Source organism: Ilumatobacter fluminis (assembly GCF_004364865.1).
In the GTDB taxonomy this organism is placed as follows: Bacteria; Actinomycetota; Acidimicrobiia; order Acidimicrobiales; family Ilumatobacteraceae; genus Ilumatobacter; species Ilumatobacter fluminis.
In genome coordinates this window covers 4722372-4775416 of sequence record NZ_SOAU01000001.1, presented here as the reverse complement: position 1 = coordinate 4775416, position 53045 = coordinate 4722372, and the positions used below count along the sequence as shown (strand labels likewise).

Genomic DNA, 53045 nt, shown 5'->3' with positions numbered 1-53045 from the left:
CCGTCCCGGGTCAGCGAACCTCGGTCGCCGGAGTCGGGTGATCTCCGGAAACGTCGACTCCGTCGCCGTTCCCTCCGACACCCGACCCCAAGCGCTGCGCCCTCGTCGAGGTGGGACTCGACCACTCGGATGGTGCACCGTACGGACCTGTGCCATCAGGGTCCGTGAAATCAGACGTTGCGGCCGCGATCGGGCGTCCTGGCTCGTCTCACGTCACGGTGGCGATGATCCAGAAGTGGTGGGGGTTGATGCCTTCGAAGGTCTTCATCGACGCGCCGTAGGCCTTCAGCTTCGACTTCGGGTGCGTCCACACCTCGATGTCGGTGAGCTGGGGCGCCAGCGGGCCGGTCACCTGATCGGGGTGGAGCCGCGACGCCTGCCACGACAGGCGGGCGAGGAAGCGACGCTGGCTCAACCAGTCGCCGATCTTCGGGATGCGGAACGAGCCGCGCACCGCGGCGCCGAGCGGCACGACGAACCAGTCGCTCGCCGCCGGGGCCCGGTAGTTGAGGGCGATCTTGCCGCCGGGCTTGGTGACCCGAACCGCTTCGGACGACAGTTCGAGCGCGTCGTCCTCGTTGCAGTGCTGCAAGGTGATGTAGCTGAAGCCGAGGTCGGCCACGTTCGGTCGCAGGTCGAGGGTGCGGCCGTCGGCGACCTCGAGGGTGGTGAGTCGTTCGACCTTGCCGAACCGGCCGACCGTTTCGTAGCAGCGCTCGAGGAACCCGGCGTCGAGGTCGGCGGCGATCACGGTGCCGAACTCGCGGGTGAAGGCGCAGGTCATGCGGCCGATACCGGCGCCGATCTCGACCACGGTCTTCTGCTGGTTCTCGGGACCGCGCAGGCCGAACTGTTCGAGGTAGGCGGGCACTTCGTCGTCGCCGGTTGCGACGAACTCGGCGAGGGTCAGTTGTTGGCCGGTCTCGTTGTTGAACACCCAGCCGGTCGTGCGGACGACGTCGTCTCCGGTCGCCATCCGCTCGGAGACGCGCCCCGCGACTTTCCACGGGATCAACTGGCTACGGCGCATGACAAGATTCTGCCAGAGCAACGACCAATTCCGCGAGCGACACCGGGTCAGGTGCCGGAGGTGACGACTCGACCCCCGGGCGAGGCGTTACCGGCGGTCACCTGACCCGGGATCCCGGAGTTGACGGAGCGACTCGTTCCCTCGGGTTCGCGCACCCATCCCGGGTCAGGTGATCGACGGTAACGGCTCGTTCCTCGCCGTCACCTCTGACACCTGACCCGAAGGTCCCGACTACTTTCTCTCGGGGAGGGGGGCTGTGTAGTCGGCGCCGGAGTCGAGGCCGAAGGCGGTGTGGAGGGCGCGGGCGGCGCGCTCCATGTCGCCGGCGGCCATGATGACCGAGATCCGGATGGTCGACGTCGAGATCATCTGGATGTTGACGCCTTCGTCGGACAGCACGCGGAACATCTTCGCGGCGATGCCGGGCGACGACTTCATGCCGGCACCCACCAGCGACACCTTGGCGATGTCGTCGTCGTGGGTGACGGTGTTGGCGCCGATCTCGTCGGCGATCCGCTGCACGATCGACTCGGCCTGGGCCATGTCGGCCATCGGCATCGTGAAGCTGATGTCGGTCGTGCCCTCGGTCGAAGTGTTCTGCACGATCATGTCGACGTTGACGTTCGACTCGGCGAGCGGTTCGAACAAGGCCGCGGAGATGCCGGGGCGGTCGGGCACGCCGAGCACGGTGACCTTCGCTTCGGTCATGTCGGTGACGACGCCGGAGATGATCGGATCTTCCACGGAGGGCTCCTCGTTGGTCACCCACGTGCCCTGTTCCCAGGTGAAGGCGGAACGCACGTGGAGGGGGACATCATGGTTGCGGGCGAACTCGACCGAGCGGAGGGCGAGCACCTTCGAACCGGCGCCGGCCATCTCGAGCATCTCGTCGAAGTGCACCCTGGCGAGCTTGCGGGCCTGGGGGACGATGCGCGGGTCGGCGGTGAAGACGCCGGTCACGTCGGTGTAGATCTCGCAGGCGTCGGCGTCCATCGCCTGGGCGAGTGCCGATGCGGTCAGGTCGGAGGCACCACGACCCATCGTGGTGATCTCCTTGGCGGTGCTGACGCCCTGGAAGCCGGCGATGACGCATACCTTGCCCTCGCTGAGCGACTGGCGGACCCGGTCGCCCTTGACCTCGACGATCTTGGCCTTGCGGTGGGCGGTGTCGGTGATGATGCCGACCTGGCTCCCGGTGTAGCTGATGGCGTCGATGCCCCGGTCGAGCAGGGCCATCGTCATCAGGGCGGCGGTCTGGCGCTCGCCCGTGGTGAGCAGCATGTCCATCTCGCGACCGGACTGGTTCTTGGCGACGGAGTCGGCGAGCGAGATCAGGTTGTCGGTCGCCTTGCCCATCGCCGAGACGACGACGATGACGTCGTTGCCGCGCTTGCGCGTGATCGCGACATTGTCCGCGCAGGCGCGGATGCGATCGGGGTCGGCCACCGAGGTGCCGCCGTACTTCTGGACGATCAGTGCCACGGTTACAGGAGCCTACGACGCCGCCGCCGCGGTCGGACGGAGGGGCGCGAAGTGTTCGGAACGTTCCGCCGTGCCGATGGCGCCGGAAGGGCTGGGTCAGGCCGGGCGACGACGGCGGGTGACCATGAGCAGCGCGCCACCGGCCACGAGCAACAGCGCGGCGATCGGGAGGCCACTGCGGCCGCCTCCGCCCGTCGGCGGGATCGTCGGCGTCGGCGGGAAGGGCGTCACGGAGGTGGTCGTGGTGACATCGGGTGGGTTGACGCCGGTCACGATGACCTCGGCGGTGTCGGCGTCGGTGACGTTGGGTCCGAGCGGCTCGGGGCTGCCGGGATCGACGGGTGTCCCCTCGACGGTCACCGTGTTGACGGTGTCGCGCGTCACGACCGTCTCGCAGGTGAACGTCCACACCTCGGCCGGGCCGGTCTCGAACAAGTCGCCGTCGCCGGTCAACAACCCGTTGCCGTCGTCGTCGCCGGCGACGTAGGTGACCGGGCTACAGGTGTCGTCCGCGATCTGATCGACGACGTTGGCGAGCGGCACGTTTCCGGTGTTCGTGACGTCGTAGGAGTACGTGACCGGCCCGCCCGGCTCGTCGAGCACGGTGGGCGACGCCGACTTGACGATGTCGATGCCGGCTTCGTAGACGGCGACGTAGGCCCCGGCGAAGTCGAACACGAACCCGTCGGCGATGTCGGTGCCGCGCACGCCGGCGACGTTGAGGGTCGGTACCTGGATCGAGTCGGAGCACTCGTACGTCCAGACCTCGCCGACCGACAAGATGTCGTCCCCGTCGCCGTCGTCGGTCAGGGTCGGCGACTCGCACGACGGCTGCGGCGGGTCGGAGGCGTCGGCGAGCAGGATGTCGGTGAGGTCGTCGAGGGTGACGTCGTCACCGGAGTTCGTCACGGTGAAGGTGTAGGTGACGTCGGTCCCGACCGGCACGAAGTCGTCGTCGACGACCTTGGTGAGCGTGATGTCGGGATCGAAGACCTGCACCTCGGCCGTGGCGTCACGGACGTAGATGTTGCCGAGCGGGCCGATCGCAGCTACGACGGCCTCGTTCGTCACCGTGTTCTCGATTGCCGGGGTGTCGGGGTCGTCGGGCAGATCGAGTGTCTCGGTGCAGCTGAACTGCCACGTCTCACCACCGTCGATCAACCCGTTCGACGGAGCGGCGTCGCCGGACACGTACTCGACGGGGGCGCAGCGGTCGTCGATCACGAGGAACGGGAAGAGACCGACCGGGTCGCCCGAGTTCGTCACCTCGTAGGTGTAGGTGACGTCGGTGCCGGGTCGGACGAGCGTCGCCGACGGTGTCTTCGTCAGGGTGAGGTTCGGGGTGACGACCTGTGTCGACGCGGTGTCCTGCGCCTCGACCGTGTCGGGGCTGCGCACGTCGCCGGGCAGGATGCCGTTGGCCGTCACGGTCACCGTGTTCGGCACGTCGAATCCGTTGGTCGTGTCGGCCTTGCTGAGTGCGATGTCGAGGCACTCGTAGCGCCACACCTCGTCCGATTCGAGCAGGCCGTCACCGTCGTCGCCGTCGACGTAGGCCGGATCGCAGAACGGGGAACCGTCGACCTCGTCGACGATGCGAGCGTCGTTCGGGTCGTAGGGCAGGGCGCCGTTCGACAGGTCGAGCGGGACGATGCCCGGGTTCGTCACCTCGAACCGGTAGTCGACGGTTCGCGGCGTGGGGGCGTCGGGACCGATGATCGGTTCGCACGCCAGCGTGCTCGGTGGGCACGTGGTCGGCGGGTCGAGGACGGTGCTGCGCGACACGGTCTTGCTGACGTCGACGACCGGCTCGAGGATGATCACGGTCGCGATCGCCTCGTCGGTGACGACGGGCGCACCCGGGTTGTCGGCCGATCGGCCGAAGACGTCGGCGACGTTGATCACCGAGGTTCCGGGGCCGTTGACGTCGGCGAGTTCGATCGTGGTCGTACACGAGTACACCCACACCTCGCCGACCTCGAGCACGCCGATCGTGCCGCCGTCGCCCCCGGTGTAGGTGGGCGTGGCGCACAGCGGATCGATCACCCAGTTGTCGCGGGATACCGGGTTGCCGGCGGCGTCGGTGGGAGCGAGCGACACGGAGTCGGCACCGAGTCGTACCTCGTAGGTGTAGGTCACGTCGGTGCCGGCGAACACGATCGGCTCGTCGACCGATTTCGTGAGCTCGATCGCCTCGGAGTACACCTCGACGGTGGCGGTGGCGTTCGCCGTGACCGGCGGGTTCGGCCCGGTGTAGCCCGGGATGTCGGGCGTTCCGGTCACCTGGGCGACGTTCACGACGCTCTCGGTGACGTTGGCCGTGGTGCAGCTGAAGTCGACCGAGGCGCCGGGTTGGACATCGTCGTACGAGGCGGGCGTGATCGTGCCGTCGTCGCAGTTCGGGTCGGTGAGGGTGACGCCGTCGAGCGTGGTGTCGCCCGTGTTCGTCGCGGTGAACGTGTACGTCACGTCGGTGCCGGTCGGCACCTCGATGTCGTCGGCCGGGCCTTCACCGGCACCACTCACGACCTTGGTCAGGGCGATGTCGGGCGTGACGACGTCGACGTCGTCGGTGGCGGTGTCGGTCACGTGCTGCTGATCGGGTGCCGTACCGACGACGTCGGCGACGTTGTCGTAGTTGCCGCTGACGGCCGGGGCGATCGACGTGCACGAGAACGTCCACGTCTCGTCGAGATCGAGGATCCGGTTGCCGTTCGTGTCACCGCTGACGTAGGCGATGCCGGAGCAGGATCGCTCCCCCGAGTCGTCGGACACGGTCACCCCGCTCAGCGGGGTGTTGCCGCTCGGCGGGATCGACACGGTGTACGTCGACGTCACGGCTCGGTCGGTCTCGGACAGGTCACCACGGACGATCGTCGGTGCGTTGACCTTCGTCAGTTCGATGTCGGGCTGGTAGTCGAAGCTGTTGTAGATGCTGCAGGTGATGATCTGCTGGCTGTCGACGTCGAGCGCGAAACCGTTGCCGTCGTCGAGCTCGCCGCTCTGTGTCTCCTCCGTACCGTCGATGTTCTTGAGGCGGCACGTCCAGTCGTCGGCGTCGGGGCGCCCGGCGGTGTAGCCGGGCTGCAGCGCCTCGACGACGGTGGCCGACGTGGAGGCGTCGGATGGGTCGGGCTCCCACTGGAAGTTCGCGAGACCTTGCGCGTTCGTCTCGCACATGCGTGGCGCACCGTCGTTCGGGTCGACGGGATTGCCGCAGAACGCCGCTTCGACGGGGTCGGTGTCGGGCAGGATCCACTCGAACGTGCCGCCGTTGACCGTCGGGGTGACGGTGATGTCCCAGCCGGGTGCCGGGTCGTAGCTCGCGCTGCCGGCCGTCTGGGCGAGCTTACGGATCGACAGCGACGGCGAGCAGAGTTCGCTCACGACACCGCGCAGGAACGCGGCGAGGTCGTCGAAATCCTGTACGAGCGCGACGTCGACGTCGTTGATGCTCGTCACCGACCCGAGGTCTGCGTCGCGGACGACCTGCGGGCCGGCGATCGCCTTCAGTCGCTCCTCGCTGTCGTCGTTGTTCAGGGCCTTCCCCACCCCGACGGCCAGCATCCGGGTGTCGGCCGACTTGATCGAGTCGGCGGCGGCGGTGGCCCGCGCCATCGTCACGGCGTCGGCCGACCCACGATTGGTGTTCATGCCGACATCGGGGGGCGGGCCCTGGTCGAACGGGTCGGTCGGCTGGTCGAAGTCGTATGCGGTGGGGTCGCCGTCGGTGATGTACACGACGAGCTCGGACGGCTCGTCACCGGCCTGCCCGAGGCTCTGCTGCCAGTTCGTGTACTGGTTGCTGTTGTTCGAGCTCCGCCAGTTGTTCGACGACGACGGATCACCCGATCCGTCGTAGCTGTAGATGTTGACGCCGTTCGGACGGGGCGGCTTCGGCTGGTAGTAGTCGTCGATCGCACCGCGGAACACGCCGCCGCTCTGCAGCGACGACTCGGTCACTTCGGCGAAGCCGGCCAGTTCCTCCGAGAAGGTGGCGAATTGGAGGACCCTGGCGTTGGAGCCGGTGTCAGCGAGCGCGTCGAGGAACGCCTCGCCAGCGTCTCGGACCTGATCGACGGCTCCCGACGACTCGATCGAACCCGACGCGTCGAGCACGAGCGTGACGTCGGTGCCGCACGAATCCGCGATCGACGGATTGGCGACACCGGTCTCCTGCGCGGCCACCGGCGAGGCCGGTGGCGCCATCGCGACGGCGACCGTTCCGACCGTCGCGATCGACCAGGCCGACAGGACTCGAGCTACCCCACGCTGCCCCATACCGGGCGAACCTAGCCGGGCTGGAACCGGCTGTCGTGATGACGCGTGTACTCACCGGGCCCGACGCCGAGACACGCCGAGGGCCACGACTCCGGCCACCAGACCGAGCATCGCGGTCTGGAGCGATCGACCGACGGAACCACCGGTGGGAGGCAGCGGCGTCACCTGGAAGAAGTTTCTGACCGTCACGGTCACCGTGGTCGCGTCGCCGACGACGACGCCACCGGCCGGTTCGACGGTGGGCGTTGCCAGCCCCGGGTCGTCCTCGGTGACGATGCAGCGGGCTCCGGTCGGCAGACCGTCGACGGTCACGCTCAGCGGGTTGCCACCGCCCAGCACGATGTCGTCGTCGTACACCGTGGTCACGGTGCCGAAGTCGCCGACGAGGGTGCACACCATCGAGATGGTGAACGGGCCTGCAGCACCCGGTGCCGTCGGGTTGCCGGTGACTTCCTTGACCACACGCACCGAGCCGGTCGTGTACGTGTTGGTGACGGTGACCGTCTCGACCGTGCCGTCGCCGACGACGACGCCGTCGGCGGGTTCGATCGACGACGCGTCCGCAGCGCTGGTCTCGGTCTCGACGAACTCGCAGCGTGCGCCCACCGCCAGATCGTCGATCGTCGCGGCGAGCGGGTTCGGGCCGCCGAGGAACACCTCGCCGTCGTACACGACCCGCGTGCCCGACTCGTCGACGAGCGTGCACGTCACGGCGATCACGAACGGCCCGGCGGCACCGGGGGCGTCCGTGTTGCCGTCGACGACCTTCTCGATCTCGACCGAGCCGACCCCGTACGAGTTCGTGACGGTGACGTCGACGTCGCCCTCGGGGAGCTCGACCGTCGTGCTGGTGCCGTCGTCGGTGGTCTCGTCGTCACCGGCGACGACCTCGATCGTGGTGGTCGCTCCCTTGGCGTCGGTCTCCTCGATCGCACACGACGCTCCGACCGGGAGACCGGTCAGCGTGACGCTGTCGCCGTCGTCGAGCACGAACGTCATCGGTGTCGCCGGGCCGTAGCCGTCGGCGTACACGGGCGACTCGAGGAAGGTGCAGTCGACCGTGACGGTGAACGGGCCGTACTCCACGGGCTCGCCGTCGGCGTCGACGGCGTCGGAGTCGACGACCTTCTCGATCGTGAGCGGCGCGTCGTCGTACACGTTGACGAGTTCGACCGTCCTGATCAGCTGGTCGTCGCGACCGACGGTCGCCGTCGTCGAGGTGGCCGACGTCTGGCCCTGGTCGGTCTCCTCGGAGAGGGTGCAGTCGGCACCCCACGGCAGGTTGTTGATCACCTGCGGGTCGCCAGGCACCAGGGTGAGCCGGGCGACGTCGTCGGGCAGGGGGACGTCCTCGCCGGCCGACACGCACGACAGCGTCGCCGGGAACGAGGCGGGTGCCCATTGCGAGGCATCGCCGCTGACGATCTTCAGCACGCGCAGCGGACCGTTCGCCAGCGCCGCACCAACGCGTGGCGGCTCGGACGGCAGGGTGTAGTTCACCGGGGCGCCCTGTGCATCGACGATCCGACCGGTCGTGCCGACCGTGTTGTAGGTGATCTCGTCGGGTTGGGCCGTATCGGCGGTGTAGTCGGCGTCCGGGTCGAACGCCGGCGCGACCATGCGCACGTCGACGGCGACCGTGTCGGCCGGACCGAGTGGTTCGGTCGGCAGGATCTCGACCTGGAGTCCGGTGACGGTCGACGGGTCGACCGGCAGCGGGTCACCCTCCGGCCAGGCGACCCAGTCGAGCGCCGGGCAGAGCAGGTTGGGCGGTGCCGCACCATCGTCGGCGACGGTCGGGGTGACGGCATCGCAGGTGCTGGCACCGGTGGTGTACCAGACGTTCAGCGTGCCGATCCCGGCGTCGACGAGCTCGGGGCGATCACCCGAGAAGACCGGCTGCCACTCACTGCCCCGATCGATCGCCGGCACGGTCGCGAGCGTGTCGCCCGGCGCCGGCAGCGAGTCGATACCGAGGACCCGGTCGATGTCGCGGTTGCCGGAGTTGACGAACCGCAGGCGGAAGTCGACGTCGCCACCCGGTTCGGCGATCGGGATGCACGGCCGGGCCGAGAATCCGTCGGTGTCGGGCACGCAGTCGGCGGGATCGGCCGACGCCACCGCGGGGTCGGTCGTGTAGCCGAGTTCGTCGGAGCCCTCGGCCCGGACGAGCTTCGAGACCGACATCGCACCGGCGAGTTGGACCGAGTTCGTCGCTTCGGCGAGGCATTCGCCGGTGTCGGGGTCGATGTCGTCGCTCGGGTCGCCGTCGCACGAATCCCAGGAACGAGCCGCGACGATGCCGACCTCGTTGGTGAACTCGGTACCGGCGGGGAGACCGGCCCGCAGCGTGGCGTCGAACGTGATGGTGTACGACGCCCCGATCGGCAGGGTGCTCCCGGGTGGGAACTCGAACGTGACGGTCGGGTCGGTCGGGTCGGTCGAGTCGTCGGTCACCGTCACGAGCAGGGGCAACTCGGGGAGTCCGGTGCCACCCTCGATGTCGTAGGTGTAGTTCGGCGGATCGGCCAGCACGATCATCGGCCCGTCGCCGTCGACGGGGAGGTCATCGGTGATCACCGGGTCGACGATGTCGACGTCGCCCGTGTTCGTGACGACCATCGTGTAGGTGAAGGCGGGTCCGGGCGGCACCTGGTTGCCGTCGGGTGTCTTGCGGATCTGCACGCTGTTGTCGGCGTGTTGGTACACGATCGTGTCGGTTGCCTCGGCGATGGGGCTCGTGACGGGCTGATCGTTGCCGTCGAGGTCGGAGCTGATCGCCTGAGCAGTGCTGGTGTTGGTGGCGGTGCCGGCAACCGTCTCACCGGGAGCCGGGTCGTTGAAATCGGGCAGGTCGACGGGCACCGGCGTGGTGTCGAGTTCGCCGTTCGCGTCGATGTTCAGGAACGCACGACGCTGGATCTGGAACGACACGGTCTGCAACGGCGTGGTGATCGGGTCTTCCCAGTTGGCGCCGTCGACGCGGGTGAAGGTGTAGCGCAGACCCTGCACGTCGGCAGGGGTGACGCCGGTGGGCAGGGAGAGCGTCGGGCCGGTCGTCTCGTCGCCGATCTGCCAGGTGGCTCCGGTGAGTTCGGGGGCGCCCCCGACGCCGAGCGTCCACGTGCCACCGGTGAGTGCGTCGACGCGAACCTGATCGATCGGCGCCGTGAACACCACGTCGTCGAGGCCGACGAAGTCGTACTGGTTGAACAGGAGCGGGTCGTCGTCGACGAGCACCATCTCGACGGCGCGCGACGGCGGTGGGAGCGCCGGACTGCCGCCGCCGGTCGGCTGGCCACCGATCGTCACCGTCACCGGGCTGTCGTCTGGTTCCTGCTGCGAGGCGGGCGTGATCGTCTTCGTGGCGTTGACGAGCAGTCCTTGTTCGACGAGGACCATGTCCGCCTCGGAGGTCGAGTCACCGGTCCAGTTGTCGGGGTTCGGGATGTTCTCGGGCGGGATGTCGACGAGGTCGGCCGCCGCGACGGTGACCTCGTTGGCGACCGGGGAAACCCCGGTCGAGGGGCGGGTCGTGCCGTCGCTGCGGGCGAACTCGCGCAAGCGCAGCGCGAACTGCACCGTCGCCGTGCCGGCACCGACCGGGTCGTTGATGTTGATGCGGCCCTCGTACGTGACCTCGATGCCGGTGACGTCGACGAGTTCGGCCTCGGTGAGCGCCAGGGCGTCGGTCAGGGAGTACTCGGACGGCGTCAGGCCGGTGAGGGTGATCGTGACGTCGTCGGCGCCGACGTCGTCGGGCGGCGTGATCTCGGTGAACTGGGTCAGGTTGAACCACTCGAAGGTGTCGCCGCCCGTGTCGTCGGTGATCACCAGCTCGTCCACCTTCGCCGGTGTGGTGTTCGTGCCGGTGAGGGTGACCAGGCTCCGCGGGTACTCCTCCTGTGGCACACCGGGTTCGGGGATCCCGAGCGGGCCACCGACCCAGTCCTTGGTCGAGTTGACGGTGACCGGCACGTCGGTGATGGCGATCGTGTCGCTGTCGAAGAACGTGAACGGGTCGTCGTCGAGATCGAAGACGGCCTCCGACATCACGTCGTTGCGGATCAGGCCCTCGGTGTTCGTGTTGTAGAGGTTCTCCTCGATCACGGGCACCGTCGGGTCGCTGCGGAGGACGTCGCGAAGCTCGAAGACCGGTCGGATGATGCGGTCGTTGCCGACCGACGGCGCGATGCCGGTACCGACGGGTGGCGCTCCGGCGTCGAGACGGTCGCCACGGGTCGGGCTCTCGACGTAGACGAGCCGGAAGGCGAGCGTGATCGGACGTTCGGCGGTCCGCACGACGTAGCCGGGGTAGGTCCCGTCGCAGGCAGCCGGACACGGGTCGTTGTCGGGCTGGACCCAAGCGCCGGTGGAGGGGTCGTCGCCGGGCGACGCGACCTGGAACAACTCGGTCGAGAGCACCTGGTCGTACGTCAGGTGGGGGTCCATCGCCGGGGTGATCTCGTCGATCCGGATGAGGTCGAACGAGTCGAAGACACTGTCGGGCAGCGCCGTGTTCGCCGGGTCGGGAACGTCGGTGATGCGTGCGGCGGCGAGTCCGGAGTAGCCCTGCGTGGACCAGCTGATCGTGATGCCCGAACGCTGCTGCGAGCGGGCGTTGAGCAGGTTGCGGTCCCACGATTTGTCGAGCGGGTCGCCGGCGCCGGGGTCGATCGGCGTCACGACCACGTCGTCGCAGGCCTGGATCGACTGGACCGGTGCCGCATTCGTGCCCGGCTCGGGCAACGCCGATGTGTGCGCGCAATCGTCGAACGTGGTGTCGGCGTCGGGCTGGTCGGCGGCGCCGCCCGGTCGGACACCGAACGACAGGTTCGGTGCCACGCTCGTGCCGGGCGGGAAACCACCCTCACAGCCTCCGCCGGGCACCGCCGCCTGGTAGACGAAGCGGATCGCGGTGGCGTCGTCCTGGACGGGGTCCGGGAGCGTCTCGTTGACGATCGTCGGCCCGACGATGCCGACCATGCCGGGCACGTCGATCCAGGTGAGCGGGTCGGTCTCACTCGTCGTGTACTGGACGGTCAGCGTCGAGCACGCGGGCACCGGCGTCGCGGTGACGGCTTGGGGCGAGAACGCGTCGAACCAGCCGTTCGGGTCGGGCATGACGGACGGATCCTGCACGATGGTCGTGTCGGCGTCGACGGTCGACTCGGGGAACGGCAGGAGTCGTCCCTCGAGTTGCACGATCACGATCTGGCCGGGTCGGCCGGGCACCTGTGGCGGCGTGATCGACTTGCCCGTCTCGACGGCCAACCGGTCGACGATCGTGACGAGGGTGTCGCGGGCGAACGCCGTGTCGGCGTTGTTGCCGTCGCTGCCGTCGACGCGGACCAGGTTGGGTCGGACGAACGTCTGGACCGGGATGCCGCCGATCGTCTGGACCTCGGGCGTGTCGACGGTGAACGCGATCTCGGCGTCGGCACCGGGGAGGATGACGGCCGGGTCGGTCGCGGTGAACTCGACGGAGAACCCGGTCACGGTGTCGCAGCCCGGTGACGGTGGGGGCGGCAGGGTGTCGACCGTCGTGGTCGGGATCGGCGCGATGTCGGTGCCGTCGCACTCGTAGGTGATGGTCGCGGTGTCGGCGTCGGCCGGCCAGTCGACCGACGTGAAGCCGGTGAAGACGACCGGGTTCTCACCGGTGAACGGGTTGTCGATGGCGCCGTCGGCGGGCTCGGTGAAGGTGAGCGACGTCAGCGGGTCGGGTCCGTTGACGGCGCCGAGCGTCACCGTGGTCGAGTCGCCCGAGTTGATCGTCGACGGATCGAAGGTCTTGGTGGCCTCGACGTCGAGCGTGCTCTGGCGGATGTTGAACGTGTCGTCGGCCTCGGCGTCGGCGGTCTCGCCGTCGAGGTCGACCGTGGTCTCGACCGTGTTGTCGACCACCACCGGCGGCGTCGCGGTGCCGCGCTGGACCAGGGTCAGATCGACCGATGCGGTCGCACCGGGGTCGATGCCGTCGCCGGTCGTGTCGGTGAAGGTGTAGCGAACCCCGCTCGCGCCGACCGGCGGTGATGCGCCGGGCGCGATGACGACCCAGCCGGGGAGCGACGAGTCGTAGAACTCGATCGTGACCTCATCGGCGTTCGGCGGCAGCGTCGGGGTGCCGACATTGCCGATCACGAGGTAGGTGAACGGGTTCGAGGTGTCGGTCGAGGGTGGGTCTTCCGGCGGGTCTTGGATGACGAGGGTGTCGACGGGCACGTTCGATTCGTTCGTACCGGTCAGTGAGAGCGTGATCGGGTCGGTGTCGCCGGCGACCTGGCTGTCGGGTGAGTACGACTTCGTCGTCGACGCGGCGATCGTGACGGACACGTCCGGGGTCACCGTGGCCGTGGACTGCTTCTGGTTGGCGTTGTCGGCGGTGATCGTCGCGGTGTTGTCGATCGGTACCCCGTTCTCGCTCGGCGGGATCGTCGGGTCGACGACCACCGGGACCGAGATGGTGACGATCTGTCCGGCCAGGAGGCCCGTGTCGCCGCCGAGGTCGTCTTGGAACTCGACCGTGATCGGCGGGCCGTCGTCGACGGTCGGCTGCGTCGAGGCGCCGGTGATCGTGACGGGCCCGTTCTGCTCGACGTACGGGGGAAGCGGATCGGTCAGCGTCGCGCCGATGCAGCCGGCGGCCGCTGCGGTCGAGCACTGGACCTGGATCGTGTAGTTGAAGGTCTGGCCGGGTTGCACCGTGGTCGCGTCGGCGACCTTCTGGATCGACAGCGCCGCCGCCTCCTGTGCCGTCGCCGGCGATGCGACGCCGCCGATCGCGACGGTCGACGTCACGATCAACGCAGACGCGACGAATTTCCCTGCCGAGTTGCCAAATTCCCACACGATTGCGCACCGTAGCGCGTGCGCGATCGTGTGCCGGAACGACGGCTCCCTACGACGCCTGGGACAGCGAGACGACCTCGAACTCGAGCAGGCTGGCGCCGCTGGCGACGGGGTGCTGCGGCTTGGCGTCGCCCTTGCCGCCGTCTTCGTGGGTGTTCTCGTGCTGCTTCTGGAAGGCCTGACCGTTGCGCCAGTTCTGGAACGCCTCCTCCGACTCCCAGCGGGTCACGACGAAGTAGCGGTCGTCGCCGCTGACCGGACGGAGCAGCATGAACTCCTCGAAGCCGGGCTCCTGGTCGACCTGGCCCGCCCGGGCGGCGAACCGGGCTTCGAGCTGATCGCCCATTCCCTCGGGGACTTCGATGGCGTTGATCTTCACGACGGACATGCCGTCCACGTTACGTGCGTCGAATTGTGCCTGGCACAATTCGACACACGGTCACCAGTCGAGGTCGTAGTAGTAGCTGTCGATCGGGAAGTCGACGACGGTGACGGCGGCGTCCGGTTCGACGGTGATCTCACCGTCGGCGACCGCGATCAGCTGGCCCGCGTTGCCGACGCCGACGGCCATGTACGTCTCGGCCGAGGCGAGCAGGGTGTTGGCCCCGGTCTGGGTGTCGATCGACATCAGGTCGCTGCTGCCCTCGGCGCCGAACAGGGTCGCAATGAGGTCGTCGCCGACGACCTCCCACGGTGTCGCCTGCGTCGTGAACGCGACCGGCCAGTCCTGGATGGTGCCACCGGCCGCGCTGAGCGGGATGCGGTGGACGTCGCCCGACTGGAGTTGGACGAGCACCGACCCGTCGGGGGCGATGTCGGCCCACCAGACCGCGGACGGGGAGTCGTACGAGTCGGGCACGGGCGAGGTCTCGAACACGAACTCGTCGCCGGTGGCGACGTCGCGGACCACGGCGCGGTCGTACGGGGTGAGCACCCAGAACTCCGGCTGCTCCGGGTCGGGGAGGCAGGTCTCGGAATCGACGTAGGCGAGCAGGCTCTCGTCGGGGCCGACCTCGACGCCGGAGCCGCGGCCGAGCATGTCGATCGCCCCTGTGGCGACGTCGATGGAGCCGATCGAGCCGACCGAGGTCTCACAGGCGTACCACGAGTCCTCGTAGCCCTCGCTGAAGTAGATCGTCGACCGGTCGGCGGTGAGGCGGATGTTGCCGCGGAACACCCCGTCGATGCTGAAGAAGTCGTCGACGGTGTTCACGATCTCGCCGGTGGCCACGTCGACCTCGACGAGACCGAGGTCGGTGGTGGCGAAGAACGTCGCCGGCGTGTCGACCGGCGGTGCCGGGGGCGCCGTCGTGGGTGGTGCAGTGGTGGGTGGTGCGGTGGTGGGTGGCGCAGTCGTGGGCGCGGCCGTCGTCGGGGCCGCCGTGGTGGGGGCGGCCGTCGTGGGCGCAACGGTGGTCGGGGCCGCCGTGGTGGGGGCGGCGGTGGTCTCGACCGGCGCCTCGGTGGTGGTCGCCACGGTCGAACTCGACACCTCGTCAGAGCCGCCTCCGCAGGCGGCGAGCGTGCCGGCCAGGGCGATCGCGGTCAGGATCGGCAGGTGTCGTCTCACGGCGCGGACCTTACCCCGCATGGTGCGCCGGGCGCCGTCGAATACGTCGTCGAACGGACCACGGCGAGTGCTCGGGTCACGCCGCAGCGGGCACGGGAAGCTCGGCGAGCGCCGAGCGACCCCGCTCCCACGCACCCACCGCATGGCGGGCGATCGCGCGGTCGATCCACCGCTGCGCCGCGATCCCGAAGGTCACGTCGGCGGCACAGTCGGGATCGTCGACGCACAGCCGCTTCACGACGGCGTCCTCCATCATCTGCTCGTGTTCCGCGTCGGCGAGCACGTGCACGTGGAAGAACCGGCGGACCTCGTCGGCGACGCCGATGCGATCGCAGGCTTCGACCATCAACCGGTTGGGCGCGACGGAGTCCATCTCGAACAGCGTGAGCTGGCCGACGACGATGTGACGCCACGAGCGACGCAGACCGCAGGCGGTGATGAAGTTGACGGTGGCGAACGCGACGCCGGGCAGTCGGTCGAGGACGTCGGACTCGTCCACGCCCAGTGCCGACGCGGCGCGGGCGTAGAGCTCGGCGTGGGAGAACTCGTGGCCGACGCCGTACTCGCCTGCCTGCACGTCACAGATCGCCCGCTTCACCTCGCCGTCGAGTCGGGGTACCGCGAACGTGTGGGGATCGGCCTCGATCATCTGGTACGGCATCCGCATGGCGATCGCGTCGGCGAGGTGGTCGCGTCGGCCGTGCTCGGCGAGCCAGGCGGCGGCCCCCGGGGTCTCGTCGGGGGCCAGGGCGCCCTCGATCGCCTCGGCCACGGCGAGCCCGTCGAGCCACACCTGGTCGTGGGCGTGCTCCATGAACCATTCCTCGAGGTTCCGACGCCACTCGACGGCGAGCGGATGCCACTCCATGTCGTCGTGCACGTCGCGCCAACCGCGATACGACAGGCCGTTGAGCATGAACCAGGCGAGCTGACGGTCACGGTCGAACGGGTCGGGGTGCGCCATGTTGAGCGACGCGCCGACGCCGGTCGTGAGCAGATCGACAACGGCACTCGAGATCGGTCCGACCGGCTGGGGAAGCCTCGGGGAGGTGGGGATGATCGAACGTGACATGGATCCCTCGGTTCCCGCTGCGTTGCCGCTGGAAACGTCCCCGAACGGGTGATCCGACCGGCACCGATCGGACGCCACCCGGCTGTCGTAACACCTGTTCCACACTCGTGACATTCTGGAACAGCTCTGCCAGAATACGTCCATGACGACCATCGACACCCCGATCCAGCAGGACCCCCACATCGTCACCGAACTGCCGGGGCCCCGCGCCCGGGCGGTCATCGAGCAGGACGAGCGCTACTCCAGCCCGTCACTCACCCGCGTGTACCCGCTGGTCGTCGCGCGCGGTGAAGGCGCCGTGATCGAAGACGTCGACGGCAACCGATTCCTCGACTTCAACGCCGGCATCGCCGTCAACGCCGCCGGCCACAACCACCCGAAGGTCAACGCCGCGATCCACGCCCAGGTCGACGCCTGCCTCCACTACTGCTCGAGCGACTTCTTCCACCCGAGCCACGCCGACCTCGTCGAACGCCTCGCCACGAGCGTGCCCGCCGGCATGGGCGACGCACGCGTCTTCCTCGCCAACTCCGGCACCGAAGCGGTCGAGGGCGCCCTCAAGCTGGCCCGCCACCACACCGGCCGCCCCAACGTGATCGCCTTCTACGGTGCGTTCCACGGCCGCAGCCTCGGCAGCCTGTCGCTCACCTCGTCGAAAGCGAAGTACCGCAGCGGCTTCGGCATCGTCACGCCCGGCTCGTATCACGCCCCGTTCGCGTACGCCGCCGAACTCACGGGCGCCGACTACATCGAACAGGTCCTGTTCCACCACATGACCGAGCCCGGCGACGTGGCGGCGATCTTCGTCGAACCGATCCAGGGCGAAGGCGGCTACATCGTCCCGCCGGCAGGCTGGTTGCAGGCGCTGCGCGACCTGTGCGACCGCCACGGCATCCTGCTCGTGATGGACGAGGTGCAGTCGGGCATCGGCCGCACCGGCACGATGTGGGCCTGCCAGCACGACGACGTCACCCCCGACATCATCACCGCCGGCAAGGGGCTCGCGAGCGGCATGCCGCTGTCGGCGATCATCGCCCGCGACACGATCATGCAGTGGGCACCCGGCAAGCACGGCTCGACCTTCGGTGGCAACCCGGTCGCCTGCGCCGCAGCGCTCGCCACGATGGATCTCGTCGACGACGAACTCGCGGCGAACGCCGCCGCCCGCGGCGAGCAGCTGATGGCCGGCCTGCGTGCGCTGCAGGAGCGTTTCCCGATCATCCAGGAAGTTCGCGGCCGCGGCCTCATGATCGGCTTCGACCTCGTCGACCACGACATGGCGGTGGCGTTCGAACAGGCGTGCTTCGAGCGTGGCGTGCTGTCGCTCACGTGCGGCAAGCGCGGCGTGCGACTCGCCCCGCCGCTCGTGATCACCGAGGCCCAATGCGACCGCGCGCTCGAAATCATCGCCGACGCCTGCGAGGCTGTCACCCGCTGACGCAAGTCCGGCGTCGGAGATCTCCGGACGCGTCTGCCCCTGACGCATCCCCTTTGTCGCCGGAGGTCTCCGACGCCTCCCCCACCACGACCGAACCATCCGACCCAACGATCCGACCGAACGACCCAGGACGCACCATGAGCACGATCCCCCAGCACGACGAACTCGCGAAGCGCACCGGCCACCTCCTCGCCGCGTGCGGCGCCAAGGTGACGAACGGCGACCAGATGGCCCGCACCCCGATCACCGGCGGTTCGCTCGGTGCCGCTGGTGCCGCCGGCGACATCGGTGCCGCCGTCGACCGGGCCCACGACGCCTTCGAGATCTGGCGCACCACACCGGCTCCCGTGCGCGGCAACGTCGTCCGTCGCCTCGGTGAGCTGCTCCGCGAACACAAGTCGCAACTCGGCGAACTCGTGTCGATCGAGGCCGGCAAGATCCGCTCCGAGGGCCTCGGCGAGGTGCAGGAGATGATCGACATCTGCGACTTCGCAGTCGGACTCTCCCGCCAGCTCCACGGCCTCACGATCGCATCCGAGCGACCCGGTCACCGGCTGATGGAGACGTGGCACCCGATGGGGCCGGTCGGTGTGATCTCGGCGTTCAACTTCCCGGTCGCCGTCTGGTCGTGGAACGCCGCACTCGCGATCGTCGCCGGCGACCCCGTCATCTGGAAGCCGAGTGACAAGACCCCGCTCACCGCCCTGGCGTGCGGCGCACTGTTCCAGCAGGCCGCCCGCGAGAACGGCGCCCCCGAACACCTGCTCCAGGTCGTGCTCGGCGGCGGCAAGCAGGGCGCCGACCTGGCCGCCCACGAGGGCGTGCCGATCGTGTCGGCCACGGGTTCCACCGCCATGGGCCGCAAGGTCGCCCCCGTCGTGGCCGCCCGCTTCGGTCGTGCGATCCTCGAACTCGGCGGCAACAACGCCGCGATCGTCGCACCGTCGGCCGACCTCGACCTCGCCGTGCGCGGCATCGTCTTCTCCGCCGCCGGCACCGCCGGCCAGCGCTGCACCACCCTGCGCCGGCTGATCGTGCACCGCTCCGTTCACGACGAGATCGTCGAGAAGGTGGCCAAGGCGTACGAGTCGCTCCCGATCGGCGACCCGCTCGCCGACGGCACCCTCGTCGGACCGCTGATCGACGGTGGTTCGTTCGACCGGATGCAGGCCGCACTCGAGACCGCGCAGGGCGACGGCGGCACCGTGGTCGCCGGCGGTGACCGCGCCCTCGACGACGAGGCGCCCGACGCTTTCTATGCCCGGCCGGCGATCGTCACCATGCCCGGCCAGACCGAGATCGTCCGCAGCGAGACCTTCGCGCCGATCCTCTACGCCATGGCCTACGACGACCTCGACGACGCGATCGCGTTGCACAACGAGGTGCCGCAAGGCCTGGCGTCGTCGATCTTCACGACCGACCTGCGCGAGGCCGAGACGTTCATCGGCGCCGCCGGCAGCGACTGCGGCATCGCCAACGTCAACATCGGCCCGTCGGGTGCCGAGATCGGCGGGGCGTTCGGCGGCGAGAAGGAGACCGGCGGCGGCCGCGAGTCGGGCAGCGACGCCTGGAAGGGCTACATGCGCCGCCAGACCAACACGGTCAACTACAGCCGCGACCTCCCACTCGCCCAAGGCGTCAACTTCGACGTCTGAGCCGGGCCGGATCCGCCCCTCGCTGGGTTCCGCCTCGCCGCTCGCAGCCGGGAGGCTGCTCGGGTTCGTCGCGCCTTGCGCTCGAACGAACTGATCCCGACTCAGAATCCACGGGGAGAGTTCCTGCTCCTCCCGTTGATCCAGGGTGTGACGTTCTGCTCGGGGGCCGCTCGCGGTTCGGGCAGACTGGGTGCCATGACGACGGTGGCGTTGGCTGGGGAGCTGTTCTCGAACATCAGGGAGTTCACACTCGACGTGCTCGACGGGTTGCCCGACCAGGCACTGACCTGGCGACCCGACCCCGACGGCAACACGATCGCCTGGCTCGTCTGGCACCTCGCCCGGGTCCAGGACGACCACGTCGCCGGGCTCGCCGACGGCGAGCAGGTGTGGGCGGCGCCCGGGTGGACCGAACGGTTCGGCCTCGACACCGACGACGACCGGATCGGCTACGGCGACTCGAGCGACGACGTCGCCGCCCTCGCACCCGAGGATCCGTCGGTGCTCGGGGACTACCTCGACGCCGTCACCGACCGCACCCTCGACTGGCTCGCCGGCGCCGATGGGGACGACTGGGACCGGATCGTCGACCGGAACTGGGACCCTCCGGTCACCGCCCGCGTTCGCCTCGCCAGCATCATCTCCGACGACCTGCAACACGTCGGTCAAGCCGCGTACCTGCGCGGCATGTACGAGCGGTTGGGAGCGCACCGAAGGCCTCCCTCCGACACCTGACCCACCGCGCACCCGAAGGGTTTCGTCAGTCGGCCTTCGTGGCCAGGGTGCGGGTGAGGCCGAAGACAGCGCCGGTGAGGGCGACGGCGGCACTGACACCGATGGCCACTCGCACGTCGGTCAGGTCGGCGATCGCGCCGTCGACCACGGCGGCGATCGGTCGGCACCCGAGGAATGCCACCGACCACCACGCCATCACGCGTCCTCGCAGGTGCTCCGGCATCGCCTTCTGCAGTTCGGAGTTCGTGCCGGTCACGCCGAGCAAGAACCCGGATCCGCTCACGGCCGCGCCCGCCAGTGCGATGGGCGTCACCGGCGCGAGCGCGACGGTGGCCAGCCCGACGGAACTGATCACGAGCGCGACCGGCACGATGCGTTCCCGATCGACGCGCGCCTTCACCCGATCGAACCAGGGCGCGGTGAGCGCGGCACCGAGTCCGAACGAACCGACCAGCAGACCGACCGTGGCGTCGCCACCGCCGAGCGACTCGGCCAGGGCCGGCATCAGCGTGCTGAACGGGTCGGAGGTCCAGCCGACGATCAGAGTTGCAGCGAGCACCGCGATGACCTCACGACGGTCGAGAATCCAGCGGACACCTTCGCGCACGTCGGCCGACGAGTCGTCGTCCGGCTCGACCTCACCGCGCGGCCGGATGACGAGGAGCACGACGAGCAGCGGGACGAAGGTGAGTGCGTTGATCCCGAAGGCCCATTCGGCCCCGAGCGCTGCCACGGTGGCGCCGGCGGCGATCGGGCCGATCGAGCGAGCGATGTTGAACGTCATCGAGTTCAGGGCGATCGCCCGGTCGAGGTCGCGCCGTTCGACGAGCGACGGCACGACGGCCTGGAGCGACGGCAGGATCGTCGCCGCGCCCAACCCGATGACGGCGGTCGCGGCGTAGATCGGCCACGGGCCGGGTAACCCGTCGATGCCGACCACGATCACGGTGACCGCCAACGCCGACGCGCCGGCGAATGCGATCGACTGACCGGCGAGCAGCATGTGTCGACGATTCACCCGGTCGGTGAGCGCGCCCATCCACGGGGTGAGCAGCATCGTCGCGATGAACTGGACGATCGACACCGCGCCGACGGCAGTGTTCGACCCCGTCAGGTCGTAGACGACGATCCCGGCCGCGACGTTCTGGAACCAGTTCCCGGTGTTCGACAGTGAGTTGGCGAAGAAGAACGGGGCGAACACACGGTCGCGCAGCAGCGCCGAGAAGCTGCTCGCGGTCTCGTCGGCCCGCGCGGCCGTGGGTGTGGTCACCTCCCCCGCCTACCCCAGGTGCCCTCGCACCAAACCGCGACTCCGTTCATGTCGCCGCGACCGGGTCGGGGTGATCTCCGGACACGTCGACTCCGTCGCCGCGCCCTGCGACACCCGACCCGTTGGTCGCGTACTGTGCGGCGGATGGGGTTGCCGTTGTCGCCGCCGATCAAGCCGATGTTGGCGAAGCTCGCACGTGCCATCCCCGATGGCGACGACCTGCTGTTCGAGCCGAAGTGGGACGGCTTCCGCTGCATCGTGTTCCGCGACGGCGATGACATCCAGCTGGCGAGCCGGAACCAGAAACCGTTCAACCGGTACTTTCCCGAGCTGCTGCCGGTGCTCGCCGACGCCCTGCCCGATCGGTGCGTCGTCGACGGCGAGATCGTGCTACCCGACGCCGACGGGCGCGGGCTCGACTTCGACGCACTCCAACAACGAATCCATCCGGCCGAGTCGCGCGTGCAACGGCTCGCCGAAGAGACCCCGTCGCAGTTCGTGGCGTTCGATCTGCTCGCCCTCGGCGACGACGACCTCACCGAGCGGCCCATGCGCGACCGGCGGGCCCTGCTCGAGCAGGTGCTCGAACCGAACGACTCGGTGCACCTCACCCCGGCGACGACCGACCGCGATGTCGCCTCCCACTGGTTCACCCGGTTCGAGGGTGCCGGGCTCGACGGCGTCATGGCCAAGCCGCTCGACGGTACGTATCAGCCCGACAAGCGTGCGCTGATCAAGGTGAAGCACGAACGCACGGCCGAATGCGCGGTCGCCGGCTTCCGGATCCACAAGGACGGCGAAGGCGTCGGTTCGCTCCTGCTCGGCCTGTTCGGCGACGGCGACGACGGCATGCCGCGGCTCCACCACGTCGGGGTGTGCGCGGCGTTCACCGCGCAGCGACGGCGCGAGCTGCTCGACGAGATGGGGCCGCTCACCGTCGACGCACTCGACGGCCATCCGTGGCGCGACTGGGCCGAGGCGCAGGCGCACAGCGAGCAGCGGATGCCGGGCGGGTTCTCACGGTGGAACGTGAACAAGGACCTGTCGTTCGTGCCCGTTCGGGTCGAGCGGGTCGTCGAGGTGACGTTCGGACAGCTGGAGGGCGGCCGCTTCCGTCACGGCGTGAAGTTCCAGCGCTGGCGGCCCGACCGCGAACCCGAGTCGTGCCGCTACGAGCAGCTCGACGTCGCCGAACCCGTCGCGTTCGACCAGTTCCTGCGCGACGCCTGAACAGATGGGGTCAGGCTGGGTTCCGAGGGTCGTTGCAACACCTTGATCTTTTGGAGGTGTTCATGCCGAGGCAGCGTGTTGCTGATGAGGTTCGTTGTTGGGTGTGGTTGTTGGTGGCCGATGGTCACACACAAGCTGGGGTGGCTCGACGGTTCGGGTTGTCTTCGACAACGGTGCGTCGGATTGCTCATGATCCCGAGGTGGAGAAACAGGTTCGTGACACATCAGTGAGCCGGTTGACGTTGACCGGCCGGGAAGAGATCTCTCGTGGGATCGTGGAAGGGGTTTCCAACGCTGAGATCGCGCGTCGGATTGATCGGCATCGTTCAACGGTGGGCCGTGAGATCAACAACAACGGTGGCCGCGACGAGTATCGGGCGGTTGCTGCGCATCTGGCCGCTCAGCAGCGTGCGAAGCGACCGAAGTTGTTCAAGTTCGAGCAGTTCCCGTTGCTGGCGATGGTGGTTGCGTGCTGGCTTGATCTCGAGCAGTGGTCGCCGGAACAGATCAGTGCCAGGCTGGTGCTCGAGTTTCCCGACGACGAGACGATGCGAGTGTCCCCCGAAACGATCTATCGAGCGTTGTATGTGCATGGTCGGGGCGGGCTCCGTAAAGAACTCGCTGCGTGTCTACGTACTCAACCTCAGCATCGCCGGGCCCGCCCGGTCACGGCTCGGAACCGGGACCAGTCCTCGATCCCGGACCTGGTGTCGATCGCGGAACGTCCCGACGACATCGAGGACCGTCTGGTGCCTGGCCATTGGGAAGGCGATCTGATCATGGGTCGCAACAACGGCTCCCAGGTCGGCACGCTCGTGGAGCGCACCACCGGACTCGTGATGCTGTCCAAACTTGGCACCAAACAAGCCGATCACGTCGCGGACGCGATCGCAGCACGTGTCCGAACCCTGCCGGCCGTGCTGCAGGGAACACTCACCTGGGATCGCGGCACCGAAATGGCTGCTCACCGCCGGTTCACGATGGCCACCGACATGAAGGTGTACTTCTGCGACCCGCACGCTCCCTGGCAACGAGGCAGCAACGAAAACATCAACGGGCTGCTACGCCAATACCTACCCAGAGACAGTGACCTGTCCCAGTTCAGCCAAGAACAACTCGACGCGATCGCTCACAAACTCAACAACCGGCCACGCAAACGCCACAGCTTCCTGACACCATTAGAAGTCTTCGACCAACTCGTGTTGCACTGACCACTGGAATCCAGCCAGGCACCTTCTGTTCAGGTGGCTGGAATTCGACCGTTCGGTTGCGAACAGAAGGTGCCTGACCCCATCTGTTCTACGGGACGGTCGTCGAGGTGGTGGTCGTCGTCGTGGTGGTGGCGAAGCCCGCCGTGTCGTCGGGCGACTGGACGACACTCGTCTGCACGGTGCCGGCGATGGTGGTCGTCGTCTCGACCACCGAGGCGACGGTGCCGTCGGCCGACACGACGAGGAACGTGTTCTGGGCGCCCTGCAACACGCCCTGGCCGGTGGCGCCCGACACCTCGAGTGTCCACGTGCCCGGAACACCCAGCGGCAGACCGTTCTCGGTCAGGAGCACGGCGGTGCCGGCGCCGGTCAGGTTGATCGGCTGCGTCACCTCACAACCGCCGGTCTGGGTCGCCACGTCGCACGGCGCTGCATCGTTCGGCGGGACGAACCGGAGCGACAGCCCGGTGACGCCCTCGGGAGGCGACTCGAGTTCGACCTTGAACCCGTTGCGCCCGACCCGGCCCGGTGCGATCGACACCCGGGCGTCGATCCCCGACGTCGGGTCGGTGAAGAACATGGCCGGCAGGTACTCCTCGCCGGCGAGCGGATCGGCCTTGGCCGGTTCGAGCGACACGAGCCAGCCCGAGAACATGAGCACGACGACCCCGATCGCCGCCTCGGCGGTGAAGGCACGGCGGAACCGGTCGGCCGCCGGGGCGGTCAGCTCTTGCGCACGATCGAGTCGGAGCATCACCTGTTGGCGGGCGGCGAGCGCGACGGCGAGCATGGCGGCGACGCCGACGGCTTTGAGCAGCACCACACGACCGTGGCTCGACGAGAACAGGTCGCCGCCGTCGAGGCGCACCATCTGGATCACGCCGGTGATGCAGGTGAAGAGCATGGCCGGCACGGAGATCTTGCAGAACGCCTTGGTGGCCTGGACCAGGTCGTCCTCGCCCGGACCGGCCAGGACGACGCGCGCCACGAGCGCTGCGCCACCGAACCAGATCGCCGACGAGGCCACGTGGACGATGCCGACCAGGAACCCGATGAACGGCGCCGGGCCGTCGGTGCGGCTCATCGCGACGGTGATGATGGCTGCGCCCGGGATCAGCCACGCCCACATCGCCGTGGTCGGGTCGATGATGCGCTCGGGGCGGACGACCACCCAGCCGCACGCGGCGACGAACACGAGACGCAGGAGGGCACCTCGGCCGTCCCAGCCGGCGTCGTTGAGGTCGAGCCACGCGCCCGGACTGAGCCCACTGCCGAACGATCCGTCGGCGAACTGCGCCGAGAACCCGACCACGTAGATGAGCGTGCCGATCAGGCCGACGGCCCAGGTGAGCCGGAGGAACCGGACCGTCACGATGTACTCGGGCCCTTCGGGCCACCCGACGCTGATCAGCGCGAGCGATCCGAAGATCACCAGGATCGCCATCGTCGACAGCATCCGGCCGAGCCAGATCGCGCCGTCGGTACTGCCGGTGGAGACCTCGGCGTCGGCGGTGGAGACCTCGGTCGGCACCGCGGGCACCGTGTCGAACCCTGCTGCGGTGGTGTCGGTGGGGGCGGTCGTGCCGTCGGTGACCGGCGGATCGGAGGTGACGCTGAACGTCGAGGTGTCGGTGGCGATCACCGTCTGTTCGGCGTCACGGAGGAACCACGACACGAAGCACGACCCGCGCGGCACCGGCGCGAGCACCTCGAAGGTGACGATGAACGCGTCGGCGTCGAGCTGCGGGTCACCGACCGACTGCGTCTCGCGGTTGCAGGCCAGCGACAGGGCCGGCGTCTGGTCGTCGGCGATCTCCTGGGTGAAGACCAGCACGATCTCGGTCGGCGACGTGTCGAGCACGGCACCGTCGGCCGGCGTGATCTCCTGCAGAGAGTTGGACGCATCCTGCGCGCCGGCGGTCGACGGGAGGAAGGCGCCGACGAGGGCGGCCACGCACGCGACGAGGTACGCCGCGACGAGCGCGACGTTCGGCCGTCCGGTGGCCTCGGAGGGAACACGGGTTCGCAGACCCACGACGACCACGGTAGCCAGTGGACCCCTCGCGAGCCGGGCACTCTCCGAGCCGGGGTCGCGCGGCGAGGGTGAGCGAGCACCCCTCACGACGGTGCGACACCCACTCGGTAGGGTTGGCAGCGATGGCAACCCAGTCGCTCTATCGCCGCTACCGGCCCCGCCGCTTCAGCGAACTGAAGGGCCAAGAACACGTCGTCCGTGCGCTGCGCGACGCCGTGATGACGGGCCGTGAAGGCCAGGCCTACCTGTTCTCCGGCCCGCGTGGCACCGGCAAGACCACCTCGGCGCGCATCCTGGCCAAGGTCCTCAACTGCAACAACGTCGTCGACGGCGAGCCGTGCTGCGAGTGCGACTCGTGCCTCGCTGTCGAACGCGGCACCAGCTACGACGTGCACGAACTCGACGCCGCCTCGAACCGCGGCATCGACGCAATGCGCGACCTCATCGAAAAGGCGTCGCTGGGTACCGCGGGCCGCCACAAGGTGTACATCCTCGACGAGGTCCACATGCTCACGAAGGAGGCGTCGGCGGCGCTGCTGAAGACGCTCGAAGAGCCCCCGCCCCACGTCGTGTTCGTGCTCGCGACCACCGATCCCCAGAAGGTGCTCGACACCATCCGGTCGCGCACCCAGCACCTCCAGTTCCACCTGCTGCCGAGCGATGCGCTCGCCGAACACGTCAAGTGGGTCGCCGACGATGCCGGTCTCGAGCTGCCGCAGGCGGCGCTCGACGCCGCACTCGTGCGCGGCGGCGGTTCGGCACGTGACACCCTGTCGGCGCTCGAGTTGCTGGCGACCACGGGTGGCGACATGGGCGACGTCGTCGACCTCGACGAGTTCGTCGACGGCCTCATCGAACGCGACCCCGGCCGGGTCCTGACGGCGATGGGGCACGCCGTGAGCCTGGGCCACGACCCGCGCACGGTCACCGAAGACCTGGTCCGACACCTCCGCAACGGTTTCTTGTCGCTGATGGCGCCCGAGCTGGTGGTGCTGCCCGCCGAACAGGTCGACGCGCTCGCCGCGCGCGCCCAGCAGCTCGGCGCCGCCGGGCTCGTGCGGGCGATCGAACGGCTCGGCTCGATCCTGGTCGACATGCGCCACGCGCCCGATCCGCGCATCCTGATCGAGGTGGCGCTCGTGCAGCTCACGAGCGACGAGGCCGGCGGCGACGTCGACGCCGTGGCGGCGCGGGTCGAGCGACTCGAACAACAGCTCAAGGAGCTGCGCGAACGAGGCGTGGCGGCGGCACCGGCTGCCGAACCGGTGCCCCGCGATCCGTCGACGGGTCGCGCCAAGCTCGGCGGCGCCGCTCGGCGGCCGCAGCCCGCGGCCAAGCAGACGGCCGAGCCCGCACCCGAGGCACCCGCCGCCGCACCGGCTCCCGAACCGGCGGCAGCCGCACCCGCACCGGCACCAACACCGACACCGGCAGCTGCACCCGCACCAGCACCGGCACCCGCACCAGCGCCGGCACCGGCACCGGCACCGGCACCGGCACTGAGCGTGTCGGTCGCCGACGCGTGGCAGAACACGGTCAAGAGCCAGCTCAAGCCGCTCGTGCGAGCGCTCTACTCGGCCGGCGAGTTCGTCGGCGAGGCCGACGGCGTCGCCTCGTTCAGTGTCCCGAACGAGGCGCACGGCGCCAAGTGCGCCGAGCACCAGTCCGACGTCGAAGCCGCGCTGACGGCGGCCGTCGGCTCGCCGATCTCGATCCGGTTCGTGGCCGGCGGCAACACGATCAGCGGTGGCGGTGGCAACGGCGGCGGCGCGACCGCCCCGGCTCCGGCACCCGCTCCCGCTGCTCAGCCGGCCGAACCGGCAGCGCCGCGCGAGTCGGCGCTCGAACGTGCGACCCGAGCCGCTGCGGCGGAGCCCGACCCCGAACCGGAACCCACCGCCTACGTCCCCGACGACGACGACGAGATCGACCTCTCCGAGCTCACCGATGCGCCGCCCGAGGCGGTCAAGACGCCGGTCGAGCGACTGGCCGAGGCGTTCCCCGGCTCCGAGTTGATCCCGGACGATCGAGCCTGACGCCGTGGCGCACACCTACACCCCTCCCGTCCAAGCGCTGATCGACGAGCTCGGTCGCCTGCCGGGGATCGGTCCGAAGTCGGCGCAGCGGATCGCGTTCCACCTGCTCAAGGTGTCCGACGACGACGCCAACCGGTTGGCGTCCGCGATCCGCGACGCCAAGGCGCGGGTTCGTTTCTGCGAGCGCTGCTTCAACGTGTCCGAATCCGACCTCTGCGGCTACTGCAGCGACGATCGACGCGACTCGTCGATCATCTGTGTGGTCGAGGAGTCGCGCGACATCGTCGCGATCGAGAAGACCGGCGAGTATCGGGGCCGCTACCACGTGTTGCTCGGCGCGATGAGCCCGCTCGAGGGCATCGGGCCCGAGCAACTGAAGATCCGCGAACTGTTGAACCGACTCGGGCCCGAGGGCGTCGAGGAAGTCATCGTCTGCACCAACCCCAACACCGAGGGCGAGGTGACGGCCATGTACCTGGCGCGCATCCTGAAGCCGTTGGGATTGTCGGTGACCCGGATCGCGTCCGGGCTACCCGTCGGGGGCGACCTCGAGTACGCCGACGAGCTCACGCTCGGTCGGGCACTCGAGGGGCGCCGCGCGATCGACGCCTGACGGTGGCTCAGCCGGTCGGCGGTGCCGGCGGCTGCTGCGGCGGTGCTGCCGGGGGGGGTGTTGCGGCCGGGGTCGTCGGTTGCTGTGCCGTTGCCTGTGCCACGGTCTGAGCGTTGGTGTTGGCGACCCGCTCGGCGCTGACCCGATCGAGGTAGGCCTGGCGCTCGTAGGCCATCCGCTCGTGGTACGCACGATCTTCGACGTCGAGCCGGTGCATCCGCTTGCCGAGCCAGCTCGCGAACGCGGAGACGGCGATGGCGACGATCGCGTAGATGATCATGGCGAACAGCACCGACGTCTCGAAGATCGACTCGACCTCGTTGCCCTGCGTCGTACCGAGCTCGATCGGGGTGAAGATGCCACGGAACGGTTCCATCACCCGGTCGAGGTTGCGGTACCACCACTCCACGAAGCCGCTCGACGGGTTGGCCCCGAGCAGGAGCAGGATGAAGCCGAGCGCCAGGATGATCTGGACGAAGATGAGGTAGGCGTAGATCAGGTACGTGATCGCCCGCAGCACCCACAAGATGGCCCGCTTCTCGGGGTGCAGGTACGAGCCGTCGTCGGCCGGTGGCACGGTCGAGTACGGCGTCCCGGATTGGGGTCCGGGGCTGGGAGTCATCGGTTGCGTCACGGCGGTACCTCACTGGTTCGACGGATCGATGCGTCGATTGTCGCGCATCTCACACAGCCGACCGCGCACGATGGTCGACTGGCCGTCGCACTGCTCGGCATGCCTGCTCGACACGGTGGTCGGATGGCAGCGCGTCGCCGGAAAAAGAACGAGGCGCCATCCTCACCAACCGGTAGCGGGCGGACGGGCCGGTCGGTTCGGATGACGCCTCGTTCACGACGTGAGCACTCAGGGAGAGTTCCTCGTCGTATGTGTCGATTACGTTACGAACGTGACGAACGGGTGTCAACCGTTTGCACGTCAAACGGCGGTCAAAAAGCGCCGGAAGATCTGACGCCGCACCGACGCCGATCACCCGGACGGGTGATCGACACCGAACACGACCCCCGTTAAGGGCTTCAGCCGTTGGCGCGCACGATCAGCGCATCACCCTGACCGCCACCGCCGCACAGCGCCGCAGCACCGACACCGCCGCCGCGACGACGCAGCTCGTGCAGCAGCGTCAGCGCCAGTCGGTTGCCGCTCATGCCGATCGGGTGACCGAGGGCGATCGCACCACCGTTCGGGTTGACGACGTCGAGCGAGATGCCCAGATCGTCGGCCGAGGCAATGCCGACGGCGGCGAACGCCTCGTTGAGTTCGAACACGCTGATGTCGCCGATCGACAGGTCGGTCTTGGCGAGCGCGGCGCGGATGGCGTTGGCCGGCTGCAGGTTGAGCGACGGGTTGTCGGGTCCGGCGACCATGCCGTAGCTGACGACCTCGCCGAGCGGATCGACACCGCACTCGGCAGCGGCGCGCTGCGACATCATCACCACGGCGGAGCCGCCGTCGGAGATCTGCGAGGCATTGCCGGCGGTGATGGTGCCGTCGTCGACGAACGCCGGGCGGAGCTTGCCGAGGCTGTCGGCGGTGGTGCCGGGTCGCACGCCCTCGTCGTGTTCGACGAGCACCGGATCTCCCTTGCGCTGCGGGATCGAGATCGGGGCGATCTCGTCGGCGAGGACGCCGTCCTTGGTGGCGGTGGCGGCACGTTCGTGCGACGCAGCGGCGACCTCGTCCATCTGCTGGCGGGTGATGCCGGCGCTGTAGCCGTCGGTGGCGGTGCCCATCAGGCAAGCATCGAACGCACACCAGAGACCGTCACGGATGATCGCATCCTCGAGTTCGACGTTGCCGTAGCGGAAGCCGCCACGGGCGCCGCGAGCGAGGTAGGGCGCGTTCGTCATCGACTCCATGCCGCCGGCGACGACGATGTCCGCGTCACCCGAGGCGATCATCTGGTGCGCCAGGTAGATCGAGTTGAGGCCCGACAGACACACCTTGTTGATGTTCACCGACGGCACCCGCATCGGGATACCGGCGTTGACCGCCGCCTGGCGGGCGGGAACCTGGCCCTGACCGGCCATGAGCACCTGACCCATGATGACGTGGTCGACCTGGTCGGGGCTCACGCCCGCACGTTCGAGAGCGGCCGAGATGGCGTGGCCGCCGAGCTCGGCAGCCGAGAGTGAGGTGAGGGCGCCCGACATCTTCCCGATCGGGGTACGAGCGCCGGCAACGATGACGGAACCAGACATGGGCCGAGGTTACCGCGCGGTAGCCAACGAGATCGACTCGTGGGTTTCGGCCCCGCGTCGGATCGAGCCCGGTTTCCTGGCAGGGTGTCGCGGTGACCTTGGCTGTACGCGGGATCGTCCAGGCGTTCGAACAGCGGCGCGTGCTCGACGGTGTCGACCTCGACGTGCCGCCCGGCACGATCGTCGGCCTCCTCGGACCGAACGGTGCCGGCAAGACCACCTTGATGCGGATCGTCTTCGGGGTGCTCGACCCCGACGGCGGCTCGGTCGAGTGGAACGGACGGCCGGTGGGCGCCGACGACCGCCGTCGGTGGGGCTACATGCCCCAGGAGCGTGGCCTCTATCGCGAGATGCGGGTGCACGACCACCTGGTCTGGATCGCGCGGCTCTACGGCATCGACCGTCGCGACGCAGGCGAGCGCGCCGACGACCTGCTCGAGCGACTCGGGCTGTCCGAACGAGCGAACGACCCGATCCGCGACCTCTCGGGCGGCATGTCGCAGCGGGTCCAGCTCGCGGTGGCGATGGTGCACACGCCCGACCTGCTCGTGCTCGACGAACCATTCGCCGGGCTCGACCCGACCGCCGTCGAATTCTTGTCGGACGTGATCCGTCGCCACGTCGACGGCGGCGGTCATCTGGTGTTCTCGAGTCATCAACTCGATCTCGTGGAGCATCTGTGCGAGTCGATCGTGATGATCGATCGCGGTCAGGTCGTCCTCCGTGGTCGGCTCGCCGACCTGCGCTCGGCGAGCTCCGATCGCTACCTCCGTGTCGACGCGCCGGTCGACGACGGCTGGGTGTCGAGGTTCGACATCGACCGGATCGAACGGTCGGCGCGAGGTTCGCGACTGCTGCTCCCGCCCGTCACCGATGCTGCCGACGTGCTCGACGCAGTGCGCCAGCACGCCCCGATCACCGACTTCGGCGTCGAGGCACCGACCCTGTCCGAGCTCTTCCTGGCGGCGACCGGCCGGACGACGGTCGACCCGGTCGAGGACGCGATCGAAGGGGGACGGCAGTGAGCGCCCGGACCACCCGTCTCGTGATCGAACGCGAGGTGCGCGAGGCGGCGCGCCGCAAGGGGATCTGGGCGCTGGTGTTGCTGACCTTCCTCGGGTCGCTCACCCTGGTGCTGCTGCCCGAGGTGTTGCCCGACGGCGACGACAACGATCGGGTCATGATCGTCGGCGACGACGATCTCGGGCTCGCCGAAGCACTCGAAGCGGTCGACGACCCGCGACTCGAGGTCTCCGTCGGCGTCGACCGCAACGACATCGCCGACGCGATCGCCGCCGAAGAGGTCGACGTCGGCGTGGTGATCGCGCCACGACCGGTCCTGGTCGTGGAAGACGAGAACTCGGTCTTGGTCGACGTCGTCGCCGGCGTCGTGGCCGATCGCGTCGTGGCCGATCGTCTGACCGACGCCGGGATCGATCCGGCCGAGGTGCGCGAGGCGTTCGCGTCGGCGGCTCCGTCGATCGAGCCGGTCGACGCCGAACGTGGCGAGAAGCAGGCGTCGGCGTTCCTCATCAGCATGGTGCTGTATCTCCTCACGGTCATCCTCACGTCGCAGGTCGCGAGCGGTGTCGCGGTCGAGAAGGCCAACCGGGTCAGCGAGGTGCTGCTGGCGATCGTGCCGCCCCGATCGCTGTTGTTCGGCAAGGTCATCGGCGTCGGCTGCATCGGATTGCTCACCCTGACGGCAGCGGCGACGCCGGTCGTCGTGAAGTTCGCCGTCGGCGGCGACCTCCCGTCCGGCCTGATGGAGACCCTGCTCGCATCGTCGATCTGGTTCATCGGCGGGCTCGCCCTGTTCCTCACGCTCGCCGGCGCGATGGGCTCACTGGTGTCGCGCCAGGAGGAAGCGGGCTCGGTCGTGGTGCCGCTGACGATGATCCTGGTCGTCGGCTATCTCGCCGCCCTGTCGGCGGGTGACTCGACGCTCGGCACCGTGCTCGCCTATTTCCCGCTGACGTCGCCGATGGTCGTGCCGTACCGGGTCGCGGTCGAGGCCGGTTCGATCGTCGAGTACACCCTCTCCGCCGTCCTGCTCTACGCCACCGTGTTCGCTGCCGCACGGATCGGTGCAATCGTCTTCCGGCGGGCCATCGTGAGGACGGGGCGCCGCCTCACGCTTCGCGAGGTCTTGCGCTGATCGCCTGCGCTCAATGTGACGGCACCACCCACACGATCGCCTGACCGAACCGGGTCTGCTCGGCGCCCTGTCGGGCGATCAGCCGCTCGACCACCGGGTCGAGGTTCCAACCGTTCCAGGTGAAGACGAACACCGTGTCGGCCTCGTCGAGCTCGGCGGCGTAGTCGGCGAAGGGTCGACGCGGCCAGAAGGCGCGCGCGGGATCGGGCGGCATCCAACCCGGGTCGATGTCGGGCCGGTCGCCGAGGTAACGCAGGATTGCGGGCGTCGGGCGATCGATCACGACGACGTCGCCCTCGTCGAACCGAGCCTCCACGAACTCGACGGCGGCCCTCGGATCTTCGACACGATCACGGTCGGTGAAGACACCCCACTGCACGAACGCTGCACACATCAGCGTGAGGACGCCGACGGTCGGTGCGAGCGCGACCGGTCGCCGGAGCGTGTCGAACCGTGCCGGGAGCCGGGATGCAGCCCACCGGCCCGCGGCGACGAATCCACCGATCGTGCCCAGAGCGATGAAGGGGGCCGATGGCGCGAAGTAGCGCGTGACCAGGAGCGGCTTGACGAACGACACGACGACGAGCGCAGCGGTGCCGCCGACGGCCATCGCCAGCACCGCCACGCCGGCGACGCGTTGCCGCGCCTCGTCGAGCACGACGACCGACACCGTGAACACGGCCAGACCGACGACGGCGACGAAGAACCATCCGCGTCCTCCCGCCACGTCGTACATGGTCGAGACGAGGCGCCGTCGCGTCGTGGCCGGAACCCAGTCGAGCTGGCCGCTCCGGAATCTGGTGGCGTTGAGCAACGGGGCGGCGACGACGACGGAGAGGAGCACCGTGACCGCGGCAAGCCGGAGTCGAGCGGTGTCGACCGAACGCCACGACACCGCCGCGAGCGCGACCGCGAGCACGAGGAACCAGAAGGCGGTCATCAAGACCGTGCCGATGGCGAGTCCGGCGGCCAGTCCGGCCACGATCGACCAGCCCCATCTCGGTCGCAGCACCAACTCGACGGCTGACCCGGCGGCGATCGTCGCGAACGCCATCGCCCACGAGTAGCCGCGCAGCTCCGTGAGATACCGCAAGAAGAACGGATTCATCATCAGCATCGCCCCGGTACCGATGGCCACCGCCCACCCGAACCAGCGCCGGGCGAACCACACGGCCGCAGCCACGGCGACGGAGCCACCGGCCACGGCGACGACGCGCAGCCCGGCGTCGGAGTCGGTCACGTGCTGCCACAGCCAAAGCATGAGGTAGAACGGCCCTTGGCCGGATTCCTGTCGCCAGATCACGCGCAGCAGGTCGCGCAACGGCCGATCGACGAAGTAACGGCTGGCTGCCTCGTCCATCCAGAACGGTTCGTCGCCGACCCGTGTCAGCCCCAGCAGGAACGTCGCGATACCGAACGCGGCCGCGACGAGCGCAGCGGTCCAGCGGGTCGACATCGTCGCATTGTCGCGCGTGTTCAGGCGCTGCGTCGCGGAGCCGGTTCGGCCTCACCGGCGCCGAGCATGCGCACGGCGAACTCGGCGTAGGTGGCGGCGAGTTCGTCGGGGCCGACCGAACCGCTCGGGTTGTACCAGGCCGAGACACCGATGCCCATGTCGAGGATGGCGTACGACGCCCACCGGTCAGACGAGGCGCCGAACACGTCGTGCTCACGCCCCTCCTGCACGAGTTCACGGAAACGCGACTCGTACTCGCGCCGCAGATCGAGGATCCGGCTGCGTTCGGGCTCTTCGAGGCTGTCGATCTCACGGTGCCCGACGAACGCCTCGTACCGGTGCTCGGCGTGGTACTGGACGTGGACCGCCGTGATCCGCTCGAGCCGCTCGCGCACGTCGCCGCCGGCATCGAGCGCGGCGCGCTGGCGCCGCAGCAGTTCTTCCATCATGCCGGCCATGATCTCGACGAGCATCTCCTGCTTGGAGTGCACGTGCTTGTAGAGGCTCGGACCGCGGATGCCGATCCGGTCGCCGATCTGCGACATCGTGGTCGCCCGGTAGCCGATCGTGGCGAACAGTTCGAGTGCGGCGTCGAGGATCTCGCCGTGGCGGTCGGAGGGACGGCCCGACGAGCGACCCTTCGGCGCAGCCGGATCGGCCTGCCGTTCGGCGGCGCTCGGCACGTGGGTGCGGCCGCCCGTGGATCGTTCTCCGAGGGTCATCGTCCGACACGTTACGCGCAAACGGCCCGTTCGGCTAACACTCATTAGCCACCACGCGCTACCATTCGGCTAATCCTCGTTAGCCCCACTCGGTCGGGACACCGGCCGACCCCTTTCCCACGGAGCTCCAGCGACATGCAGCACATCCTCGAAGCCATCCAGGCCGGCGCCTCCGGCGACGAACTGGCCAACCTCTCGATCCCCGAGTCGTATCGGGCCGCGTTCGTGAAGCGCGACGAGGTCGACATGTTCGAGGGGGTCGAATCGTCCGAGAAGGACCCGACGAAGTCGATTCACATCGACGAGGTCGCCACGCCCGAACTCGCCCCCGACGAGGTCTACATCGCCGTCATGGCGAGCTCGATCAACTTCAACACGGTGTGGACGTCGATCTTCGAGCCGCTGCCGACGTTCGGGTTCCTCGACCGCCTCGCCCGCGAGTCGGAGTGGGCGGCGCGCCACGCGCAGCCGTACCACATCATGGGCTCCGACGCCTCGGGTGTCGTGCTGCAGGTCGGCTCCGCCGTCCGCAATTGGAAGCCGGGCGACCGGGTCACCGTGCACTGCAACCACGTCGACGACCAGGACCATTCGGCGCACGACGACTCGATGCTCGCCGCCAACCAGCGCATCTGGGGCTTCGAGACGAACTTCGGCGGCCTCGCCGACCTGTCGATCGTGAAGGCGAACCAGCTGATGCCGAAGCCGGCCCACCTCACGTGGGAAGAGGCCGCCGTGAACGCCCTGTGCAACTCGACGTCGTACCGCATGCTCGTCAGCCACAACGGCGCCAACCTGAAGCAGGGCGACAACGTGCTGGTGTGGGGCGCCACCGGCGGCATCGGCGGCTACGCGATCCAGTACGTGCTCAACGGTGGCGGCACCCCGATCGGTGTCGTGTCGTCGCCCGAACGTGCCCAGCTCCTCAACGACATGGGCTGCGAGGCCGTCATCGACCGCCGCGCCGAGGGCTACCAGTTCTGGTCCGACGAACACACCCAGGACGAGTCGGAGTGGCGCCGGTTCGGCAAGAAGATCCGCGAACTCATCGGCGAAGACCCCGACATCGTGTTCGAGCACCCGGGCCGCTCGACGATGGGCGCCTCGATCTTCGCGGTCAAGCGCGGCGGTACCGTCGTCACCTGCGCTGCGACGTCGGGCTACATGGTCGAGTTCGACAACCGCCACTTCTGGATGAAGCTGAAGCGCCTGCTGTCGTCGCACTTCGCCAACTACGAAGAGGCGTGGGCCGCCAACAAGCTCATCAGTCAGGGCAGGATCCACCCGATCATGAGCGACGTCTACGACCTCGAGCACGTCGGCGCCGCCTCGCTCGCGGTGCACCGCAACGAGGCCGAGGGCAAGCTCGGCGTGCTGTGCCTCGCGCCCGAAGAAGGCCTCGGTATCGACGATCCCGAGTTCCGCGAGCAGGTCGGCGAAGCGAACATCACCCGCTACCGCACCAAGCGCTGAACCGTCCTCGACCCCGCACCGACGGGGTCAGGGCCCATCCGTGCAGGTGCGTCAGTCGTCTTTGAGGGCGACGGCGTTGGGGGTGACGTTCATCTTGGGCTCGTACTCGGCCAACTCGACGACGCGACCCTCGCTGCGGAACACGTCGCGCAGCTGGTCGCGGCACGTCGAGCACGGCCCGTAGTACCGGGCTTCGACGGTCGACGAGCAACGAGGGCACACGAACTCCACGAACGGCACCATATCCCTCGCAGCATTGCTACCGTTCGATGCCGTGTCGGACGGGCCATCGAGTACCCCCACGGACGGCGCCGCCCGGCCCGGCCGGCAGCGCGCCATGCCCAAGCCGCCGAACTACGCGGCACGCCGCATGCTCGTCGGCACCGGCATCGTGACCCTCGTGTTCGCCGCCGCGGTCGTCGGCTGGCGCTGGTTCGGCGGTGGTGAGTCGTCGCTCGACCGCGACCGGGTCGGTTGGGAAGCGATCGCCCTCGTCGACCGCGGCACGGGCGACGTCACCTATGTCGACGCCGACGGCGAGGTGACCGCCGAGTCGCCCGGCCACGGGCGCACCGGCTCGCTGTACGCCGGCGACGGCATCCTGGCGCTCGCCAACAGCCGCACCCTCACCGTGTTGCCCGAGCCGGGCGACGACGCCGAACCGGTCGTGGTCGACCTCCCGGCCTCGGCCGACATCGCGACCGTGCGTACCGACGGTCCGACGTTCCTCGCGGCCGGCGTCCCCACCGGTGGAGACGTCAGCCTGATCGACCTGACGAACCGGTCGGTGATCGACATCGGCGGCCTCGCACTCGCATCGTCGCCCATCGATCCGAAGATGTTCCTGGCGACGTTGCGCACCAACGACGACGGCTCGATGTTCGCCATCGCCGACGCCGCGAACTTCCAGACGATCGTGGTCCGCCCCGACGGCGACGCACCGGTCTTCCTCGCCGACCAACCGATCGCCGTCGGTGACGAGCTGGTCGCGACGAGTCAGACGGTCGGGCTCCAGGCCGACGTGTCACTGATGGCGCTCGACCGGACCACGAAAGCCACGGTCCCGACCGACATTCCCGCCGGCAGCATCGGCGTGCTCGATGGCGACCGCCTCACGATGGTCGCCGTCGGGGGCGAGGTGTACCGCATCGAGTCGGGCAACGACACCGCCGAACGTCTGGGCGCCATCGCCGTGCCGGCGGGCGCCGCGATCGAGTGGGTCGCCCCGACCGCGGGCGGCGAGCGGCTGGCCGTCGGCGGCGCGACGTTCGTCGCGGTGGTCGACCTCGACGGACGCACCCTGTTCACGACGACGTTCTCGAACGCCGTCGACCCGACCCCGCCCGAGCCGACCTGGACGTGCTTCCCGGTCGGCGGACCCGGCGGCTATCACTCGATCATCGATCTCGAGTCGGGCGAACAGCTCGCCGACCTCGCCACCGTCGAGGAACTCGCCGGCGTCTCGGCCGACGGCTGCCGCGTGCTCGGGCACGTGACCGCCGACGCCGTCCTCATCGACCCCGAGGGCACCGCACCCATCGGCGAGTACGACCGGATCGTCCTCGGACCCGACGGTGCGACGATCGTCCGCGTGCTCGACGGCGAGACCGATCTGATCGTCGTCGACGACGACCTCCAGGTCGGTGAACCGGTGAGCCTGACGGCGCTCGGCGAGCCCGACGATCTGATCGCTTTCGTCCCCGAGTAGACGCGTCACACGATCGCCATCGACCATCGCGCGGCACGCGCGACCGGCCACGTAGTCTGAGCGGATGGCCGAATCGAGTGTCCCCGCGCGCGCCCCTCGCGCGACCGGTGACGAGCCTCGACGCGCCACGACGACCTCGAACTTCGGGGTGTCGAAGCGCGAGTCGCACGACGCCTCGGGCTTCTACGGCCGCTTCGAGGCGCCGGTGCTCGACGACGACGACACGGTGCTCGACCCGAAGCCGGTCGACGAGCCGCTGGTGTGCGGCGACGCCCGCGACATGCACACCGTCGCCGACGGGTCGGTCGCGTTGGTGGTCACGTCGCCGCCCTACTTCGCCGGCAAGCAGTACGAGGAGGAACTCGAACGCGACGGCGTGCCGTCGTCGTACCTCGAGTACCTCGATCTGCTGCACGACGTGTTCGCCGAGTGCGTCCGCGTGCTCGAGCCCGGCGGGCGGATCGCCGTCAACGTCGCCAACCTCGGCCGCAAGCCGTACCGCTCGCTCGCCGCCGACGTGATCCACATCCTGCAGGACCGGCTCGGTCTGCTGCTGCGAGGCGAGATCGTGTGGCAGAAGGGTGCCGGTGCAAGCGGGAGCTGTGCGTGGGGGTCGTTCCGAACCGCGACGAACCCCGTGCTCCGCGACGTCACCGAGCGAGTCATCGTCGCGAGCAAGGGTCGGTTCCAACGCGCCTTGTCGGCCGATGAACGCGCCAAACGGGATCTGCCGCACCGGTCGACGGTCAGCACCGAGGACTTCATGGCACTGACCCTCGACGTCTGGCAGACACCGACCGAGTCCGCGAAGCGGGTCGGTCATCCCGCCCCGTTCCCGGTCGAACTCCCGGAGAAGCTGATCGAGCTCTACACCTTCCAGGACGACCTCATCCTCGACCCGTTCGTCGGCAGTGGTTCGACGCTCGTCGCAGCGTCGCGGCTCGGCCGTCGGTACGTGGGGTACGACCTCGATCCCGGCTATCTCGAACTCGCCGCCGCTCGACTCGACGACGAAGGTCACCCGATCGAGCTCATCGAGGAGCGACAGGCCGGGTCGAAGGAGCGGGTCCAGCAGGTGCTCGAAGGCGCTGGCTTCGGATCGATCGAAGGTCCGAACGTCCGCATCAAGGGAGTCGGCGTCACGGCGCCGTACGTCGTGCACGACCGCACCGAGACGCGATGGGTCGTCCTGATCGGCGGCCCGTTCACCCGCTACCGGGGTGGTCTCAACTCGGCCGACGCCGTCTGGCGCACCCTCGGACACGCGCACGCGCTGCGCGGCGCCGGTGAACGTGTCCTGGTGCTCACCTCGGAGCTGCCGCGACGCCGCACCGAGTTCGACCAGGCGATCCGGTCGGCCGGCGCCGACGCACTGCACGACGTGATCGACGTGTTCGACGACGATGCGCTCGAGCGATTGGCCCGGTACGCCGACGGCACGACCGAGTCGCTCCCCGGCTTCTGGTGACGCTCAGTCGCAGCGGTCGAGATCGACACCGTGCAGGTCTCCCGTTGTCACCTGCTCGTCGATCGTCGCCGAGCCGCGCACGACGTCGATCGCATAGGCGAGACCGGCCGTTCGTGTGCTGCGAGCCCACAGCACCCCGATGACGTTGCCGTCGACGACCACCGGCCCACCCGAGTCGCCCGGCTCGACGTCGGCACGGAGTTCGTACGCCGGGCGTTCGGTCTCACCCTCGACGTAGATGTCCTCGGTCTCCAGGCGGATCCGCCGCACGACCTCGACGTCGAGGCGGACGGGTTCACCGTCGCGGACCGCCCACGCGCTCGCCCGCGACCCGGCGTCTCCCGCGGCGACACCGAGCGGCGACACCGCCGCGCCGGCCTCGACGCGGAGGTAGGCGAGGTCGAGGTTCGGATCGAACGCGACGATGTCGGCTGCGAGCGAACGCCCGTCCGACTCGATCGAAACGGTGTCGGCGCCGCGCAGCGTGTGCGCCGACGTCAGCACGAGCTCGTCGTCGACGAACGCGCCGCTGCCGACGGTCTGCGCGCCACAGCCGGTCACGACGACGCCGACGACGGCGCTCGGCGGGTCGGCGGCGCACCCGGCGACGAGCGCCAGCGCGAGGATGAGGCCCGGTCTCAGCCGAGCTCCTTCGACATCCAGATCGACGGTTCGGTCTCGAACCCGTTCGCTGCGTACCACCGCCGTGCTCGCTCGTTGTCGGGCTCGGTCTCGAGGAAGACACGCTTCGCTCCGACGTCGCGACACAACGCCTCCACCGCTGCGAGGAGCCGGCCGCCGACTCCTCGACCCTTCGGTCGGACGTAGATCTCGTCGAGCACGACGTCGAGTCCGCCGATCTCGATCGACCACCCCCACGACACCACGGCGTAGCCGACCACGGCGGACTCGACCTCGGCCACGAGGACGGCACCGTGGGTGTCATCGGCGACGACGCCGGCGAACCCGGAACGAACGGTCGCCTCGTCGAAGGCGTGGCCGTCGGCGGCGCAATACTCGCGGCCCAACCCGACGAGTGCGTCGAGGTCGTCGGCCGATGAGCGGCGGATCCGGGTCGTCACCACGCCGGCGACGCTAGTGCCGAACCGGGGCGCGTCAGCCGAAGACCCGGTCGAGGTAGGCGTTCCGGAAGGTCCGGTCGGGATCGAGCCGATCGCGCAACGCCATGGCGTCGTCCCAGCGGGGATAGCGCTCGCGCAGTACGTCGGCGGTCTGCCCGTGGAGCTTCCCCCAGTGCGGCCGCCCGTCGTAGTCGCTCATGATCTGCTCGACGGTGTCGAAATAGTGCTCGTACGGCATGCCCGGGTACTGGTGCACGGCGATCCAGCCGCTCTCGCGCCCGTAGCCGGTCGACAGGGCGAGATCGTCCGCCGCGGAGCACCGCACCTCGATCGGTAACAGCACGGGGTGGTGCAGCGAGGCGACGAGCGCCTGGACGCGGGCGAGCGCTTCGGGGACGGCGTCGATCGGGATGCCGTACTCCATCTCGACGAACCGCACCTTGCGCGGGCTCGCGAACACCCGGTCGGACCGATCGATCAGATCGCGTTCGCTCGCCGATGCTGCGAACGCGTTCGTGATGCGTGGCGCAAGCGACGGCCACCGCCGACCGACGGCGCAGGCGAGACCGAACGCGACGTTCTCGAACAGGTACTTGTCGCGCACATAGGCCAACCGCGACGGCGGTCGGGCCGGTTCGTCGGTCCGGTCGTTGCGTTTGACGAGCGCCCGGTCGTCGCCGGGGAAGAAGAAGAACTCGGCGTGGTCGGCGCTGCGCGTGAAGGCGTCCCATCCGCTGACGACGTCGGCCAGCGGTTCGACGGTCTCCTTGGCGTGCAGGTCGAAGGCCGGGACGACCCGCAGCGTCAGCTCGGTGACGATGCCGAACCCTCCGACGCCCACGGCAAGGGTGCGGACCGCGTCCGGGTCGGCGGCGACGTCGAAGCGATGGACCTCCCCTCGTCCGTCGACCAGCTCGATCGCCTCGATCGTGGTCGCCAGGTTGCCGAGGCCACGGCCCGTGCCGTGGGTCGCGGTGGCGGTGGCTCCGGCGAGCGACTGGACGTTGATGTCACCGAGGTTCGGCATCGCCAGACCGTGTTCGTCGAGCAGTCGGCTCAGGTCACGCAGCTCGATGCCGGCCTGCACCGTGACCCGGTCACCGCTGATGTCGACGACGTCGCCGAGGCGTCCGAGCGAGACGAGCACGCCGTCGGTCATCGCCGCCGCCGTGAACGAGTGGCCCGCGCCGATCACCTTGACGGGACGGTTCGACGCCGCGGCCGCCACGACCAGCGCGGCCACCTCGGCGGTGTCGTTCGGCCGTTCGACGGCGTCCGGTTCGCACTGCTGATTCCGAGCCCAGTTCCGTACCGTCGTCACGGACTGGACCGTAGTACCCGCTGCCGACGCAATCGTTCCCTGGAAATCCCCGCATACCCCCGGACGCGACGATGCCCCGACCGGTGGCCGGGGCATCGTCGACGGTTCGGGGTTTCCGGAAACCTGAAGTGCTACTTCTCGCTGTTCCGGAACACCACGTCACCGGTGGCGTCCTGCAGGTGGGCTCGCACGAACCACTGGTACTGCTCGAGGTCGCGGAGCTGGCCGATCAACATGTCTTCGGTGACCGGATCGACGTCGGCAAGCTCGGCCTGGGCCGTGCGATGGCTCTCGATGACGCCGCCGTACACGGCGTCGAGTGCCGAGAGGTGGCGCACCGTGGGTGCACGGTTGAGGTCATAGTCGTCCCACGAGCGGAACTTCGTGATGGCGCCGGGCGTGCCGAGCGGCGAACCGCCGAGGGTCGCGATGCGCTCGGCCACGTCGTCGCTCATCTCACGAACCGAGTCGACCTGCGGGTCGAGGAACTCGTGCACGGAGATGAAGTTCACGCCCACCACGTTCCAGTGGATGTGCTTGAGCGTCAGCTGCAGATCGAGCAGAGCGGCAAGACGCTCCTGCAGGATCGAGATCGTCTTGACCGCTCGATCGCTGTCCATGCCGGGCACAGTGACGATGGGGGTGTCGGGGGTGTCGGTCTTCGTCGTCATGGGAAACGACTACCCGTTCCGGTGGTGGCCGAAACCGCGGCTGCGGTCGCGATCAGCGTCCGGCGTGCTGGCGGAGCGACAGGGTCGCCGTGACGATGAACTCCTCACCGTCGCGTTCGACGACGAGGTCGTCGGCGAGCTCTCGGACGATCCCGAGGCCACGGCCGTTGAGCGCATCGGCGTCGGCGACCTGCCAGTCGGTGGCCGGGCCGACGCCGGGGGTCGGGCCGCGGCTGTCGACCGTGACACTCACCCGGTCGGGGCGTTGCGCCACGACCACTTCGACCGTGTCGGACGCGCCGTGTTCGACCGCATTGGTGAACAACTCACTGACGATCAACTGGAGATCGTCGACCACCGCCGGGTCGACGTCTTCGACCGATCGCCGAACGAATCGCCGTGCGTGCGCGACCTGAGATGCCGCTGCCTCCAACGTGATCGAGGTCGCTGCCCGCTCGCCCATCAACACGACTTTACCGATCTGCCCGTTCCGATGACAGCCGCTCGACGCGCGAGGCGGGCGGGGCCAGCCCGTAGTCGCCGGCGCGCAGTGCTGCCTGGGTGCGGTTGTTGACGTCGAGCTTCTGAAAGAGACGACGCACGTACGTCTTGACGGTGTCGATCGACAAATAGAGCTCGCTCGCGATCTCGGCGTTGCGATATCCGAGCGCCAGCATCGCCAGCACTTCCCGCTCGCGCATCGACAGCGGTTCGCGGTTCGACGCACCGGAGGCGCCTTCGGTTCGGGACAATTCCACGTCATCTCCTTGCGCGACACGCTCCAACGTGTCGACCAGGTCGGCGCCCGCCATCGACTTGAGAACCACGGCGGACACACCCGCCTCACGAGCTTCTTCGAGGAATGCGTCGGTCGCATCCCACGTGTACAGCACGATGTGCTCGACCAAGCCATCCTTGACGATCTGCTCGGCGCGATGGATCGCGTCTCGACGACCGGCGAAGGTGTCGAACAGTGCGATGTCGGCGCGCCGTTGTGGCGTACCGCCGACCTCGTGCTCGACGATCGCGATTCGGTCCGAGAACGGCTCGAGCATCGCATGCAGACCTCGCACGATGATCTCGTAGTCGTTGACCAGCGCCACCTCGAGCGGGAAGCGCTTCAAGGGACGCACGCCGTCGCCGTTGGTGGCGGGTCGGGAGTCGTCGGTGGTGCGATGCGGTGTCATGCGAATGGGTCCTGTTCGGGTTCGATGCGGACGTACCCAGGTGTTCGGAGTGCCAAACAGGTCGGATCGGGTCGTGCGGTCACATCCATGGTTTGATGACGCTGGCGGCGCGTTCGAAGACCTGCTGGCCGATCCAGCGACGGCGCCATCTGGTGGGGTCGATCGCCTCGCTGTGTTCGAGATCGGCGTCGAAGTCGGCGTCGAGTTCGGCGGTCACGCCCTCGTGGAACGCGACGATGTCGACCTCTTCGTCGAGTGACGTCGAGCGCTGGTTGAAGTTGGCCGAGCCGATGAGCGTGACCAGGCCGTCGAGGGTGAGGATCTTGGCGTGCAGCATCGACGGCTGGTAGCACCAGATCTTGATGCCGTGGTCGAGCAGACGGTCGTAGATGGCTTCGCCGGCGAGCTGGACGAATCGCTTGTCGGCACCCGGGCCCGGGAGGAGGATCTGGACGTCGACGCCCCGTTCGGAGGCGCGGCACAGGCGGAGCACCAAGTCGTCGTCGGGGACGAAGTAGGCCGTGGTGAGGCGAATGCGGTCTTCGGCCAGCTCGATCAGCGAGCGCACCGTCATCGAGATGTCGTTCCAACCGGGTTCGGCGGTGCCCTTGATGATCTGGATCGGCACGTCGCCGTCGTCGGCGTGCGGCGGGAAGTGGTCGAACGCCGGCTCGAACAGCACGTGTTCGGTCTCGATCCAGTTGTCGAGGAAGGCGCTCCGGAGCCCGGCGACGCCGGGCCCGACCAGGCGGACGTGGGTGTCACGCCAGTTGCCTTCGCTGCGACCGTCGCCCATCCACTCGTCGGCGATCCCGACACCGCCGGTGAAACCGACCGTCTCGTCACAGATCATCACCTTGCGATGGGTGCGGTGCGACGCTCGGAACGGGTGACGTGGGTCGAGCGGACGGAAGTACCGGACCTCGGCGCCGCCCGACTGCATGAGGTCGACCATTTCGCGGTCGATCGGCTTGGCACCGACCCCGTCGAGCAGCACCCGGACGCGGACGCCGTCACGAGCACGCTGTGCGAGCCGTTCGGCGAAGACGCCGCCGATCTCGCCGGCCCAGTACACGTAGGTGAGCAGATCGATCGATCGCTCGGCGTTGTCGATCGCCTCCAACATGGCGGGGAAGATCTCTTCGCCGTTGCGCAGAATGTCGAGCTGGTTGCCGGGGCTGATCGGCACGCCGTTGATGGCAGTGACGGTTCGGCACCACGATTCGACGCGCTCCTCACTGGAATCGGACGAGCGAGCGTCGTTGGTCGGCCCGGCGTTGGAGGCCTGGTCGTCGGCGGTCGCCTCGTCCGTCCCGGTGTCGGCGCTGGTGTCCGTGCTGGTGTCGGTGCTGGTGTCGTCGTTCGTCTGATCGTCGATGTCGGTGCTCATCCCTGCTCCTTGCCGTCGGCCGTGTCCGCCCGGGCGACGTTGCTTCACGTGCTGGAATCCGCCGTACCACTCGCACGCCGACGTCAAACCTTCGGGTGACACCACTCGGAGGTCACCGCAGCCGACTCACGCGTCAGGTCGAGGCGCGGAGGCGCCGGCCGAGATACCACGGCACGTACTGTGCCGCGACGCCGAACAGCCCGAGCAGGACGATGACCACCCGCATGGCTGCGAGGGCGGATCCGAAGTCGTCGCGTCCGGATCGGGCGAGTTCCTGGGCGTCGACGGCCGAGGCGCGGTAGCGGTCGAGCAACGCGTCGCTCTCCTCGAGTGACGCCCGGGTGCGATCGAGATCGGCTCGGACGGATTCGAGGTCGCCCGACAAGTCACCCGTGCCCGACGCGAAGCCGTCGAGACGCTCCGAGAGCTGGCCGAGGTCGTCACCGATCGGCCCGAACGCCGACCGGACGTCGGCGATCGCGTCGGGAAGCGGGGTCGCGGGGTCGTAGTCGGGGCCCAGCGGGATGCGGGATGCGGCGCGGAGTGCGCTGTCGATCGTTCCGCTCAGCGACTCGACGGTGCCGAGCGCGGCGTCGACGTCGTCGAAGCTCTCGGGGAGCCGCGCCGCGATCTCCGCGGCGGCGTCGGCGACACCGCCCGTTTCCTCCGTCGTCGACGACACCGTCGACAGGGTCTGGTCGAGGGTGTCGAGGCCGGTGTCGAGGTCGACGATCACCTGGCCGGCGACGTCGATCGTGTCGACGAGGGTCGCCGCTGCGTCCTCGCCGATCACGAGGCTCTGTTCGAGATTGCGGTCGAGCGTGGTGAGGAACCGCCAGCCCACGATCGAGCCGACGAGTGCCACCACGAGACCGAACACGGCGATGGTCTGCATCACAGTCGCGGCGCGCCGGTCGGGTGCGGCGAGTGGTTCCCGTCGCGAGACCCGGTCGAGGTGCGACTCGGTGGTCGTGTCGTCGTCGGTCGTGGACGTCACGATTCGTCCTCCCGTTGCAGGCGTCGCGTCAGCCCGATGATCGCCAAGGCGCCGTAGACGACGACCAAGGCGCCGAGACCGATGAGGGTCGCCCGTGCCGGGGCATCGCCCGCGAGCATGATGTCCTGCAGGCCGTCGATCCCGTAGGTGACGGGGAGGAGCCAGGAGATGGCCTTGACCGGATACCGCATCGTGTCGAGGGGCAGCACGAAGCCACTGAAGAACAGCCCGGCCAGCAGGGCCAGCATCGCGAACTGCACTGCCTGCGACTCGGTCTTGGAGACGATCGCGAGCGCCATGCCGAGCGACAGCGACGACAGCAGGACGCCGAGCACGATCACGACCAGCCAGCCGATCGAGCCGGCGACGCTCACGCCGAGGGTCAGGGTCGCGCCGCCGATCAGGGTGGCGGCGACCACCGAGCCGACGAGCACATAGGCGAGGATCTTGCCGGTGACGATCTCGATCGACGACAGCGGACCGACGCGCATCAGTTCGAACAGGCCGGTGCGACGGTCACGGACCAGCGACAGCGCCGCGAAGGTGAGCGCCAGGTGCTGGAGCAACAGGGCGAGCGACGACGGCGTGAAGTAGTCGGTCGGGGTGACGTCGTCGGGTCCGACGTTCTCGGTCTCGCTGCGGAACGGGCGGACCAGCACGTCCGGGTCGAGCACCACGGTGTCCGACACCATGTCGCCGACTGCGGCGAGGTCGTCGGCGAGCTGCGCCGTGTCGACGTCGTCGGTTCCGGCGTCGACGGCTTCGGCCGTCGCAGCGGCCTGGGCCACGGCGGCACGCGTCTCGTCGAGCTGCGAGCGGGTGTCGGGGTCGGCCGATTCGAGTTGGCCGAGGACGACGGCCGTGCCGTCGAGGGCTGCGGCGAGCTGCGACAGATCGGCCGTCGCTGCGGCGGCCGCCGAGTCGGGGTCGGCGTCGGCATCGTCGGCGAGCTGCATGAACCGGTCGCCGAACTCGCCCGCCGATCGCAGTTCGGCCTGGGCGTCGGCGGCAACGGTCGAGAGCACGGTGGCGTTGACCTCCTGGATCGCGAGGCGGGCAGCGATCTCCACGGCGCCCGCCTGGATCGGATCGATTTCCTCGTGCAGCACACGGATGACCGCCCGCTCACCCTCCATCACCGACGTGATCGGGTCGGCCGGGAACACCACGACGACGTCGACCTCTCCCGCCTCGAGCAGATCGACGGCCTCTGCCTCGGTCTCGACCAGGCCCTCGGACTCGATGAACTCGTCGAGCTGGTCCTCGTAGCCGTCGAGCACCTCGGCGTAGATCGAGTCCTGCGCACCGACGAACACCGCCTTCTTCTCGAGCGAGTCGTCGCCGTAGGCCAGTCCGAACAGCACGAGCAGGGCGAACGGACCGATCACGAGGAGGGCGAGCAGCCGCGGCTGTCGAACGATCTCGACGACCTCCTTGCGGACGAACGCGAACGACCTGATGACGACCGCCCACGGGGTGCGGACCGGGCGGAGGGTGGCGGCGATGCGCTCGGCACGCTCGTCGTGCTCGACGCCCCCGCCGGTTCGTTCGCTCGGGCCGTCGTTGGGTTCGTCACCGGGTTCGTCGCGGTTCCGTTCGTCCGCGCCCGAGCCGCTCGGATGGCTCGACTCGATCGGGTTCGCTGAATCTTCGGCGTCGTGGTCGACCCGGGTTCCGGCCGTGCCGGCGTCGTGCTTCGTCGCCATCAGGCCGCCACCTCCTCGCTCGTGGTCGATGCGGACCGATGCCGCTGGACGACCCGGAGAAACGCCTCGTCGTAGTCGACGAGGTGCTCGTCCATGTCGACGACCGACGCATCACACACGTCGATCGCCTCCCTGAGCTGCTGCATCGCCCTGCCTGCGTCGTCGACCACGATCCGGAGACCGGTCGGTGACGTCCTTTCGATGGAGCCGACGACGAATGGCTTCGATCCGATGTCGGCGACCTCCTCGTCGGTCAGCGGCCGGTCGAGCCGCACGTCGACGACCTCGCCGTCGAACGCGGCGCGGCGCAGGTTGGTCGGGGTGTCGAGCAGAAGCAGTTCGCCATCCGACAGGAGGCCGACCTGGTCGCACTGTCCTGCCTCGCCGACGTACTGGGTCGTGACCACCAGCGTTCTTCCGTCGGCGGCCTGTTCCCGAAAGCGAGTCCAGAGCTTGTCGCGCAGGATCGGATCGATGCCGGCCGTCGGCTCGTCGAGGAAGACGACCTCGGGGTCGTGGACGAAGGCGGCAGCGAGCGCCAGCCGACGCTGCATGCCGCCCGAGGCGTCGACCACCCGCTTCTTGCGGTGATCGGCGAGTTCGACCCATTCCAACAGCTGGTCGAGCCGGTCACGACGCCGGAGCCGCATGCCGTACATCGACGCGTGGAAACTGAGGTTCTCGTCGAGCGACAGTTCGGGGAACAGCGCCGGCGTCTGGGGGAGGTAGCCGATCCGGGCCCGGTCGGACGAGGAGAGGCGGCATGCGTCGGTGTCGAACACGGTGGCCGAGCCTTCGGTCGGCTCGAGCAAGCCGGTCATCAGGCGGACCGTCGTGGTCTTACCGCAACCGCTCGGGCCGATCAATCCGAGAATGGTGCCGGGTTCGATGTCGATGTCGACCCCACGAATGACCTCGGTGTCGTCGAACGACTTCCGGAGACCCGTCGTGCGGACGGCGACTGCGCCGGTTCGGCGCTGGTCTTGGTCCTGACGCTCCCGTTGTTGACCGACTGGTGATGTCATCGTCTGCTCCTCCGTGCGACGCCCGATCGATTCGGTCGGCGTGCGTTGTCCCTGTCGACGCTCCGGTCGGCCTCGACGGGCCGACCCCGACGGAGCGACGGGGCGTCCGTACCCAGCACGCTGCGCGCGCAAACCGGGCCGTCGGGGACGACCTCGAGCGCAGGGGTCGGGGCCGCCGACCCGTGTCGGAACGTCCGGACCTGCGGGTCGCGATGGGTGTGATGACGCTGTTGACCAGCCGCGATCCGGGTGACGTGCACCCTGGAACCCTTTTCATTCGGTGGCAACGCGACTACCGTTGGTAGTTGACCAACGGCGTGGCCGGCGGACAACCACACTTGAAGGGCAGTACGGACATGAAAAAGCTCCTGACCACCGTGGGCGCTCTCGCGGCGCTCACGTTCACCGCTGCAACCGCATCGGCCCAGGACCAGACCGCGATCACGCTGGTCCACGGCATCCCCGGCACGACGGTCGACGTCGTCGTCGACGGTGCTGTCGTCGTCGACGACTTCCAGCCCGGCACGACCGCCGACCTGACGACGTACGCAGGCCAGACGCTCAGCAATGTCGAGGTCCTCGACAGCAGTGACGACTCGGTCGTCATCGGCCCGATCGTCAGCCTCGACATCCCCGACGCCGGCAACTGGAGCATCGTGGCGATGCTCGACGACAGCGGGACCGCCCGACTCGCGTCGTTCGAGAACAACACGACCGCCGTCGACGCCGGCAACGCACGTCTCACCGTGCGCCACACCGCCGACGCCGGCCCGGTCGACGTGATCGTGTCGGGTCAGCGACCCATCACGAACCTGTCGAACGGTCAGTCGCAGGAGCTGATCCTGCCCGTCGGCACCGTCAGCGGCGCACAGCTCGCCCCCACCGGCGGCGATCCGATCGTCGACATCGGTGACATCAGCCTCGGCGCCGACACCAACACGGTGCTGTACGTCGTGGGCTCCGAGGACACCTCGCTGACGTTCATCCAGCAGGTCGTGGCCCTCCCCGCCCCGGCGACCACCACCACGGTCGCCTCCGGTGAGACCACCACGACCGTCGCCGACGGCTCGACGACGACCAGCTCGTCGACGACCAGCACGACCGGCCCCTCGACCACGACGACCACCACCGCCGCCGTGCCGCAGGCCGTGAACACCGGTTCGCCGATCGACGACAACGGCACCTCGATCGCACTCATCGCGATCGTCGGTGGTCTCGTCGTCGCCGGTGGCGCCTTCCTCGCCCGACGCCGGGCCTGATCCGCACCGGCATCCCCGAGAACGACTCGCACGATGCCGCGACGACGCCGGTCTCCACTGCGGTCCCTGCTCAGCCTCCTGATGGTGGCCGGGCTGGTGGTCGCCGTCGGGGCCGGCGTCGTCGCGCTGCGTGACTACCTGAACGAACCGCCGATCGTCTTGTCGACCGATTCGGCGGTCGACGCCAACCCGCCCGACCCGCTCGACGCGTCACGCATGGAGCGCACGATGCCGCTCGCGATCCGCTACGAGGGTCTTCGCATCGACGACGAGATCATCTCGGTCGGGCTCGACGAGGACAACGAACTCGAGGTCCCCGACGAGACCGAGGTCGGCTGGTGGAAGTTCGGCTCGGCGCCGGGGCTGCCGGGCGCCACGGTCATGGCGGCACACGTGTCGTGGAACGACCGTGCCGGCCCCTTCCACCAGCTCGGCAACGCCGAGATCGGTGATCGCCTCGAGGTCGACACCGGCGACGGCTACACCCGCATCTACCAGGTCGTCGAGCGCACGATGTACGGCAAGTCGGAGCTCCCGGCCGAACGTATCTGGCGGACCACGGGCCCGGAGACGCTGGTGCTCATCACGTGCGGCGGCGACTTCAACCCGAACATCAACCGCTATCGCCACAACATCGTCGTCTACGCCATCCCGGTCGACCAGCGCGAGATCGACGACGAGCTGGATGACGTCGAGACCGACGAGCAGGACGACGAGACCGACGACGTTTCGGCCTGAAACGGCCGTGGTACGGCGCTCGCATGAGCGACGACACCTTCACGGCACCGATCGCCGATCGCGCACCGACCCCTGACGAGGCGCGTGCCGCCGAGCGCAGCGTCGACGAGGTCGACGTCGACCGGGTGGGCGAGCACTACCGGGCCGAAGCCGAGCGTGGCGCCCGCATGCGGGGCGAAGGTGAGATCGAGGGCGTCGAGCCGGACTGATCGTTCAGGATCCGACGTCGTCCGTCGAGCCGCAGCCGAGCGCCGCGGCTCGTTTCGGGTCTCGGTTCCGTCAGGACAGGCTGGCTTCGGCGTCGTCGACCTCGTCGTCGCCGACGTACTCGTCGCGCAAGATGGCGAACGCCTTGCGGAGCAGGCGCGACACGTGCATCTGCGACACACCGACGCGCTCGGCGATGTCGGACTGGGAGAGGTCCTCGTAGAACCGGAGTCGGACGATCTCCTGCTCACGCTCGGGCAGGGTCTCGATCAACCGCTGGACCACTTCTTCGTTCTCGACGTCGCCGTACCCGCGGTCGCCGACCGCCGTCGCAGCGTTCCGATCGCTCCCACCGTCGTCGTCGGGCCCCGGGTCGATGCTGCCGACGCGGCGCGCCGTGCCGGCGGCCAGCCCGGTGATCACGTCGTCGCGATCGATCTCCAGATACTCGGCGACCTCGTCGACCGACGGTGAGCGCCCGAGCTGCACCGACAACTGGTCGTTCGCACGGCGCACCGCGACGTGCAGCTCCTTGGCGCCGCGCGGCACCTTGACGGCCCACGTGGCGTCGCGGAAGTGGCGCTTCAGTTCGCCTTCGATGGTGCGCCCGGCGAACGCCGAGAACGGCACGCCGACGTCGGGGTCGAAGCGATCGACCGCTTTCACGAGCGCCAGCATCGCGACCTGTTCGAGATCGTCGTCACGACCGACGCCGGCGTTGTAGCGCCGCGCGATGTGGATGGCGAGTCCCATGTACTCCTCGACGATCCGGTTGCGGATGCGTCGGCGACCGGTGCGCCGGAGTTCGAGAAACAGTTCGTCGACGTCGGACATGGCACTGGTCACGAGGTGGGGGCCACCCGCTTGACGACCGTGAACACGCCGCCGGCGATGCCGTACTCGTCGACGACGGCGTCGAGGATCCGTTTGGCCAAAACGTCGATGTCGTCCGCGTGCGGTTCTTCGTCGACACCGCGACGGCTGCACCGGACGGTGACGGCGCCCTCGCCTGCCTCGAACGTGATCTTGAGTCGGGCCTCGGGCCCGGCGTCGACGTCGGAGAGCAGGGCCACCGCCTCGTTCACGCCGAGGCGGAGATCGTCGATCGCGTCGACCGAGAAACCGAGGTCGGCGCACACCGCGGCGGCAACCGCCCGGACGGTGGAGGCGTGTCGGGTGTGCAGCGGGATCTCGATGTCGACGTGTTCGGCCACCCGCGCAAGATAACGCACCGGCGAGCCGTTCGCGCACCCGTCGCCGTCGTCGGACGTTTCGGTCGGTCGACGCCGGGGTACCGGATCCTCATGCTGTACACGATCTTCATCATCCTCGCCATCATCGCGTTGCTGTTGTTCATCTTCGGGCGACGCAGGGTCTGATGGTGATCGACATGAACACGAACACGATCACCGAGACCATCACCGACACCCTGACCGACACGGTGCCGAGCGCGATCGCGGGCACGTTGTCCGACGTCGGCTCGATCATCGAGACCGTTCCGGGCGTCGTCGTCGACAGCGTCGACGCCGGTGTGACCAGCGGGCGTCGTTTCGCTCGCAAGGCAGCCGGTCACGTCCCCGGCGTGTCGGCCCCGACCTCGAATCGCCGGTGGTGGCTGATGGCCGCCCTGCTCGCGACGCTCGCCGTCGTCGGCACCGTCTGGTACACCCGTCGCTCGTCGAACGACTCGTCCGGCTCCGACGCCGACGTCGCCAACATCGACGCTCGACGCCACGTGGCCTGACGACGTACC

The 53045-nt window shown here is 68.8% G+C and carries 43 protein-coding genes; 17 read left to right on the top strand and 26 right to left on the bottom strand.

Annotated elements, in window-relative coordinates; all coding sequences use genetic code 11:
• Positions 1 to 208: 208 nt before the first annotated feature.
• The 7 genes from BDK89_RS21495 to BDK89_RS21465 all read right to left on the bottom strand — a co-directional run bounded on the left by BDK89_RS21495 (position 209) and on the right by BDK89_RS21465 (position 16287).
• The gene (locus tag BDK89_RS21495) at positions 209 to 1030 is read right to left on the bottom strand and encodes a class I SAM-dependent methyltransferase (protein ID WP_133870911.1); all 822 of its coding nucleotides are present in this window, start codon (positions 1028 to 1030) and stop codon (positions 209 to 211) included.
• Between the two features lie 231 nt (positions 1031 to 1261).
• A complete protein-coding gene (locus BDK89_RS21490) occupies positions 1262 to 2512 on the bottom strand; it encodes an aspartate kinase (protein WP_133870910.1) in 1251 nt (416 codons plus the stop codon).
• A gap of 96 nt (positions 2513 to 2608) precedes the next feature.
• Positions 2609 to 6793, bottom strand: a complete 4185-nt coding sequence (locus BDK89_RS21485) for a DUF7507 domain-containing protein (RefSeq protein WP_133870909.1) — start codon at positions 6791 to 6793, stop codon at positions 2609 to 2611.
• 51 nt (positions 6794 to 6844) lie between these two features.
• On the bottom strand, positions 6845 to 13594 hold the full coding sequence (locus BDK89_RS21480) for a DUF5979 domain-containing protein (protein ID WP_133870908.1): 6750 nt from the start codon (positions 13592 to 13594) through the stop codon (positions 6845 to 6847).
• Between the two features lie 100 nt (positions 13595 to 13694).
• Entirely contained in the window at positions 13695 to 14033 is a 339-nt protein-coding gene (locus BDK89_RS21475; protein WP_133870907.1) for an antibiotic biosynthesis monooxygenase family protein, read from the bottom strand.
• A 51-nt stretch (positions 14034 to 14084) separates the two neighbouring features.
• The gene (locus BDK89_RS22290) at positions 14085 to 15215 is read right to left on the bottom strand and encodes a hypothetical protein (RefSeq protein WP_208294160.1); all 1131 of its coding nucleotides are present in this window, start codon (positions 15213 to 15215) and stop codon (positions 14085 to 14087) included.
• Positions 15216 to 15291: 76 nt separating this feature from the next.
• Positions 15292 to 16287, bottom strand: a complete 996-nt coding sequence (locus tag BDK89_RS21465) for an iron-containing redox enzyme family protein (protein ID WP_133870906.1) — start codon at positions 16285 to 16287, stop codon at positions 15292 to 15294.
• 142 nt (positions 16288 to 16429) lie between these two features.
• Between BDK89_RS21465 and BDK89_RS21460 the strand changes: the two genes are divergently transcribed.
• The 3 genes from BDK89_RS21460 (at position 16430) to BDK89_RS21450 (ending at position 20115) form a co-directional block, all read left to right on the top strand.
• Positions 16430 to 17725, top strand: a complete 1296-nt coding sequence (locus BDK89_RS21460; RefSeq protein WP_133870905.1) for an aminotransferase class III-fold pyridoxal phosphate-dependent enzyme — start codon at positions 16430 to 16432, stop codon at positions 17723 to 17725.
• A 137-nt stretch (positions 17726 to 17862) separates the two neighbouring features.
• Complete coding sequence (amaB, locus tag BDK89_RS21455; protein ID WP_133870904.1) at positions 17863 to 19380, top strand: L-piperidine-6-carboxylate dehydrogenase; 1518 nt, start codon at positions 17863 to 17865, stop codon at positions 19378 to 19380.
• A gap of 195 nt (positions 19381 to 19575) precedes the next feature.
• Entirely contained in the window at positions 19576 to 20115 is a 540-nt protein-coding gene (locus BDK89_RS21450) for a mycothiol transferase (protein WP_133870903.1), read from the top strand.
• A 25-nt stretch (positions 20116 to 20140) separates the two neighbouring features.
• Here BDK89_RS21450 and BDK89_RS21445 read toward each other — a convergent pair whose 3' ends face one another.
• The gene (locus BDK89_RS21445) at positions 20141 to 21385 is read right to left on the bottom strand and encodes an MFS transporter (RefSeq protein ID WP_133870902.1); all 1245 of its coding nucleotides are present in this window, start codon (positions 21383 to 21385) and stop codon (positions 20141 to 20143) included.
• A 144-nt stretch (positions 21386 to 21529) separates the two neighbouring features.
• On the opposite strand from BDK89_RS21445, the gene BDK89_RS21440 reads away from it, so the two are divergent.
• Both BDK89_RS21440 and BDK89_RS21435 read left to right on the top strand, forming a co-directional pair.
• Positions 21530 to 22615: an ATP-dependent DNA ligase gene (locus BDK89_RS21440; protein ID WP_133870901.1), complete on the top strand. Its 1086-nt coding sequence runs from the start codon at positions 21530 to 21532 to the stop codon at positions 22613 to 22615.
• 62 nt (positions 22616 to 22677) lie between these two features.
• Complete coding sequence (locus BDK89_RS21435) at positions 22678 to 23826, top strand: IS30 family transposase (RefSeq protein ID WP_133869509.1); 1149 nt, start codon at positions 22678 to 22680, stop codon at positions 23824 to 23826.
• A gap of 88 nt (positions 23827 to 23914) precedes the next feature.
• Here the strand turns inward: BDK89_RS21435 and BDK89_RS21425 are convergent, their stop codons facing one another.
• A complete protein-coding gene (locus tag BDK89_RS21425; protein ID WP_166657765.1) occupies positions 23915 to 25861 on the bottom strand; it encodes a copper resistance CopC/CopD family protein in 1947 nt (648 codons plus the stop codon).
• A 122-nt stretch (positions 25862 to 25983) separates the two neighbouring features.
• Here BDK89_RS21425 and dnaX point away from each other — a divergent pair, with 122 nt between their 5' ends.
• Positions 25984 to 27897 (top strand): DNA polymerase III subunit gamma/tau, encoded by a 1914-nt coding sequence (dnaX, locus tag BDK89_RS22285; protein ID WP_133870899.1) that lies wholly within the window; start codon positions 25984 to 25986, stop codon positions 27895 to 27897.
• A 4-nt stretch (positions 27898 to 27901) separates the two neighbouring features.
• Positions 27902 to 28510, top strand: coding sequence for a recombination mediator RecR (gene recR / locus BDK89_RS21415; protein ID WP_133870898.1), 609 nt, complete (start codon positions 27902 to 27904; stop codon positions 28508 to 28510).
• 7 nt (positions 28511 to 28517) lie between these two features.
• On the opposite strand, the gene BDK89_RS21410 is transcribed toward recR, so the two are convergent.
• Entirely contained in the window at positions 28518 to 29132 is a 615-nt protein-coding gene (locus BDK89_RS21410; protein WP_166657764.1) for a YggT family protein, read from the bottom strand.
• Positions 29133 to 29542: 410 nt separating this feature from the next.
• Positions 29543 to 30724: an acetyl-CoA C-acetyltransferase gene (locus BDK89_RS21405; RefSeq protein ID WP_133870896.1), complete on the bottom strand. Its 1182-nt coding sequence runs from the start codon at positions 30722 to 30724 to the stop codon at positions 29543 to 29545.
• A 92-nt stretch (positions 30725 to 30816) separates the two neighbouring features.
• Here BDK89_RS21405 and BDK89_RS21400 point away from each other — a divergent pair, with 92 nt between their 5' ends.
• Together BDK89_RS21400 and BDK89_RS21395 are read left to right on the top strand one after the other, a co-directional pair.
• On the top strand, positions 30817 to 31749 hold the full coding sequence (locus BDK89_RS21400; RefSeq protein WP_133870895.1) for an ABC transporter ATP-binding protein: 933 nt from the start codon (positions 30817 to 30819) through the stop codon (positions 31747 to 31749).
• Positions 31746 to 32882, top strand: a complete 1137-nt coding sequence (locus BDK89_RS21395) for an ABC transporter permease (RefSeq protein WP_166657763.1) — start codon at positions 31746 to 31748, stop codon at positions 32880 to 32882. The genes BDK89_RS21400 and BDK89_RS21395 overlap by 4 nt, the downstream gene beginning before the upstream one ends.
• A gap of 10 nt (positions 32883 to 32892) precedes the next feature.
• Here BDK89_RS21395 and BDK89_RS21390 read toward each other — a convergent pair whose 3' ends face one another.
• The gene (locus tag BDK89_RS21390) at positions 32893 to 34338 is read right to left on the bottom strand and encodes a hypothetical protein (RefSeq protein WP_133870894.1); all 1446 of its coding nucleotides are present in this window, start codon (positions 34336 to 34338) and stop codon (positions 32893 to 32895) included.
• Between the two features lie 20 nt (positions 34339 to 34358).
• Entirely contained in the window at positions 34359 to 35060 is a 702-nt protein-coding gene (locus tag BDK89_RS21385; RefSeq protein ID WP_133870893.1) for a TetR/AcrR family transcriptional regulator, read from the bottom strand.
• Positions 35061 to 35195: 135 nt separating this feature from the next.
• Here BDK89_RS21385 and ccrA point away from each other — a divergent pair, with 135 nt between their 5' ends.
• The gene (gene ccrA, locus BDK89_RS21380) at positions 35196 to 36533 is read left to right on the top strand and encodes a crotonyl-CoA carboxylase/reductase (RefSeq protein WP_133870892.1); all 1338 of its coding nucleotides are present in this window, start codon (positions 35196 to 35198) and stop codon (positions 36531 to 36533) included.
• A gap of 51 nt (positions 36534 to 36584) precedes the next feature.
• Here the strand turns inward: ccrA and BDK89_RS21375 are convergent, their stop codons facing one another.
• On the bottom strand, positions 36585 to 36764 hold the full coding sequence (locus BDK89_RS21375) for a hypothetical protein (protein ID WP_133870891.1): 180 nt from the start codon (positions 36762 to 36764) through the stop codon (positions 36585 to 36587).
• Positions 36765 to 36807: 43 nt separating this feature from the next.
• On the opposite strand from BDK89_RS21375, the gene BDK89_RS21370 reads away from it, so the two are divergent.
• Both BDK89_RS21370 and BDK89_RS21365 read left to right on the top strand, forming a co-directional pair.
• The gene (locus tag BDK89_RS21370; protein ID WP_133870890.1) at positions 36808 to 38241 is read left to right on the top strand and encodes a hypothetical protein; all 1434 of its coding nucleotides are present in this window, start codon (positions 36808 to 36810) and stop codon (positions 38239 to 38241) included.
• A 64-nt stretch (positions 38242 to 38305) separates the two neighbouring features.
• A complete protein-coding gene (locus tag BDK89_RS21365) occupies positions 38306 to 39709 on the top strand; it encodes a DNA-methyltransferase (protein WP_133870889.1) in 1404 nt (467 codons plus the stop codon).
• Between the two features lie 3 nt (positions 39710 to 39712).
• Here the strand turns inward: BDK89_RS21365 and BDK89_RS21360 are convergent, their stop codons facing one another.
• From BDK89_RS21360 to BDK89_RS21315, 10 genes are all read right to left on the bottom strand, one after another.
• Positions 39713 to 40411 (bottom strand): trypsin-like peptidase domain-containing protein, encoded by a 699-nt coding sequence (locus BDK89_RS21360; RefSeq protein WP_133870888.1) that lies wholly within the window; start codon positions 40409 to 40411, stop codon positions 39713 to 39715.
• Positions 40348 to 40794, bottom strand: a complete 447-nt coding sequence (locus BDK89_RS21355; RefSeq protein ID WP_208294159.1) for a GNAT family N-acetyltransferase — start codon at positions 40792 to 40794, stop codon at positions 40348 to 40350. Before BDK89_RS21355 ends, BDK89_RS21360 begins: the two co-directional genes overlap by 64 nt.
• A gap of 31 nt (positions 40795 to 40825) precedes the next feature.
• Complete coding sequence (locus BDK89_RS21350; protein WP_166657762.1) at positions 40826 to 42112, bottom strand: D-arabinono-1,4-lactone oxidase; 1287 nt, start codon at positions 42110 to 42112, stop codon at positions 40826 to 40828.
• Positions 42113 to 42243: 131 nt separating this feature from the next.
• Positions 42244 to 42783: a Dps family protein gene (locus BDK89_RS21345; RefSeq protein ID WP_133870886.1), complete on the bottom strand. Its 540-nt coding sequence runs from the start codon at positions 42781 to 42783 to the stop codon at positions 42244 to 42246.
• Between the two features lie 52 nt (positions 42784 to 42835).
• Complete coding sequence (locus tag BDK89_RS21340) at positions 42836 to 43246, bottom strand: ATP-binding protein (protein WP_133870885.1); 411 nt, start codon at positions 43244 to 43246, stop codon at positions 42836 to 42838.
• Positions 43247 to 43256: 10 nt separating this feature from the next.
• Positions 43257 to 43970: a response regulator transcription factor gene (locus BDK89_RS21335; RefSeq protein ID WP_133870884.1), complete on the bottom strand. Its 714-nt coding sequence runs from the start codon at positions 43968 to 43970 to the stop codon at positions 43257 to 43259.
• 79 nt (positions 43971 to 44049) lie between these two features.
• A complete protein-coding gene (locus BDK89_RS21330) occupies positions 44050 to 45360 on the bottom strand; it encodes a phospholipase D-like domain-containing protein (protein ID WP_133870883.1) in 1311 nt (436 codons plus the stop codon).
• Positions 45361 to 45493: 133 nt separating this feature from the next.
• Positions 45494 to 46357, bottom strand: a complete 864-nt coding sequence (locus tag BDK89_RS21325; protein WP_133870882.1) for a hypothetical protein — start codon at positions 46355 to 46357, stop codon at positions 45494 to 45496.
• Positions 46354 to 48063 (bottom strand): ABC transporter permease, encoded by a 1710-nt coding sequence (locus tag BDK89_RS21320; RefSeq protein WP_133870881.1) that lies wholly within the window; start codon positions 48061 to 48063, stop codon positions 46354 to 46356. Before BDK89_RS21320 ends, BDK89_RS21325 begins: the two co-directional genes overlap by 4 nt.
• Positions 48063 to 49088, bottom strand: a complete 1026-nt coding sequence (locus BDK89_RS21315; RefSeq protein WP_133870880.1) for an ABC transporter ATP-binding protein — start codon at positions 49086 to 49088, stop codon at positions 48063 to 48065. Before BDK89_RS21315 ends, BDK89_RS21320 begins: the two co-directional genes overlap by 1 nt.
• 356 nt (positions 49089 to 49444) lie before the next feature.
• On the opposite strand from BDK89_RS21315, the gene BDK89_RS21310 reads away from it, so the two are divergent.
• From BDK89_RS21310 to BDK89_RS21300, 3 genes are read left to right on the top strand one after another with little or no spacing between them, the layout of a single operon-like run.
• Entirely contained in the window at positions 49445 to 50347 is a 903-nt protein-coding gene (locus BDK89_RS21310) for a DUF4397 domain-containing protein (protein ID WP_133870879.1), read from the top strand.
• A gap of 33 nt (positions 50348 to 50380) precedes the next feature.
• Positions 50381 to 51085 (top strand): class F sortase, encoded by a 705-nt coding sequence (locus BDK89_RS21305; protein ID WP_133870878.1) that lies wholly within the window; start codon positions 50381 to 50383, stop codon positions 51083 to 51085.
• 23 nt (positions 51086 to 51108) lie between these two features.
• Positions 51109 to 51294 (top strand): hypothetical protein, encoded by a 186-nt coding sequence (locus BDK89_RS21300; protein WP_133870877.1) that lies wholly within the window; start codon positions 51109 to 51111, stop codon positions 51292 to 51294.
• Between the two features lie 70 nt (positions 51295 to 51364).
• Here BDK89_RS21300 and BDK89_RS21295 read toward each other — a convergent pair whose 3' ends face one another.
• The gene (locus BDK89_RS21295) at positions 51365 to 52126 is read right to left on the bottom strand and encodes a sigma-70 family RNA polymerase sigma factor (RefSeq protein WP_133870876.1); all 762 of its coding nucleotides are present in this window, start codon (positions 52124 to 52126) and stop codon (positions 51365 to 51367) included.
• Between the two features lie 8 nt (positions 52127 to 52134).
• A complete protein-coding gene (locus BDK89_RS21290) occupies positions 52135 to 52506 on the bottom strand; it encodes an ATP-binding protein (RefSeq protein ID WP_133870875.1) in 372 nt (123 codons plus the stop codon).
• Here BDK89_RS21290 and BDK89_RS21980 point away from each other — a divergent pair.
• Both BDK89_RS21980 and BDK89_RS21285 read left to right on the top strand, forming a co-directional pair.
• Positions 52495 to 52671, top strand: a complete 177-nt coding sequence (locus BDK89_RS21980; protein WP_166657761.1) for a hypothetical protein — start codon at positions 52495 to 52497, stop codon at positions 52669 to 52671. The genes BDK89_RS21290 and BDK89_RS21980 overlap by 12 nt on opposite strands.
• Positions 52672 to 52682: 11 nt before the next feature.
• The gene (locus BDK89_RS21285; RefSeq protein ID WP_133870874.1) at positions 52683 to 53036 is read left to right on the top strand and encodes a hypothetical protein; all 354 of its coding nucleotides are present in this window, start codon (positions 52683 to 52685) and stop codon (positions 53034 to 53036) included.
• The last annotated feature ends 9 nt before the right edge of the window (positions 53037 to 53045 follow it).

Excerpts from the sequence above, each read along its gene's own strand:
- BDK89_RS21495 (WP_133870911.1), bottom strand. The coding sequence starts at position 1,030 with ATGCGCCGTAGCCAGTTGATCCCGTGGAAAGTCGCGGGGCGCGTCTCC.
- BDK89_RS21485 (WP_133870909.1), bottom strand. The coding sequence starts at position 6,793 with ATGGGGCAGCGTGGGGTAGCTCGAGTCCTGTCGGCCTGGTCGATCGCG.
- BDK89_RS21475 (WP_133870907.1), bottom strand. The coding sequence starts at position 14,033 with ATGTCCGTCGTGAAGATCAACGCCATCGAAGTCCCCGAGGGAATGGGC.
- BDK89_RS21465 (WP_133870906.1), bottom strand. The coding sequence starts at position 16,287 with ATGTCACGTTCGATCATCCCCACCTCCCCGAGGCTTCCCCAGCCGGTC.
- BDK89_RS21460 (WP_133870905.1), top strand. The coding sequence starts at position 16,430 with ATGACGACCATCGACACCCCGATCCAGCAGGACCCCCACATCGTCACC.
- amaB (WP_133870904.1), top strand. The coding sequence starts at position 17,863 with ATGAGCACGATCCCCCAGCACGACGAACTCGCGAAGCGCACCGGCCAC.
- BDK89_RS21450 (WP_133870903.1), top strand. The coding sequence starts at position 19,576 with ATGACGACGGTGGCGTTGGCTGGGGAGCTGTTCTCGAACATCAGGGAG.
- BDK89_RS21440 (WP_133870901.1), top strand. The coding sequence starts at position 21,530 with ATGGGGTTGCCGTTGTCGCCGCCGATCAAGCCGATGTTGGCGAAGCTC.
- BDK89_RS21435 (WP_133869509.1), top strand. The coding sequence starts at position 22,678 with ATGCCGAGGCAGCGTGTTGCTGATGAGGTTCGTTGTTGGGTGTGGTTG.
- dnaX (WP_133870899.1), top strand. The coding sequence starts at position 25,984 with ATGGCAACCCAGTCGCTCTATCGCCGCTACCGGCCCCGCCGCTTCAGC.
- BDK89_RS21410 (WP_166657764.1), bottom strand. The coding sequence starts at position 29,132 with ATGACTCCCAGCCCCGGACCCCAATCCGGGACGCCGTACTCGACCGTG.
- BDK89_RS21405 (WP_133870896.1), bottom strand. The coding sequence starts at position 30,724 with ATGTCTGGTTCCGTCATCGTTGCCGGCGCTCGTACCCCGATCGGGAAG.
- BDK89_RS21390 (WP_133870894.1), bottom strand. The coding sequence starts at position 34,338 with ATGTCGACCCGCTGGACCGCTGCGCTCGTCGCGGCCGCGTTCGGTATC.
- BDK89_RS21385 (WP_133870893.1), bottom strand. The coding sequence starts at position 35,060 with ATGACCCTCGGAGAACGATCCACGGGCGGCCGCACCCACGTGCCGAGC.
- ccrA (WP_133870892.1), top strand. The coding sequence starts at position 35,196 with ATGCAGCACATCCTCGAAGCCATCCAGGCCGGCGCCTCCGGCGACGAA.
- BDK89_RS21365 (WP_133870889.1), top strand. The coding sequence starts at position 38,306 with ATGGCCGAATCGAGTGTCCCCGCGCGCGCCCCTCGCGCGACCGGTGAC.
- BDK89_RS21345 (WP_133870886.1), bottom strand. The coding sequence starts at position 42,783 with ATGACGACGAAGACCGACACCCCCGACACCCCCATCGTCACTGTGCCC.
- BDK89_RS21340 (WP_133870885.1), bottom strand. The coding sequence starts at position 43,246 with ATGGGCGAGCGGGCAGCGACCTCGATCACGTTGGAGGCAGCGGCATCT.
- BDK89_RS21335 (WP_133870884.1), bottom strand. The coding sequence starts at position 43,970 with ATGACACCGCATCGCACCACCGACGACTCCCGACCCGCCACCAACGGC.
- BDK89_RS21330 (WP_133870883.1), bottom strand. The coding sequence starts at position 45,360 with ATGAGCACCGACATCGACGATCAGACGAACGACGACACCAGCACCGAC.
- BDK89_RS21320 (WP_133870881.1), bottom strand. The coding sequence starts at position 48,063 with ATGGCGACGAAGCACGACGCCGGCACGGCCGGAACCCGGGTCGACCAC.
- BDK89_RS21315 (WP_133870880.1), bottom strand. The coding sequence starts at position 49,088 with ATGACATCACCAGTCGGTCAACAACGGGAGCGTCAGGACCAAGACCAG.
- BDK89_RS21310 (WP_133870879.1), top strand. The coding sequence starts at position 49,445 with ATGAAAAAGCTCCTGACCACCGTGGGCGCTCTCGCGGCGCTCACGTTC.
- BDK89_RS21305 (WP_133870878.1), top strand. The coding sequence starts at position 50,381 with ATGCCGCGACGACGCCGGTCTCCACTGCGGTCCCTGCTCAGCCTCCTG.
- BDK89_RS21300 (WP_133870877.1), top strand. The coding sequence starts at position 51,109 with ATGAGCGACGACACCTTCACGGCACCGATCGCCGATCGCGCACCGACC.
- BDK89_RS21295 (WP_133870876.1), bottom strand. The coding sequence starts at position 52,126 with ATGTCCGACGTCGACGAACTGTTTCTCGAACTCCGGCGCACCGGTCGC.
- BDK89_RS21285 (WP_133870874.1), top strand. The coding sequence starts at position 52,683 with ATGAACACGAACACGATCACCGAGACCATCACCGACACCCTGACCGAC.